Origin of the sequence: Bacillus sp. FSL R5-0654 (assembly GCF_038008745.1) — a bacterium.
Taxonomy (GTDB): domain Bacteria; phylum Bacillota; class Bacilli; order Bacillales; family Bacillaceae; genus Bacillus; species Bacillus safensis.
The window spans coordinates 3,623,276-3,680,946 of the sequence record NZ_JBBOZV010000001.1 but is presented as its reverse complement, the minus strand read 5'-3'; the positions used below and the strand labels follow the sequence as shown (position 1 = coordinate 3,680,946).

Annotated in this window: 51 protein-coding genes and 1 pseudogene (2 of these 52 running past the window's edge); 34 read left to right on the top strand and 18 right to left on the bottom strand. The window is 41.5% G+C overall.

Features of this window, described 5'->3' with window-relative positions:
• The 3 genes in view from NSS76_RS18790 to NSS76_RS18780 are tightly spaced (at most 30 nt apart) and all read left to right on the top strand, a layout consistent with a single transcriptional unit that may run on beyond the window.
• A protein-coding gene (locus tag NSS76_RS18790; protein WP_024423980.1) for a beta-glucoside-specific PTS transporter subunit IIABC crosses the window boundary here: on the top strand, positions 1-100 show its end. Its footprint begins 1,760 nt before the window's first position; the window shows 100 of its 1,860 coding nt (coding positions 1,761-1,860); its start codon lies off the left edge, out of view; it ends in the stop codon at positions 98-100.
• A gap of 4 nt (positions 101-104) precedes the next feature.
• Positions 105-1,571: a glycoside hydrolase family 1 protein gene (locus tag NSS76_RS18785; protein WP_024423979.1), complete on the top strand. Its 1,467-nt coding sequence runs from the start codon at positions 105-107 to the stop codon at positions 1,569-1,571.
• Between the two features lie 30 nt (positions 1,572-1,601).
• Positions 1,602-2,450: a PRD domain-containing protein gene (locus NSS76_RS18780; RefSeq protein WP_024423978.1), complete on the top strand. Its 849-nt coding sequence runs from the start codon at positions 1,602-1,604 to the stop codon at positions 2,448-2,450.
• A 97-nt stretch (positions 2,451-2,547) separates the two neighbouring features.
• On the opposite strand, the gene NSS76_RS18775 is transcribed toward NSS76_RS18780, so the two are convergent.
• Complete coding sequence (locus NSS76_RS18775; RefSeq protein ID WP_024423977.1) at positions 2,548-3,726, bottom strand: Rap family tetratricopeptide repeat protein; 1,179 nt, start codon at positions 3,724-3,726, stop codon at positions 2,548-2,550.
• Positions 3,727-4,137: 411 nt separating this feature from the next.
• On the opposite strand from NSS76_RS18775, the gene NSS76_RS18770 reads away from it, so the two are divergent.
• On the top strand, positions 4,138-4,350 hold the full coding sequence (locus tag NSS76_RS18770) for a hypothetical protein (protein WP_122632038.1): 213 nt from the start codon (positions 4,138-4,140) through the stop codon (positions 4,348-4,350).
• Positions 4,351-4,382: 32 nt separating this feature from the next.
• Here the strand turns inward: NSS76_RS18770 and NSS76_RS18765 are convergent, their stop codons facing one another.
• The 4 genes from NSS76_RS18765 to NSS76_RS18750 form a co-directional block, all read right to left on the bottom strand.
• The gene (locus tag NSS76_RS18765) at positions 4,383-5,144 is read right to left on the bottom strand and encodes an ABC transporter ATP-binding protein (protein ID WP_024423976.1); all 762 of its coding nucleotides are present in this window, start codon (positions 5,142-5,144) and stop codon (positions 4,383-4,385) included.
• Between the two features lie 13 nt (positions 5,145-5,157).
• Complete coding sequence (locus tag NSS76_RS18760) at positions 5,158-7,485, bottom strand: FtsX-like permease family protein (RefSeq protein WP_122632009.1); 2,328 nt, start codon at positions 7,483-7,485, stop codon at positions 5,158-5,160.
• Complete coding sequence (locus tag NSS76_RS18755; RefSeq protein WP_024423974.1) at positions 7,482-8,735, bottom strand: MFS transporter; 1,254 nt, start codon at positions 8,733-8,735, stop codon at positions 7,482-7,484. The genes NSS76_RS18760 and NSS76_RS18755 overlap by 4 nt, the downstream gene beginning before the upstream one ends.
• Before the next feature lie 69 nt (positions 8,736-8,804).
• Positions 8,805-9,455 (bottom strand): TetR/AcrR family transcriptional regulator, encoded by a 651-nt coding sequence (locus NSS76_RS18750; protein ID WP_024423973.1) that lies wholly within the window; start codon positions 9,453-9,455, stop codon positions 8,805-8,807.
• Between the two features lie 161 nt (positions 9,456-9,616).
• Here NSS76_RS18750 and NSS76_RS18745 point away from each other — a divergent pair, with 161 nt between their 5' ends.
• From NSS76_RS18745 to NSS76_RS18715, 7 genes are all read left to right on the top strand, one after another.
• Positions 9,617-10,729, top strand: a complete 1,113-nt coding sequence (locus NSS76_RS18745) for a CdaR family transcriptional regulator (protein ID WP_024423972.1) — start codon at positions 9,617-9,619, stop codon at positions 10,727-10,729.
• Positions 10,730-10,848: 119 nt separating this feature from the next.
• Positions 10,849-12,120: a GntP family permease gene (locus NSS76_RS18740; protein ID WP_024423971.1), complete on the top strand. Its 1,272-nt coding sequence runs from the start codon at positions 10,849-10,851 to the stop codon at positions 12,118-12,120.
• 29 nt (positions 12,121-12,149) lie between these two features.
• A complete protein-coding gene (locus NSS76_RS18735; RefSeq protein ID WP_024423970.1) occupies positions 12,150-13,289 on the top strand; it encodes a glycerate kinase in 1,140 nt (379 codons plus the stop codon).
• A gap of 93 nt (positions 13,290-13,382) precedes the next feature.
• Positions 13,383-13,721, top strand: coding sequence for a zinc ribbon domain-containing protein YjdM (locus NSS76_RS18730; RefSeq protein WP_024423969.1), 339 nt, complete (start codon positions 13,383-13,385; stop codon positions 13,719-13,721).
• Between the two features lie 320 nt (positions 13,722-14,041).
• The gene (locus NSS76_RS18725) at positions 14,042-14,971 is read left to right on the top strand and encodes an ABC transporter ATP-binding protein (RefSeq protein WP_024423968.1); all 930 of its coding nucleotides are present in this window, start codon (positions 14,042-14,044) and stop codon (positions 14,969-14,971) included.
• The gene (locus NSS76_RS18720; RefSeq protein ID WP_024423967.1) at positions 14,968-15,918 is read left to right on the top strand and encodes an ABC transporter permease; all 951 of its coding nucleotides are present in this window, start codon (positions 14,968-14,970) and stop codon (positions 15,916-15,918) included. Before NSS76_RS18725 ends, NSS76_RS18720 begins: the two co-directional genes overlap by 4 nt.
• Positions 15,919-15,942: 24 nt before the next feature.
• Complete coding sequence (locus NSS76_RS18715; protein ID WP_024423966.1) at positions 15,943-16,371, top strand: DUF4064 domain-containing protein; 429 nt, start codon at positions 15,943-15,945, stop codon at positions 16,369-16,371.
• Positions 16,372-16,411: 40 nt separating this feature from the next.
• On the opposite strand, the gene NSS76_RS18710 is transcribed toward NSS76_RS18715, so the two are convergent.
• The 7 genes from NSS76_RS18710 to NSS76_RS18680 form a co-directional block, all read right to left on the bottom strand.
• On the bottom strand, positions 16,412-17,740 hold the full coding sequence (locus NSS76_RS18710) for a CitMHS family transporter (RefSeq protein WP_044334880.1): 1,329 nt from the start codon (positions 17,738-17,740) through the stop codon (positions 16,412-16,414).
• Positions 17,741-18,018: 278 nt separating this feature from the next.
• Positions 18,019-20,088, bottom strand: coding sequence for a beta-galactosidase (locus tag NSS76_RS18705; RefSeq protein ID WP_044334882.1), 2,070 nt, complete (start codon positions 20,086-20,088; stop codon positions 18,019-18,021).
• Between the two features lie 23 nt (positions 20,089-20,111).
• A complete protein-coding gene (locus NSS76_RS18700; RefSeq protein ID WP_044334884.1) occupies positions 20,112-21,320 on the bottom strand; it encodes a glycoside hydrolase family 53 protein in 1,209 nt (402 codons plus the stop codon).
• 11 nt (positions 21,321-21,331) lie between these two features.
• A complete protein-coding gene (locus NSS76_RS18695; protein ID WP_024423962.1) occupies positions 21,332-22,174 on the bottom strand; it encodes a sugar ABC transporter permease in 843 nt (280 codons plus the stop codon).
• 1 nt (position 22,175) lies between these two features.
• Positions 22,176-23,393: a carbohydrate ABC transporter permease gene (locus tag NSS76_RS18690; RefSeq protein WP_282102253.1), complete on the bottom strand. Its 1,218-nt coding sequence runs from the start codon at positions 23,391-23,393 to the stop codon at positions 22,176-22,178.
• Positions 23,394-23,560: 167 nt separating this feature from the next.
• A complete protein-coding gene (locus NSS76_RS18685) occupies positions 23,561-24,826 on the bottom strand; it encodes an extracellular solute-binding protein (protein WP_341082610.1) in 1,266 nt (421 codons plus the stop codon).
• 172 nt (positions 24,827-24,998) lie between these two features.
• Positions 24,999-25,994: a LacI family DNA-binding transcriptional regulator gene (locus tag NSS76_RS18680; protein ID WP_044334886.1), complete on the bottom strand. Its 996-nt coding sequence runs from the start codon at positions 25,992-25,994 to the stop codon at positions 24,999-25,001.
• Positions 25,995-26,166: 172 nt separating this feature from the next.
• Here NSS76_RS18680 and NSS76_RS18675 point away from each other — a divergent pair, with 172 nt between their 5' ends.
• A complete protein-coding gene (locus NSS76_RS18675) occupies positions 26,167-27,066 on the top strand; it encodes a LysR family transcriptional regulator (protein WP_024427566.1) in 900 nt (299 codons plus the stop codon).
• A 15-nt stretch (positions 27,067-27,081) separates the two neighbouring features.
• Here NSS76_RS18675 and NSS76_RS18670 read toward each other — a convergent pair whose 3' ends face one another.
• Positions 27,082-28,758 (bottom strand): hypothetical protein, encoded by a 1,677-nt coding sequence (locus tag NSS76_RS18670; RefSeq protein ID WP_257802316.1) that lies wholly within the window; start codon positions 28,756-28,758, stop codon positions 27,082-27,084.
• Between the two features lie 380 nt (positions 28,759-29,138).
• Between NSS76_RS18670 and NSS76_RS18665 the strand changes: the two genes are divergently transcribed.
• The 6 genes from NSS76_RS18665 (at position 29,139) to NSS76_RS18640 (ending at position 35,226) form a co-directional block, all read left to right on the top strand.
• Entirely contained in the window at positions 29,139-29,582 is a 444-nt protein-coding gene (locus tag NSS76_RS18665) for a hypothetical protein (protein ID WP_024423957.1), read from the top strand.
• Positions 29,583-29,585: 3 nt separating this feature from the next.
• Positions 29,586-29,924, top strand: coding sequence for a DUF3969 family protein (locus NSS76_RS18660; RefSeq protein ID WP_024423956.1), 339 nt, complete (start codon positions 29,586-29,588; stop codon positions 29,922-29,924).
• A 162-nt stretch (positions 29,925-30,086) separates the two neighbouring features.
• Complete coding sequence (locus NSS76_RS18655) at positions 30,087-30,944, top strand: MurR/RpiR family transcriptional regulator (RefSeq protein WP_024423955.1); 858 nt, start codon at positions 30,087-30,089, stop codon at positions 30,942-30,944.
• A 185-nt stretch (positions 30,945-31,129) separates the two neighbouring features.
• Positions 31,130-32,674 carry a gluconokinase gene (gene gntK, locus NSS76_RS18650; protein WP_024423954.1) on the top strand — a complete coding sequence of 515 codons (1,545 nt, stop codon included), beginning with the start codon at positions 31,130-31,132 and terminating at the stop codon, positions 32,672-32,674.
• Between the two features lie 24 nt (positions 32,675-32,698).
• Positions 32,699-34,027, top strand: coding sequence for a GntP family permease (locus NSS76_RS18645; protein WP_197173033.1), 1,329 nt, complete (start codon positions 32,699-32,701; stop codon positions 34,025-34,027).
• A gap of 110 nt (positions 34,028-34,137) precedes the next feature.
• A complete protein-coding gene (locus NSS76_RS18640; RefSeq protein WP_029706442.1) occupies positions 34,138-35,226 on the top strand; it encodes a hypothetical protein in 1,089 nt (362 codons plus the stop codon).
• Between the two features lie 31 nt (positions 35,227-35,257).
• On the opposite strand, the gene NSS76_RS18635 is transcribed toward NSS76_RS18640, so the two are convergent.
• Positions 35,258-36,595, bottom strand: a complete 1,338-nt coding sequence (locus tag NSS76_RS18635; RefSeq protein WP_024423951.1) for an amino acid permease — start codon at positions 36,593-36,595, stop codon at positions 35,258-35,260.
• 315 nt (positions 36,596-36,910) lie between these two features.
• Here NSS76_RS18635 and NSS76_RS18630 point away from each other — a divergent pair, with 315 nt between their 5' ends.
• Positions 36,911-38,425: a methyl-accepting chemotaxis protein gene (locus NSS76_RS18630; RefSeq protein ID WP_024423950.1), complete on the top strand. Its 1,515-nt coding sequence runs from the start codon at positions 36,911-36,913 to the stop codon at positions 38,423-38,425.
• Between the two features lie 40 nt (positions 38,426-38,465).
• On the opposite strand, the gene NSS76_RS18625 is transcribed toward NSS76_RS18630, so the two are convergent.
• Positions 38,466-39,449 carry a Gfo/Idh/MocA family protein gene (locus NSS76_RS18625; RefSeq protein ID WP_024423949.1) on the bottom strand — a complete coding sequence of 328 codons (984 nt, stop codon included), beginning with the start codon at positions 39,447-39,449 and terminating at the stop codon, positions 38,466-38,468.
• A 129-nt stretch (positions 39,450-39,578) separates the two neighbouring features.
• Positions 39,579-39,938, bottom strand: a complete 360-nt coding sequence (locus tag NSS76_RS18620) for a MerR family transcriptional regulator (protein WP_024423948.1) — start codon at positions 39,936-39,938, stop codon at positions 39,579-39,581.
• A 301-nt stretch (positions 39,939-40,239) separates the two neighbouring features.
• On the opposite strand from NSS76_RS18620, the gene yidA reads away from it, so the two are divergent.
• Positions 40,240-41,052: a sugar-phosphatase gene (gene yidA / locus NSS76_RS18615; protein ID WP_341082607.1), complete on the top strand. Its 813-nt coding sequence runs from the start codon at positions 40,240-40,242 to the stop codon at positions 41,050-41,052.
• 36 nt (positions 41,053-41,088) lie between these two features.
• Here the strand turns inward: yidA and NSS76_RS18610 are convergent, their stop codons facing one another.
• Positions 41,089-42,096: a helix-turn-helix transcriptional regulator gene (locus tag NSS76_RS18610; RefSeq protein ID WP_024423946.1), complete on the bottom strand. Its 1,008-nt coding sequence runs from the start codon at positions 42,094-42,096 to the stop codon at positions 41,089-41,091.
• Positions 42,097-42,225: 129 nt separating this feature from the next.
• Here NSS76_RS18610 and NSS76_RS18605 point away from each other — a divergent pair, with 129 nt between their 5' ends.
• Both NSS76_RS18605 and NSS76_RS18600 read left to right on the top strand, forming a co-directional pair.
• The gene (locus NSS76_RS18605) at positions 42,226-42,933 is read left to right on the top strand and encodes a class I SAM-dependent methyltransferase (RefSeq protein WP_172881132.1); all 708 of its coding nucleotides are present in this window, start codon (positions 42,226-42,228) and stop codon (positions 42,931-42,933) included.
• On the top strand, positions 42,930-44,027 hold the full coding sequence (locus NSS76_RS18600; protein ID WP_341082606.1) for a saccharopine dehydrogenase family protein: 1,098 nt from the start codon (positions 42,930-42,932) through the stop codon (positions 44,025-44,027). Before NSS76_RS18605 ends, NSS76_RS18600 begins: the two co-directional genes overlap by 4 nt.
• Before the next feature lie 152 nt (positions 44,028-44,179).
• Here NSS76_RS18600 and NSS76_RS18595 read toward each other — a convergent pair whose 3' ends face one another.
• Positions 44,180-46,000 carry an acyltransferase family protein gene (locus NSS76_RS18595; protein WP_341082605.1) on the bottom strand — a complete coding sequence of 607 codons (1,821 nt, stop codon included), beginning with the start codon at positions 45,998-46,000 and terminating at the stop codon, positions 44,180-44,182.
• Positions 46,001-46,226: 226 nt separating this feature from the next.
• On the opposite strand from NSS76_RS18595, the gene NSS76_RS18590 reads away from it, so the two are divergent.
• The 12 genes and pseudogenes from NSS76_RS18590 to NSS76_RS18535 all read left to right on the top strand — a co-directional run.
• Complete coding sequence (locus NSS76_RS18590; protein WP_024423943.1) at positions 46,227-47,090, top strand: S8 family peptidase; 864 nt, start codon at positions 46,227-46,229, stop codon at positions 47,088-47,090.
• Between the two features lie 56 nt (positions 47,091-47,146).
• Complete coding sequence (locus tag NSS76_RS18585; protein WP_024423942.1) at positions 47,147-47,938, top strand: SAR2788 family putative toxin; 792 nt, start codon at positions 47,147-47,149, stop codon at positions 47,936-47,938.
• A gap of 25 nt (positions 47,939-47,963) precedes the next feature.
• Positions 47,964-48,425, top strand: a complete 462-nt coding sequence (locus tag NSS76_RS18580; RefSeq protein WP_024423941.1) for a hypothetical protein — start codon at positions 47,964-47,966, stop codon at positions 48,423-48,425.
• 117 nt (positions 48,426-48,542) lie between these two features.
• Positions 48,543-49,418, top strand: coding sequence for an aldose 1-epimerase family protein (locus NSS76_RS18575; RefSeq protein ID WP_172881074.1), 876 nt, complete (start codon positions 48,543-48,545; stop codon positions 49,416-49,418).
• A gap of 60 nt (positions 49,419-49,478) precedes the next feature.
• The gene (locus NSS76_RS18570; protein ID WP_024427553.1) at positions 49,479-50,423 is read left to right on the top strand and encodes a sugar-binding transcriptional regulator; all 945 of its coding nucleotides are present in this window, start codon (positions 49,479-49,481) and stop codon (positions 50,421-50,423) included.
• An 84-nt stretch (positions 50,424-50,507) separates the two neighbouring features.
• Positions 50,508-51,179: a deoxyribose-phosphate aldolase gene (gene deoC, locus NSS76_RS18565; RefSeq protein ID WP_024423938.1), complete on the top strand. Its 672-nt coding sequence runs from the start codon at positions 50,508-50,510 to the stop codon at positions 51,177-51,179.
• A gap of 166 nt (positions 51,180-51,345) precedes the next feature.
• Positions 51,346-52,527 carry a NupC/NupG family nucleoside CNT transporter gene (locus NSS76_RS18560; protein ID WP_017368363.1) on the top strand — a complete coding sequence of 394 codons (1,182 nt, stop codon included), beginning with the start codon at positions 51,346-51,348 and terminating at the stop codon, positions 52,525-52,527.
• Positions 52,528-52,552: 25 nt separating this feature from the next.
• Positions 52,553-53,854, top strand: a complete 1,302-nt coding sequence (locus NSS76_RS18555; protein WP_024427551.1) for a pyrimidine-nucleoside phosphorylase — start codon at positions 52,553-52,555, stop codon at positions 53,852-53,854.
• A gap of 151 nt (positions 53,855-54,005) precedes the next feature.
• Positions 54,006-54,490, top strand: a pseudogene (locus tag NSS76_RS18550) (MarR family winged helix-turn-helix transcriptional regulator).
• Between the two features lie 13 nt (positions 54,491-54,503).
• Entirely contained in the window at positions 54,504-55,142 is a 639-nt protein-coding gene (locus NSS76_RS18545; protein ID WP_024423934.1) for a nitroreductase family protein, read from the top strand.
• Positions 55,143-55,167: 25 nt separating this feature from the next.
• Positions 55,168-55,461: a putative quinol monooxygenase gene (locus NSS76_RS18540; RefSeq protein ID WP_024423933.1), complete on the top strand. Its 294-nt coding sequence runs from the start codon at positions 55,168-55,170 to the stop codon at positions 55,459-55,461.
• Between the two features lie 189 nt (positions 55,462-55,650).
• On the top strand, positions 55,651-57,671 hold the 5' portion of the coding sequence (locus tag NSS76_RS18535) for an immune inhibitor A domain-containing protein (RefSeq protein ID WP_341082604.1). 361 nt of this gene lie beyond the right edge of the window; the window shows 2,021 of its 2,382 coding nt (coding positions 1-2,021); its start codon is at positions 55,651-55,653; the stop codon falls past the right edge of the window.

Below are 57,671 nucleotides of genomic sequence, written 5' to 3'. Positions count from 1 at the left end.
TGTAGTCACAAATACAGATCAATATGATATTAAGGTACAGCCATTACAAGAGGTCAATCGTCAAGATACATTGATGGTTGTAACACAATTAGGAGGATAATCATATGAAAAAAATCAAAGGTTTTCCAAAAGGATTTTTATGGGGCGGCGCCATTGCTGCTAACCAGGCAGAAGGCGCCTGGAATATAGATGGAAAGGGACCGTCTGTTGCAGATATTGCAATGTACCGTTCCAACTTGAGTGTAGAAGATTATGAAGGTCATCTTGCTGTTACCACTGAAAATATAGATCGTGCGATGAAAGACCCAGACGATAAAAAATACCCAAAGCGCAGAGGTGTTGATTTCTATCATCACTATAAAGAGGATTTGGCTCTCTTTGCTGAAATGGGATTTCAAACACTTCGCATTTCTATTGCATGGAGTCGTATCTTCCCTACTGGAGAAGAAGCGGAACCGAATGAAAAAGGGCTGCAATTTTATGATCGTGTATTTGCAGAAATGAAAAAACACAACATAGAACCGATCGTGACACTCTCTCATTATGAAATGCCATTAGCCCTTAGTGTGAAATATAACGGCTGGGTTGAAAGAAAAGTAATCGACCTCTTTGTGAAGTTCGCCAATGTTTGTTTCGAACGTTATAAAGATGATGTGAAATATTGGCTCACTTTTAATGAAATTGATAGTATTCACCGCCACTCTTTCATTACAGCGGGAATTATTCCTGATCGCTGTCCAGAAGGAAAAGTGGAAGAGACGGTGTACCAAGCACTTCATCATCAATTTATTGCATCTGCTCTTGTAACAGCAGATTGCCATCGTATCATCCCAGGCAGCCAAGTAGGATGTATGCTGACTAAATTGACAACGTATCCGCATACGTGCCACCCGAATGATGTGGAACAAGCTTTGAAACAAAACTTAGAAAACTATTTCTATGCAGATGTTCAGGTATTTGGCGAGTATCCACCGCTGATCAAGCGCATGCTTGAGAGAAAAGATATTCATATTCAAATGGAAGCAGATGATCTAACCATTTTAAAGGAAAACACAGTAGATTTTATCTCATTCAGCTACTATATGTCTTTAACGGAATCAGCCCAAGAAGGATTAGAAGAGACAGAAGGAAATACCATTCGTGGAGTCAAAAACCCTTATCTTCCTTCAACTGACTGGGGCTGGCAAATTGATCCGGTTGGTCTGAAAATTTCTTTGATCGAATTGTATGATCGCTATCAAAAACCTCTTATCATTGTCGAGAACGGCATGGGTGCAAAGGATGTAGTTGAAAGTGATGGCTCAATTCATGACGACTATCGTATTAACTATTTTAAGGAACATTTCCGTCAAATGAGAGAAGCCATTGAAGAAGGCGTCGATCTCTTCGGATATACGAGCTGGGGCTCAATTGATATTATTAGTGCAGGTACATCACAAATGTCAAAACGCTATGGCTTCATTCATGTAGATCAAGATGATGACGGGAACGGGACATTAAAACGATCTCGAAAAGACTCATTTTATTGGTACAAAAAAGTCATTGAGACAAATGGTGAATCGCTTGATTGAACACCACAATCATGAAAACAGGTGATGACGATGTTTAAAATCAAAAAAGTTTTAAACTCGAGCGTGGTCCTGGCTGAAGATCAGAACCAACAGGAGATGGTTTTGTTCGGCCGAGGAATTGGCTATGGACAGAAACCAGGTCAAATGATAGAAGAGAAAAAAGCGGACCAAGTCTTTATGTCAGTCGATAACATGAGAGCAAAAGAATTTCTTCAACTGTTAGATTCAATGCCTCAGGAATTTATCGATTTAACTCAACACATCGTCCAATATGCAGAAAAACGTTTAAACTCAAATTTAAATTCAGGTGTTTATTTTACCTTAATGGATCATTTGAATTTTGCAGTGGAACGTCATAAAAAGAATATTAATATTACGAATCGCGTGTATTGGGAAATCAAAAATTACTATACAGAAGAATTTGAAGTAGGAAATTACGCACTTGAGTTAGTCAATGACACATTGGGCATACAATTACCAAAAGAAGAAGCTGCCAATATCGCCTTTCACTTAATTAATGCATTAGGTGAAGAGTCCGAGTCGAAAGATGGTATGAAATACGCCAAGATGATCGGAAGTATTGTCAATCTTGTGCGCTATACGTTGAATATGGAAATGGATCAAGAGAATATTCATTACAGCCGGTTCATTACACATGTGAAATTCTTCGTAGAAAGATTTTATGCTGATAAATTATTATCAGATCAAGAAAATGAGTTATTTGAACAAATTGCACACTTATATCCTCAAGCGATGGATGTTGCTTTTAAAATCAAAGACTATATTAAACAGGTGCATAGTATCGTCATTCCTAATGATGAGCTTACTTATCTTGCGGTACATATACACCGCCTCATATCCTATCAGCAACTAAAATAAATGTGGAACCACTTGCCTTGATGAGGCGAGTGGTTCTTTGTATGACCAATGTTTATATTAAGTTCCGATAGGTCGTTCTGTTGTACTAGGATTGCCATCATTTAATGAATTGAAAGCCCCTGCTTGTCCTAAAACAACGATGGTCAAAGTGATGATCAATAAACTCATTTTTTTCATTAGAATTCCCCCAGTCAATGATAGGATGTTTCATGCGATCAGCTTCCTTTAAAAAGAGATAGGCTTGATGAATGGCTCCCAGCTCTTCAAAGTGTTTTGCAGCTAATGCACTTAATTCACAGACTCCTTCAGCATCTTTTAATTTTTTAAGAATGCTGATTTCATCGAAACAGGCTTGAGCTTTTTGAGCCATATCTTCAGTGAAATATAGATGGTAAAGCAAATTCATTTTTGCTGTATAGATGGGGCATTTCTCTGATTCATGTTTTTGGTTCACCAATTCGAAGTAATAGAGAGCTTGTGTCCTTTCATCGATAGAAAGCAGCTCTTTCATTAACATGTACATGGAGTGATGAAAGTAACACGAAGAGAGATAGTCTTCATCACTAAGAGCCTTTTCTAGGGCATCAATACATTTTTTTGATTCGCCAGCTTCGGCGTACAAAATGCTGATATTATGATAAAGCTGTGATGTTAGAAAATGATCGTTGAGCCTGTCTGCGATGTGTAATGCTTTTTTGTAGTAGTCTTCTGCTCTTATAAAGTCACCAATGTCCATATAATTAGCAGCGGCGATGACAAAGGCTGCAGCTAGTCTTCTCTCATATCCTTCATGACTTTTGAAAATATCAATAGCATTCTGAATATAGTGTAGAGAAATCAGGCTTTGACGAAGCAGCATATATAAGTTAGCGATTTTCGTATGAAATTCTGCTACTTCTATTTCATCAGGAATGTGTTGTAGTTTTTTCTCGGCAATTTTAAACAGTCCAATGGCTGATGCATAGTCTCTTTTATATGAAGCGTAAAGGGCTTTGTATAGGTAAAAGTAGTATTCAATTAAGTCGTTTGTTTTAGAGGGGCAATCTGGCTCTGGCTGTTCCTTCAGTTTTGTACCTCTCCGTTCATATAACATGAGCTTATACTTGCCTTCTAGCAATGAGTAATAGGTCAAGACTTCCTGATTTTCTTCCATTTTTTGAATTAATTCTTTTAATTCTGTATACATTGCTTTTGCACTGTGTACATCATGCTTGCGAATTGCAATTCTCCAATCATTTAAACGATTCCCCACCTGTTCAGCAGAAATGATAGCCATGGAAATTTCACCTCTTTAAGATCCTTTCACCTGTTTCATAAAAAACGATATCACAATTTTTGGTAAAATATAATCGTTTCGGTGAGGTGATTGACAAGAGGTAATAAAAAGGACCTAAGGTCATGTGATATACGATATTGTAATGGTGATTGCTTGTTAGCACAAATGAATAAAATCTCTTTTTGGAAATCTAAAAAAGGGATATATACAATGGACTTTATGATAATGAACGAAAATATCGCTCGTATATTTGGAATAAAGAAGTTTTAGCTATTTCAGAGGGAAAATGGAAGGTCGATCTAGGAAAGAAAATCATGTATGATGTTGCTAGATCATGAGATAAGAAACTGGTAGATGACGACAAAAGTAAGTATTAAACACAAACTCCGACCTTTTAGAAAGGATGTTGAAATGAAAAAAAGATTTCAAAGCTTAAACAGCCAAATCAAAGTCATTATCACGACTCTTTTACTTGTTGTAGTGACTCTATATATGTCAAAGAGATACTTTTATGGCAAAGAAATTGGGCTGCTGACAGAATCTTGTCAACAAGCTGGCGGCAAAATCATCTTAGAAACAAATAGTTTGTCTATGGATTACTCGTTTGAGTGCCAAAAAAAGTAGAACAGGCAGTTTCCTGCCTGTTTGTACTCAAATTAAAAACCTAAATCTTGCAGCCATTGATTTAATCTCATTTCTCGTTTCTCGGCAGTTGAAAGGTCATATCTTCCTAATTGTAAACTGTCTGCAATTTCTCCGTCATTCATAAACATGATTTTTTCAGAATGAAGAGCCACCTTGGGGTCATGTGTGACAAGCAGCAGTGTTGCTCCTTCAGCGTGTACTCTTGAAAAAATATTCATCACATCCTTCGTTGTACTGGAATTAAGAGCACCTGTTGGTTCATCAGCAAAAAGTATGTCTGGTTCATTCATGAGCGCTCGGCAGATAGCGGCTCTTTGAAGTTGTCCTCCCGATACTTCTGTCAAATATCTATTTGCCAAATGATCAATATCAAGTTTTTCCATTAAATATTGAGCGCGTTCATTCAATTCTTGTCTTGGCTTTTTCTTTGCTAAATAAGCTGCAGCAATAATGTTGTCAAATAGATTAAGATTTTTTAATAAATGGCTGTGCTGAAAGACAAACCCCATCTCTGTTAAGCGCAGAGCAGTTAACTGTTTGTCTGTCATTTCTGATAGTGATTGGCCTTTATATTTGATCTCTCCTGTTGAAGCTTTTTCTATGCCGCTAAGCTGATAAAGTAAGGATGTTTTCCCGCATCCAGAAGGTCCCATAATGGTCACGAATTCCCCACGCTTTATCGATAAATGAATATTCTTAAGAATCGTTTGTTTCTGTCCTTTTAATGAATCGATATGCAATGACAATCGCTTCGTTTCAATCAAGTGTTCCATGTGAAACATCTCCTTATAAAAGTGTTTGCCTTGTCGTTGGACTGGAAAAAAACGTCTTCAATAACCAGGTGGTTAAAGCTAAATTGACAATAACTAGTGTAACGGGGTACACAACTGACACCCATTGCGGTGACAGCCACTGAAGGCTCGACGCCCCTAATGATGCTCCACCTATACTCATCAAAGCAGGACCAATGGTATTGACTGCGATTGTTCCAATAAGGGCGCCAAAAGAGAGAACAACGATAAAACTCGTTATATATTGTGCTGTTATATCTGTTATAGAAAATCCAATTGTTCTTAGCATGTGGTTTCGGCTCGAATCTTTTGCCTTTAACATGTGCAGAAACATGAATAGCATTAAGCTGGCGGTTCCAAAGGCAGCTAATGCAGCAAAAAATGCAATGACTTTTACAATAGCTGCTGTGCTGCCGATCGTTTGATGAACGTATTCTTTCATATCTGTCACTTTTGCAGGAGATACCTTTTTTTCAAATATTGTCTTTTTCTCTGCAATATTTACTCCTGGCTTTAGTTGGATTTGAATGGTTTGCCAAAGAGCTGTTTGAGGAAATGGCTGTGATATTGCTTTTGCTGTTTTGCCCCCATTGGTTACGTCCTGATAAATACCTGTTACCGTTCTTTGGATTTCATGCCCATTATTCACGAGTGTGATTCTTTCTCCTATCTTTTTCTGAAGTGAATCTGCATTTAATACGGATAAGGCAATTTCTTCATTCTTTAAAGGCTGCCGCCCTTTTAAATAGGTGAGAGGAAATGCTGAGAGCTCACCTGTTTCTAAGTAGAGCGTTTCTAATGTGTTCTCCTTTGATTTCACCTGAAGAGAAGTAGTTTTATAGATGGCTGCTGTTTGTATGCTCTGATCTTGACGAATCATTGATTCTAGTTCGTTTGTATTTTTCGCTAGATGATTTCCTTGGCGTATATCCATTCGAAGGTCACTTTTACCAGAGCCAAGGTATGTGATGAAATCCGGTGATTGTAAGGTATGCCATAGCTGAATAGGCATGAGCATTAAAAATGTACAGAGTGCAATAATACAAGAAATCGTTGTGTACAACTTCTTTCTTGATATCAGATCTTTTAAACCCAGCCAAATATTGATTGGTATGAACCTGCTTTTCTTGAGGTGCATAGGTATTTTTTTCTTATGATTCGGTGAATTAATAACGCCTTGAAGTGCTTGAGCAGCTGATATTTGACCAAACTTTCTTAGGACAGCATAGCTGCAAGAGATGACGATTATTGCCGTGGCAATAGAAACAAAAAGCGGGATTAACCAATGAGCAAAAGAAGGCTGATTCCCCATGTAACGGTGAATATTGGTTGTAAACATATCACCAAATATAAGCGTTAACACATATCCCGCTATACACCCTGCACAAGCAAGCGCGGCATACTTACCAACGTATAATTGCTTGATTCTTGTTAAAGGGATCCCAAGCACCTTCAGTATGCCAATTTCACGTTCATCCTCTTCTATTGAAGCCGTCATAGCAAGATGGAGTGAGAGAAGGGCTATACTGATGAGCAGCAGGCAAACAAGCAGGAGAATGGCAATGACCATTCCATCTGTCAATGCATTCAGCATACGCAGTAAAGGTAGTGTGACAGATGGACCTTGTTGTGGCAGTTGTGATGATTGATAGATTGCTTGAAAGGTATCTGTCTGAGCGGCATCATGTAGTAAAAATTCGATTAAGTACTCTTTGTGATGAAACACTTGATTTATTGCATCCCAATCCTCGTTATGAAGAAGAAATCTTTTTGAACTGACAAGACTGGGGTTCATTTGTGCATCTCGCAAGAACGCTTTGATGCGAAAGGGGAATTGATTAGCTCCTTTCTCAATCAGTAATGTTTCACCTATATTGAGCTGATACTTTTGTTGAAAATAAATTGGGACAGCCACTTCACCTTTATTGACAGTGAGCTTTTCGTTTTGTTCATTTAGAAGAAAATCAAAGTTGCGATTTTGCTTCACAAATAAATGATCCATCACACCTGCTTTGGCAGGCTCATGTCCGAACCTGATGTTTGCATGTTCAATTGGTATCATTGGGACGATTTGATGGGCTTTTACTATGGATTGCTTGTTTGAAAATGCTTCAATGTCTTTTTCATTTAGGTCGCCGTCATGCATTTGGACAAAGTCTGGCGCTTTGGCAGAATGGAGCAGGTTAGAAATGGAACCATTCAGCTGTACGATCATTTGAGCTGCACTTGCTGCGAGAAATGAAGTCATCATGATGCAAATGGTTAAGCCGATTGAAATGAGACGGTGTCGGGTTAAGTCTTTCTTTATAAACGCTAATCTCATGAGGCTGCTTCTCCTTCATGCTGAAGCATATTTTTTGTTAAGCAGGCTAGTGCAAACATGAAAGTACTGACGATGAGCACCGTCACATACATGGTGGCTGAAAACGTATTGAACAAAAATCCATACATCATTTGGCCAAGCGGAGCAGCACATTGAGAAACCATTGTCAGATTGGCCATCACTTTTCCTAATTGATGATTTGGTGTTTTCTTTTGAACATGTGAAATCACAACGATTGAGATCATAGTTAGCAGCATAGCAATTGGAAGACATCCTGCTAAAAAGAGAAAATAAGCTGGATAAGTACCAAATTGAAGAGCTGTTTTGGATGTTGAGAGCGCCACAGGCAGCAAGATGACTGCGATGACAAGAAGCCAGCGATATAAAGTAGGAATGCGCCAATGCTTCGCTACAAGTCCAACTAGCAGAGCCCCTGCGATGACAGCGAACTCAATCAAGCCCATGCCTATTCCATACATGATGTCACTGCTCTTCATTGTGACCCTTAAAATGATTGGACCCCCAACAATAAAAAATGGTGTAAGGATGAAATTTAACATTGCAGCAAGCAGCATGGCTCTTTTTAAAAATGGCTGGCTGCCAATATAAGAAAATCCTTGTTTCATATCTTTTATGAGCACCTTGCTCATGGACTCTGTCAGCGGACTAGGGGAGAAGGAAATGTTTAACCGTAAAAGCATGCAGGCTGATAGAAAAAATACGATAGCACTCGCACCGATGATGGATTGGCTTCCAATCATTCCGTATAAAACTCCTCCGATAATAGGTGCGAGAACACCTGAAAGTGCCTGAACGCCATTGACAATGCCGTTTGCTTGTTCTAATTGCTCTTGTTTCACTAGCTGTGGAATGCTGGACATGACAGCGGGAGCATAGAACGTACTCATCACGCCAAGCAGTATCATGACAGCTCCGATCATATAGAGTGAATCATTTCCCGAAAATAACCAAAAATAAAAGGCAAGAATCATCACGCCGGTGAGGACATCAAATAAAATCATTAAGTTCCTTCTGTTAAACCGATCAGCGATTGCACCAGCTAACGGGGAGAGAAGGAGCGGGATATTGGATAAAGCGAAAAGTAAGGCATATAAATCAACTCGATGCGTCATATCCAATACGTGTAAAGATAGAACAAACCGAATGAGAGAAGATCCGAAAACGGAAATAATCTGCCCGAGAACGAGGTAGATAAAGTGGGATGACCCTCTTTTGGATAACAAAGACATGAATATCACTCTCCCTTTAGACCGACCGTCAGTCTATAATGTATGCAGGATTGGTATTGAAGTGACCAATCACTGATTATTTTCATCCAGCTCTCCAGATAATCGCTTCAGCAGGAATGAAAAGCTCCCCTTTTCTGCATGCAATGAGGATTCGAGTATATCAATAAAAGCTAAAGCGCGTTGTATACTTTCTTCGGCTGTCCATTGAAAAAGGCCTTCATCAAATATGACCTGTGCAGAAGCAAGAAGAAATTCAACCGTCTCTTGCGGATACTTCGTTTTGAATGTCCCTTCCTCTACACCTTGCTGAATGACACCTGCCAACACTGGTGATAGTTCTTTAATGGCTTTGATTAAGCTTTTTTGATGCATTTCTGCATTAGAAGGCTGATGGAACTGATCGATCATGCCCTGTTTATGGCTTCCTTGCTGAGGTGATTGCGCCATGATGATACGAAATAGTTTGTCAACGACTGGAAGGTCTGGCTCAGCTGCAATACGCTTTGCTACGATGATATCTTCTTTGATGATCCTGTCAATAATGGCATCCATTACTTCTTCTTTGGATGCAAAGTAGTAATAAAAGGTGCCTTTTGCAATGCCAACGGCTTTTAATATGTCAATAATCGTTGTCTTCTGATAGCCTTTGGTTGAAAAAAGCGCTTCGGCTGCGTTTAATATGTCATTTTTACGTTCCTCAGGATGTTTAACGGTTCTCATAAAGCCATCCTTTCTTTTAACTAGACTGTCGGTCGGTTCTTGATTTGATTAAACACTTTTCAGGGTGTCTTTGTCAATGGCTGGTTTTTAAACACTTTGCATTTATTGTTCAAAGACACTATGATACATTGAATGAAAAAAACCTTCAGGGGAGATGACAAATGCAATTTTTGACCAGTGAATTGGCTCAAGAAATGGTTGAACGTACGATGCATATTTTACATAAAAACATCAATGTGATGAATGCAGATGGTGTGATTATTGGTTCTGGTGAACGAAACAGGATTGGCCAGAAACATGATGGTGCACGACTTGTGCTGACAAGCGGGAACAGTGTGGAAATTGACCAGGAGACCTCTTTGCGCTTAGAAGGGGTGAAACCCGGAATTAACTTGTCTATCTGCTTCCATGAACAAGTGATTGGTGTGATTGGGATTACTGGTGAACCAGAGGAAATTCGGCACCATGCCGAGCTGGTGAAGATGGCGGCTGAACTGGTGTTAGAGCAATCTTTTCTGCTTGAGCGGGTTCAATGGCGTCATCGAATAGAGAGTGAAATTGTCAATCAGTTGATTTCATATTCTGATGTTGGGGATCATCAGCTGAAAAATCGAGCTGCTTGGCTGGGGATGGATTTAGACAAGCGGAGAATGGCTATTGTTTTTCAGCCCGTTCCATCCTCAGAGGATGCTGTTCATAAATTGATGCATGCGATTCAATATGATAAAAAGGCGGATGATTTACTTGGCATGACCTTTTGTCATGAATTGATTCTTTTAAGTCAGCCCATACCTGAACATCGAGTAAAGCAGGTGGCAGGTCATCTGCAAAAAACAATGCAAAGAGCAGTAGGAGGCCAAGTGTTAGTGGGAATAGGGACTGTCGCTGAAGACATCAGCCAGCTGCCAATTTCTTTTCAGCATGCGAGAGAAGCCCTGAGGTTAGGGAAGGCTCTTGATCCGGAAGAAAGTATGTATTTCTTTGAATCGTATCAGCTGGAAAGCTTATTCATGATGAGGGGAATTGCTGAAAAGAACAGTCGATGGACTGACTTTTACAAGCCTTTGACACAAGAAGCAGAGCTCGCCCATACATTAAGGGTTTACATTGAAGAGGGCGGTGATTTGCAAAGAATTGTTGATCGTTTATTTATTCATCGGAATACATTGCGTTATCGTTTAGACAAAATTCAAGGATTGACCGGAAAAGATCCTCGTCATGTAAAACAGTTAATCGAGCTTTATATGGCGCAGCTAATGACTCAACTACCTTGATTGTGCAAATGCACAATTCGGTAGAGTGGTCAGTTAAAAAAGTTCATCCAGATTCACAACACAATCCTTTAGGGTAAACGCTTACAATTGGAGAAAGATATTTTTAGGGGGACTTGAGAATGGGTGGAGATGTGACGGTAAGTACTCTGGGAGCCATGGCGGCGCTTGTGATCGCGATTGTTCTCATTCTAAAAAAAGTATCACCTGCTTATGGCATGCTGGCTGGGGCATTCATAGGCGGATTGGTTGGCGGGGTAGACATTGTTCAGACCGTCAACGTTATGATGGAAGGTGCTAAGGACATGATTCCGGCTGTCCTTAGAATTATGGCCGCAGGTGTACTGGCTGGTGTTCTCATTGAATCAGGTGCAGCGTTATCTATCGCTGAGGCCATCGTGAGAAGGCTTGGTGAGGCGAGGGCACTATTAGCACTCGCTCTTGCAACGATGATTTTAACAACAGTGGGCGTTTTTGTAGATGTTGCGGTTATCACAGTAGCGCCCATCGCACTTGCCATTGCCAAACGCGCAAAGCTCTCAAAAACGGGAATTCTCCTTGCTATGATTGGAGGCGGGAAGGCAGGGAATATCATGTCACCGAATCCGAATGCCATTGCCGCTTCAGACGCTTTTGGTGTACCTCTGACTTCAATGATGGCTGCAGGAATCATTCCAGCTGTGTTCGGGTTGGCTGTTACATATGTATTAGCTAAAAAGCTTGCAAACAAAGGGACACCCGTTCTTGAAGAGGAAACTGGGCAAAGTAAAGTTCAAATACCTTCTTTTTTTCAAGCACTGGCTGGTCCGCTGGTGACCATTTTATTGTTGGCTTTAAGGCCGCTTTTTCAAATCAATATAGACCCAATGATCGCTTTACCGATTGGAGGGATTGTAGGTGCTCTTTTCATGAAAAAAGGGAAATTTCTCAATGATTATGCGATGTCGGGGCTTCATAAAATGTCAGGTGTAGCGATCATGTTATTAGGGACAGGTACATTAGCAGGAATCGTATCGAATTCTTCCTTAAAAGATGTGTTTATTCAGGTACTTGATGCATCGGGTTTACCTCCATATTTACTTGCGCCGGCTTCAGGGATATTTATGTCAGCCGCGACCGCTTCGACAACAGCAGGAACGGCGGTAGCGAGTGGTGTGTTTAGCGGAACACTGATTGGGCTTGGTGTATCTGCTCTCTCAGGGGCAGCCATGATTCATGCTGGCGCAACAGTGCTTGACCATATGCCGCACGGGAGCTTTTTCCATGCAACAGCAGGAAGTGTTCAAATGGATATTAAAGAGCGTTTGAAGCTCATGCCTTTTGAATCGTTAATCGGTTTGACGTTAACCGTTGTATCGACCATTATTTTTGGCGTTCTCCAGCTGTTTGGATGAGGACATGTTAAGAAAAGAGGGGCTTTAAGATGAAAATTGTGATCGCACCAGATTCATTTAAAGAAAGTTTATCTGCTTATGAGACAGCATGTGCCATTGAACGAGGATTTCATTCTATTTTGCCAAACGCAGAGTATATCAAACTGCCGATGGCAGATGGAGGAGAGGGGACCGTTCAATCTTTGGTTGATGCGACTGGCGGACACATTGTTCATCAAGTGGTCACGGGCCCGCTTGGTGAACCTGTGAATGCCTTTTTTGGCATGTTAGGAGACGGTCAGACTGCTGTCATAGAGATGGCTGCAGCCTCTGGTTTACATCTTGTACCGCGAGAAAAACGTAATCCATTATGGACCACATCAAGAGGAACTGGTGAATTAATACTTGCAGCTCTGGATAAAGGAGCGAAGCACGTGATCATTGGGCTTGGCGGAAGTGCAACAAATGATGGCGGCGTTGGAATGATGCAAGGATTAGGTGCAGATTTCCTTGATAAAACAGGACATTCCCTGACGTCAGGCGGCGGGGCACTTCATCAATTAGCTTCAATTGATTTATCTGGACTCGATCCAAGACTGCAATCCGTCCGGCTGGAGGCGGCTTGTGATGTGGATAATCCTTTAACAGGTGAGAGAGGAGCGTCTGCTGTTTTCGGCCCTCAAAAGGGAGCAGATGAAGAAATGGTTCAAGTGTTAGACAAGAACCTGGCTCATTTTGCACAAGTAGCTGAAAAACAGTTCAATGTATCCTTTGGAGATGCAGCAGGGGCAGGAGCGGCAGGAGGACTTGGTGCGAGTTTATTAGGCTTTTTACAAGCCGATTTACAAAGAGGAATCGATATTGTGCTGAAGGCTGTTCATTTTGATGATGTCATCAAGGAGGCAGACCTTGTTATTACGGGAGAAGGCCGAATTGACCGGCAGACCATTTATGGAAAAACCCCAATCGGCGTAGCCAAAGCAGCAAAGCAGTATAATCTGCCTGTGATTGGTATTGCAGGCTCTCTTGCAAACGACAGTGCAGTCGTACACGATCATGGAATTGATGCACTGTTTAGCATTGTTCCAGGTATTACCTCTCTTTCTGAGGCGATACAAGATGCGGATATTCATGTAGAAAGAACAGCTCGGAATATCGCGGCTGTGTTAGAAATTGGAATAAAAAAGTAAATGATGAAAAATGTTTCCTTTTCTATCACAATCCTTTCTATCGAAATGTGGTAAAATTGTTATAAATGATGTAGAAAGTTGGAGGAAACAAAAATGTCTAATCTACCAAATTGTCCTTCGTGCAGCTCACCTTATACTTACGAGGACGGCAGTCTGCTGGTTTGTCCTGAGTGTGCGCATGAATGGTCACTTGAACAAGAACAAGCGGCAGAGGAACAGCTTGTGGTCAAAGATGCGAATGGGAATCTGTTAAGTGATGGGGACACGGTCTCTGTCATTAAAGACCTAAAAGTAAAAGGTTCTTCATCCGTTTTGAAAATAGGAACGAAGGTCAAAGGCATTCGTTTAGTTGAAGGCGACCATAACATTGATTGTAAAATTCCTAGCTTCGGCGCAATGAAATTAAAATCAGAGTTTGTGAAAAAGATATAATGTATGAAAAGAGGCTGTAAGAGGGTCTCTTTTCTTTATTTATAGGTGAAAGGAATAATCTCAAACAAAATTCCATACATATATACCTGTTGAAAAAGGTTCATTTTTTAAAAAATCAAGCCTCTTTTCACATAAAAATCCGCAGTTTTCTTAACTCTACCTTAAAAAAGGCAGATGATTCGCTAAATTTTGGCTAATCCCCTTCACAACTTTTGGGCATTGCTGTACCATATGGAAGTGTTCTTCTATTTTTGACGGATCATGGTGTTTATCAGGAAATAGAATGATAGATGATACTTAGACAAAGAAGGAGAGGTAACGTGACGAACGTTTTAGAACTGCATAATGTATCTAGACATATTAGCGGGAAAAAGATTGTTCAAGACTTGAGCTTTTCTGTCCAAGCGGGCGAAGTCTTTGGCTTCTTAGGACCAAATGGTGCAGGGAAAACAACAACCATTCGTATGATGGTCGGTCTTTCTCCCATTACATCTGGTGACATTCTGATTAATGGTCATAGTATTCAAACATCCTATCAGCATGCCATCCAACATGTCGGTGCGATTATTGAAAATCCAGAAATGTATAATCATTTAACGGCAAGACAAAATCTTGTTCACTTTGCCCGAATGAATGGGAAAGTGGATGAAGCGCGAATTGATGAGCTGTTAGAGCTAGTCAGCTTACAGCATGTGAAACATAAGCGTGTGCGTACATTTTCATTAGGAATGAAACAGCGATTGGGCATTGCGCAGGCACTCATACATAGACCGAAACTGCTAATCTTAGATGAGCCGACCAATGGACTTGATCCTGAGGGGATTCGAATGATACGAGATTACTTGAGAAGGCTTGCGAAGGAAGAAGGGCTGGCTGTAATTGTTTCAAGTCACCTCATGTCAGAGATGGAATTGATGTGTGATCGCTTTGCAATTATCCAAACCGGAAAGCTGATTGCGATTGAGGATCAGCGTGCTGAGACGAAGCAGGATGATTTGGTTAATTATCGAATGAAGGTAGCAGCCGGGGAGCTTGAAGGAGCACAGAAGCTCATTGATGCATTTGAGGAAGGCGTCACTGTAAGAGAAGAGGAGCAGTACTTATTTTTCTCTATGCCAGAACAAAAAATGCCAGAATTAATCCGTCATTTGAGCAGCGCGTCTATTCATTTGTACGAGATCAAAATTGAAAAACAAACCTTAGAAGATAAGTTCTTAAGCTTAACAGGTAAAAAGGAGGCAGACGTATGATTCGCCTCATTCAAAACGAGTGGATGAAAATCAGTTATCGTGTTGGAACTTGGATTATGGTTGGGCTTCTTGTGTTAGGTATGGTTGCCACGCTGATCTTTGTAGTGAAAACAAATGACAAAGATCATGCTTCAGGTGATTGGAAAACCCAGCTAGAAATGATGAATAAGGAAAACAAGAAGGAGCTCAAAGAGACAGAGAATGGTTTCTTTAAAAGAGAGCTTGAAAAAGAGATCGCTATTAATGATTATCGAATCAAGCATAACTTGCCGCCGGCTGATCAGTTTAGCCACAGTGTATGGGATTATGTGAAAACAAACGCCAATTTACTTCAACTAGTCGGTGTGTTTGTGATCATTATTGCTTCCACCATTGTGTCGGCTGAATACAAGCATGGTACAATTAAATTATTATTGATTCGTCCACCATCAAGGCTAAAGATCCTAATATCTAAATATATTACGGTGCAGCTGTATGCTCTTTTACTTGTTGTGGTGCTATTTATTTTGTCATTCATATTGGGAGCTATTTTCTTTGGACTTAACACTGATTATGTGAATTTGGTGTATCAAAATGGTGAAGTGATTGAACGTTCGCAGTTTGCAAATATGGTCTATTATTATCTTGCTCATTGTGCGATGTTTGTCGTTTTGGGAACCCTTTCGTTCGCCATTTCTACAGTGTTTAGAAGTGAAGCTATCTCCATTGCCATTAGTGTGTTAGCGTATATTGTGGGTGGATCAGTCACAGGTATTTTAATGCTCTTCTTTGATTGGTCAAAATATCTGTTATTTGCAAACGATCCATCCCAATACTTTATGGAACAGGTTACTCTTATCGAAGGTATGTCTCTAGGATTCTCACTAACCGTCCTAGTCATCTATTGGGCTATTTTCTTAGCTATTGCCTTAATCGTCTTCCAAAAACGAGAAGTAAAAACAGGTTAATTTAATTTTTTAGGAGGTTTACACATGATTAAACGTAAAGGTGAAAAAATTATGGGGATTATTAGTATTGTCCTCAATGCCATTGGTGTCGGGTTTGGGGCATTAATCCTTTCTGTGGGTCCATCATTTTATGATGAAATCAATGAAGTGTTAAAAGAGGAAGGGGAAACATTGCCGATTGAAACGCTTCAGGCTTCGGTTCATGCGTTTGGTACTCAGTTCATGGTCGTTTCCGCCATTGCGGCTGTGCTGTCGATTGTAGGTGTGATTTTCTTGAAAACCGACCGTCGTGCCGTGCTTTCAGGTATTCTTTTCTTGGTTTCTGCTGTGACTCTTTTAATTGGAACAGTTGGCCTTGCATTCGCTCCAATGGTTCTATTGTTTATCATTGGATTAATGTCTCTTATTAGAAAGCCGAATGCAGACATTCACACAAGTGAATATCCTTCATAATGAAAAAAGACATGCGTCGCTGTGCGCATGTCTTTTTTATTTAAATAATGCCTATCAGTTTGGCAGCGATCAATAAAACAATACTGAATCCCCACATCCAGAAGAAAGAGTAGCGGATGTGTTTCCCCATATCGACTCCTGCAAGACCGATCGCAAGCCAAACGGCTGGAGCGAGAGGACTGACAAAGGTTCCTATGATGTTTCCGATCATCATGGCATACGCCGCAGAAGTGCCCGTCACGCCGACCTCAGATGTGATTGATTCGACAATTGGCAGAAGTGCATAATAATAAGCATCTGTACTTGTCAGCATATCCAGTGGTACCCCAAACAGCCCGACAATGATATGTAAAAATGGAAGCAGGAAAGCTGGTAGAATCTGAATGCTGTCCACAGCAATGGCTTTTAGCATTCCCGTTCCTTCGAGAATTCCTAGAAATGAACCTGCGGAGAAAATAACAGCGGCCATCATGAGTGCACTAGGTGCATGCGCCTTGATTCTCTCCATTTGTACATCCACTTTCGGATAGTTAATTAATAGTGCAAGAGAAAGACCAATCATAAACATATAACTAGCCGGAATCACGTTGAGCACAAGAAGGACAACTACGGCTATAAACAGAATGAAATTCACCCAAATTAAGTGATAACGTTTTAAAGCGGCATCACCTGTCTCGCTAATGGATTGAATAGCCCGGTCCCAATCTGCACCTTCTAATTGAACAGCAGCGATTTCATTTGCGGCGATTTTCACCCGAATGCGTTTTTCTTCCCTTTTTCCTAAAATAAATGCCATTCCTAATACGAGAACGACCCCAATGAGCTGAATGGGAATGAGCGGCACCCATAGTTCAGATGGGTCCATATTCAACACACTTGCTGCCCGCCCTGTGGGGCCTGCCCACGGCACCATATTCGTTAAGCCAGCACTTGTCCCGATCAATAACAGCAATAAGTACGGACTCATATGTAATTTTTTATAAAGTGGAAGCAGTGCAGGTACAGTTAATAAAAATGTAGTCGCTCCTGCTCCGTCTAAATGAGCGATGACTCCTATTAGAGCTGTCCCCATTGCCACTGTGACCACATTTCCCTTTGTCAGTTTAATCAGCGTTTTTATTACAGGTTCAAAGAACCCTGTATCTTGTAAAATGCCAAAAAATAAAATGGCGAAGATGAACATGGTCGCCACTGGCAGTACTTTGATAATCCCTTCTTCAAAGAATGATTGAATGTCATTAATCCCAAATCCTGCGATGAATGCCCCGATTAAAGGCACCATGACCATGGCAACAATTGGACTTGCTTTCCCCCAAATCAGCAATACAACAATCGTTAAAATAATCAACAATCCAACAAACGTTAACATAAGTCCCTCCCCCTACAATAAACCGTTTACATTTTCTTGCTCTTTTTATCACAATGCAGTCCCATATCTGCATTGAAAAAAAGGGTATCAAAAATATGAGTATTAGGCAACCGCTTTCATACCTATACAATGGTAAAAAAGGATGGAGGGACCAGTCATGATGCGGCATCAAATATTGTAAAAAAATTTAGATAAAAAATAATGATTAAATTCATCATAATTAATATGGGTATTTAGACTTATTAAATTGAAAGGCGCCCAATAAATGGACGCTTCTTTCAACGATTTTTCAAGATGACATACTCGTAAGGATCAAGTTGAAGCTGCTCAGGCACTTGCTGTCCAGTCAGCATATTCTCATAGCTTGCCTCTGAATCTAGTGACATGTTCTTCTGCTCTTCTGTGAAATTCATCAAAAACACATAGTCCTGCGTACCGTCTGTTCGTTTTTGTACACTGACTCCTTCTGGAATGGCAGTGGATAGGACAGGCTGTATGCCAATACCTGCGATAAGGTCTTCGTAAAACTCATCATAAAAAGACTGCTCATTTTCGGAGGCCATATAGTATGCTTTCCCTTTTTCTAATGAACGGACAGTCAGGGCTGGCTGTCCTTCGTAGCAGCCGTTCTCAAAATGCCCTAACACAGAGGCCGTTTCAGGATGTATAGATTCGCAATATTGTCCGACATGATAGGTGCGTCCATTCCCTGTGGTCATTAACACATGTTCATCAGGCATCAATGTGTTGATTTCCTCTGCCCAAATGCCAAGTACATGGCGCAGAGGGCCAGGAAAACCGCCGAGGAAACAGAGATCATTTTCGTCGACTATGCCGCTCCAGTAAGTCGCGATAAAAATGCCGCCCGCTTTGACAAAGGCTTCAATTTTTTCTGCAACGCCTGGTTTGATCATGTAGAGCATTGGCCCAATGAGCACACGATAGGATGAGAAATCCTTTTCCATCCCGACTATATCAACAGAGATACCTTTTTTCCAAAAGCTTCGATAGTGAGTTTGACAAGCCTCTACATAGCGTTTGTTTGTATTATTTAAGCCTTGCGCATCATCAATGGCCCAGTGATTTTCCCAATCATAAATGATGGCGACCTCTGGCTGAACGGATGTGCCCGCAATTGGGTGCAGCTGCTCCAGTTGTTTCCCTAGATCAGCTACCTCTTGAAACACGCGCGTATGTTCATGACCAGAATGATCGACAACGGCACCGTGGAATTTCTCAGAGGCGCCTCGGCCTTGCCGCCATTGGAAATAAAGCACGGAGTCTGATCCGTGGGCAATTGCCTGCATGGCAGAAAGGTGTGCCATACCTTTATGTTTCACCTTGTTCACTTCATGCCAGTTCACAAGGCTCGGCGTACTCTCCATGACGAGAAACGGCTGTCCGTCCTTTAAGGAACGATACAAATCATGTACAAAGGCAACGTTTGATGCTAATTCGGCCGTTGTTTCTCTGCCGCTATGCCAAGCAGGATAACTATCCCATGAGATCACATCGACCTCTTTTGCAAATTGATGATAATCCAGCCCAAGGAATGGACGCATATGCGGGTAGTCGCCCATAAAGTTCGTGGTTACTGGGATATGAGGCGTCAATTCCCGCAGCGGCTCAATTTCATTTTTGTAAAAATTGATCGTTTGTGCTGTGACAAAGCGCTTCCAATCCAGGTTCATGCCGTGAATCATGTGCTCCCCATGCGGTGCAGGTGACTCGATTTGTGACCAATCACTATACGTGTGGCTCCAAAATCCAGTCCACCAAGCTTGATTCAAAGCCTCAAGGTCATGATTGTATTTGCCTTTCAAATAGTCTCGAAATGCTTCCTGGCAAAGATCGCAATGACATTCGCCGCCGTACTCATTCGAAATGTGCCACATGATCAGTGCTGGATGATCCTTGTAGCGTTCCGCCAGCAGCCGGTTGAGTGTATTCGTTTTTTCTCGATAAACCGGAGAGGTGAAGCAATGATTGTGGCGCAGTCCATGTAAGTTACGCTGACGATTCGCTTCGACGCGCAATACTTCTGGATATGTTTGTGACAGCCAAGCAGGTCTTGCTCCGCTTGGCGTTGCGAGAATGGCGTGTGCCCCCTGCGCTGCCAAGCGGTCCATGATGTCATCCAGCCATGCAAAGTCATACTGACCTTCTGCTGGCTCTAGCTTACTCCATGCGAAAATGTTGATGGAGAATGTTTGACAGTGTGCAAGCTTCATTAATCGAAAATCTTCTTCAATGATCTCTGGCATATGGAGCCATTGATCTGGATTGTAATCGCCACCATGCAAAAAGCCTTTCACATTTGGGTGAACGAGTGGGTAACGCTTTCCCATTTTGTCACGTCCTATCCTTTTAGTTACGGTGTCATTTGTTTAAATACATCAAGAGAAGGCAGTGCTTTTCCGTTGAAATCAAACATCGCTTGATTTTCCCACGCATTTCCGACAGTACCGGTTGTTTGGATATAAGCCAGCCCGTATTGACTAGACCACGGAGCACCTTTCGCTGGAATCCAAAGCGGCTCCCAATAAAAGAACCCTTTTCCGCGGTTGTTGTTTACTTGTGAAATCTTTTCGGATAGATCTCGTATAAAAGATGCCTGGCCCTGAGGTGAGGCGGGATAGCCGGCTGTATTGACAGAGTCTTGATTAAATGAGTTATCTAGGTTGTCACCGTTCGCTGTTGTAAAGCCGTAAGCGGTTTCCACCACGATCACGTCTTTGTTATAGCGGGCACTAATATCATTCATATTGGACGTAAGACCGCTAAAGCCGCCGTCCCAATACGGGTAATAAGATAAACCGATCGTATCGAAGGAGACGCCTCGTTTTGTGATTTCATCAAACCACCAGCGGGATGCACCATTGTCTCCGCCATGTGCAAGGTGAAGCATGATTTTGATGTTTGAATCGACAGAGCGGACGGCATTTGTGCCAGCTTTTAGCAGAGCAGCGAGCCGGTCAAATTCACCACCGCCTTCACCCCAGCTTTTTCCGTTTGGCCACAGCATACCTGAGTTCAACTCATTCCCGACCTGAACCATATTCGGCAAGGCATTTTGCGCTCTCATCGCTTTGAGCACATCACCTGTGTAAGTGCCGACCGCTTTTTCTAAATCGCTTTGTGAGAGGGATGCCCACGCTTTCGGTTTGAATTGTTTACCGGGGTCAGTCCAGAAATCACTGTAGTGAAAATCAAGCAGCACTTTCATGTTTTGTGCTTTTGCACGTTTCGATAAAGCGATGGCTGTATTGAGATCATTTGTGCCGCCGTTATAGGCACGGCCTTGATTGTCATATGGATGGTTCCACAGTCTGATACGCACATAGTTGACGCCTTTATCCTTTAATAGCTTGAGCGGATCAACCTGCTGTCCGTTCTGGTTGTAGTATTTGCCGCCGCTTTTCTCCACTTCTGCAAGCATCGAGATATCGGCTCCCTTGATGAAATCACCTTGCAGTCCATTGATCGGTTTCACAGAAATCGTATCGGCCCTTGCTTCAGGCAGAATACCTAATCCCATCAGAAAGAAAACGACAACAGTGACAAGCAACCATTTCTTCATCAAATCTCCCCTTATCCTTTTGTCCCGCCTTGTGTGAGACCGGACACAAATTGTTTTTGTAAAACAAGGAACAATAAAGCGACTGGAATCGCAATGAGTAAAGCCCCGGCTGCAAAGGTCGTGTAGCTTGCACCCATTTTGTCTGACACAAGATTGTACAGACCGATTGGGAGCGTATACATTTCGGGTGAGCGGACAATGACACTGGAAATGATGAAATCACCCAGCGGACCTGTAAATGAGTTGATTGCGACAACAGCTAAGATGGGCTTAGCGAGAGGCATAATAATTTGGATGAAAATCCGGAAATGCCCTGCGCCGTCCATTCTGGCTGATTCATCGAGATCCTTTGGAATCGCATCAAGATAGCCTTTCATTAAATACGTATTCATCGGAATTTGTCCACCTGCATAAATCAAAATCAGGGCAAGGTGGCTGTTAATGAGTCCAAGCATTTGAGCAAGAACAAAAATCGCTATCAGTGCTGAAAATTGAGGAATCATTTGCAGCAGCAAAAAGAGCATCAGCCCATTTTTCCGTCCTTTGAAGCGGAATCTGGAAAAGGCATAGCCTGTAAAACTGACAAGAACGAGCGTTAAAACCATTGTGGCAATACTGATCTTCATTGAGTTCCAATACCATTTTGCATAAAGTGCCCCCTGACCGAAGAACAGCTCGGTGAAGTGGCTGAACGTTGGATTCTTCGGAAACATGCTTGTACTCATGAGGCTGTTCCCAGGGTTAAAGGAAGCACCGATCGTCCAAAGCAGTGGATATAGAATACAAATGGAGGCAATGAAAAGGATAAAATAAGTGATGCTCAGACGAATGAGCTTGTTTTGTTTTGATCCCATATCACATCATGTCCTCCTCTTTGAATGAATTCGTTCTCTTAAACTGCCAGAGTGCAATGGCGATGACAAAGATTGAAAGTAAGATCGTGACAGCGGCAGCGAGTGCATATTGAGAAGACTGCATCGTGAGTTTGTAAATCCAAGAAACCAAGATGTCCGTTCCCCCTGCAGTTGAGCCAGCGACAGGCGGTCCTCCGCCATTAAATAAGTAGATGATATTAAAGTTGTTAAAGTTAAACGTATATTGCGTGATTAATATAGGCGCAATGGAATAAAGGACAAGCGGTAACGTGATGGACCGGAATTTCTGAAAGAAGTTTGCCCCATCAATGGTCGCAGCTTCGTATAGATCCTCTGGAATTGCTTGCAAAACACCGGTTGTCATAATGAAAACAAAAGGAAATCCAAGCCAAGTCTGCATCGCAATGAGGGCAATTTTGCTCCAAAATGGATCTGTCAGCCATGGTTTTGGATCAATTCCAATCGATGCAAAAAGTGTGTTGTTAATGGCTCCAAATGTATCGTTGAACAGTCCGGCAAACACCAAAATGGTCACAAAACCCGGAACAGCCCAAGGGAGAATCAAAATGGTTCTAAAAAAACGTTTTCCTTTTAAATCCTTCTGATTGAGCAGAACCGCTAGAAAGATGCCGACAGCACATTGAAGGGTCGAAGCAGCCAGCGTCCATACGACGGTCCAGCCAAGTACATCAATGAAAGTGTCTCTCCAAATATCAATTGAAAAGATATTTTGGAAGTTCTTGATCCCTACCCAATCGATCAGATTGGCAGGAGGCGAGTGGTATAAATCGTAGTTCGTAAAGGCAAGCGCAAAGCTGAACATAATAGGAAAGACAACAGAGAATAGAAGTAAAAAGAAAGCAGGAGTGCTCATTAAGTAAGGAAAGCCTTGGTCGATCAGCTGATGATATTGAGCTCGGATGGAATGAAGCGGAATCCCTTGATCACGTTTCTTTCCGTTCATAAAAGCATCACGCATCATGAGTACGTAAAAGCCGATACCAAAACAAGCTGTTAACAGCGCAATAATCCCTTTTGCTAAAAGAAAAACAGAGTTGTCACGAGGCAGCATCGTACCAAGTGTGAACAGCCCCCAAAAGCCAATATTGAATAAATCATAAAATACGATGAAAAAAGAGACGCCGAACAGGAAAAAAAGTGCCCCTTTGCCGTACTGTTTGTTGTACATCTGCCCCATCCCGGGTATTAAGGAGAACATTAGCGCCCGTCTCCGGTGTGTCTTTGATTCCACTATGTGTGTGCGGTCTAGTTCAAGGTTACCCGTCACGTCTAACACCTACTTCATATGAAATTAGATCAAATACGGGCAGCTTGATAGACTTAAAGGCTACCCGTGTTTGATGATTACTTAGAGTGATTTGCTTTAATTTGAGAGTCGATTTGATTGACCGCATCATCAAATGCCTTTTTCACATCTGTCCGGCCTGTTGCAATGAGACCTAACGCGCTGTCAATCGGCTTCCACACCTCTGCCATTTCAGGGGTATTCGGTGTCAGCGTGGCATATTTCGTTTGTTTTGAAACAGCATCCGCATTGGCGTTTCCTGTGATGATTGGATCCTTCATCAGCTTTTTCACTGGTGGAATTTCCTCTGTTACTTCGAATCGCTTCTTCGAATTTTTTTCATTCGTGATAAACTCAACAAATTTCTCAGCTAGGTCTTTATTTTTAGAATAAGAGGAGACGTTGTAGCTCTTTACACCTAAGAATGAGCTCATATGCTTTCCGTTCGGGAGTGTTGGCAGCTCTGTTACGCCATAGTCAATACCAGCTTCTTTATATGGACCAAATGACCATGGACCAGAAATGACAGCTGCGGCCTTTTTCTCTGTGAATAAGGAGTTGAGGACATTGATTCCTTGTTCACCAATGATGCCTTTCGGGAAAAGTCCTTCGCTAAAGAATGTTTGAATGTATTTTCCGCCTTCAACAGCGCCATCGTTGTTCAGGCCAATATCATTCACATCATAGGAGCCATCGCTTTTCTGTTTGAAAATATAGCCTCCTGATCCGCCTAACACACTTTGTGCATAGTAAATTTCATCCCATTTCGCTACAAAACCGTATTTCCCGTTTTTTGTCAGCTTTTTCGAAAGGTCATACCAGCCATCAAGTGTAGTTGGTGCCTTTTTGACAAGGTCTTTGTTATAGAAAAGCACTGTCGTTTCAACGGATTTAGGAAGGCCATACAGCTTGCCGTCTATCGTTTGTGATTGAATGGATTCGTCTGTAAAGGAATCGATCACTTTTTGATCAGGCTTGATTTCCTGTAACAGCCCCTCAGTGACGGCTGATCCAATTTGATCGTGAGGCATCGTGATGACGTCTGGGCCTGTCCCGGCTGCTCCATCAAGGCGGAGAGCTTCGATTTGGTCGGCATACGCTTTTTCGACCACTTTGATTTTCACATCGTTTTGTTTTTCAAATTCTTTTACAGCGTCTTGAATCCCATCAGACTTTTTGACATCCTCCCATACTAGCAAGGTCTTTGTACCTGTAGATGCTGGCTGTGTCCCGCTTGAATTGTCATCTCCTGGCCCGCATGCTGAAAGCAGAAGCACAGCAGTACCAACGACTGCTGATAATGTCGCCCATTTTCCCTTTTTCATTGGTAATCCCCTCTCGTTCTTTTTTCACAGATGATAAGAAAACGCTTTCTTAATGTGAGAATATCAACTTAAGTAAAAAAAGTAAACATATTTTATTAAATTTATTAAGTAAAATTTTTTACTCGTATAGAGAGAAAAGAAGCCCTCCACATGAGGAGGGACTTCCAGTTGATTATATGGTACTTTTCCGAAAAACAGGTTCTGACGCAATCAGCACAGTTTTAGGTAGTGTTCTGCCGTCCACAAGTCTTTCTAAAAGTAAATCGATCGCTGTCTCACAAAGTAATGACGTATGGATGTGATACGTGGTGAGCGGCGGCGACACATATTGAGACACATGAATATCGTTGATACTAAAGACGCTGACGCGGTTCGGCAGAGAAAATCCTCGCTCATTTAATGCTTGTAAGCAGCCGATGGCAAGAGGGTCACTAGCGACACAAAAAGCGGTGGGTAGATCATCACCAAGCTCGTCGATCGCCTTCATCATCAGCGAATAGCCTTCATCTACTGAGAAATGGTGGCCGATATAGACCAATCGCTCATCAAGCATATGGCGGGCCAGCATGTATTCACGGAAAGTCGTTTCACGAATATCTGGAATGTGCACATTCGTATTCAGATCAAGGTCTGTGCCGCCAATGAATCCAATGGATTGGTGCTCTTTTTCGATAAAAGAATCGATGATCTTTTCAACAATTCGTTTTAGGTTCGGCTTTACAGAATCAAAACGGTCTTCATCTGGCGTCGTATCAATAAAGACAATGTGCGGAGTGATCGCATATAATTGGTCAAGTTCTGACGTTTTAAAGCGGCCGATGGCGATGATTCCTTCTGTAGCAGAATCAATGGAATGTAGCCCATCAGACGGATTGTAAGCGGTGACATTTAAGCTCCGAGTATTGGTGAGTTCCTCAATGCCGAGTCGAATGGATTTAAAATAAATATCTTCAAGCTCTTCCTTTTCGGTCATCCAATAGAGAAAGGCGATTTTTTTTAATGAATGTTTGAATGTCTTCTTTTGGTAGGACAAAGCTTCTGCGGCGGCATATACTTTTTCGCGTGTTTGATCGGTGACAGATAGGTTGGGATCTTGGTTCAGTACGCGAGATACCGTTGCAATGGATAAGCCTGCTTTTTCTGCAATGTCCTTTATTTTAGCTGCCAAATCAGCACCTCCTATAGAAAATATCTCCTCTTAGTATAGAGTCTTTAAAAAAATTAGTAAATATTTTTATTAAATTGTTTTCGTTTAGGCGGTTCTTTACGTGCTGGAAAGGAATTAGTAAGATATATATAGGTAAGGTGTTGGATTAAGATTTCTGATAGGAGAGGGACCGATGTATTACGATGCACTGAAGACATTTGTGACAGTGGTGGAGGAGAAGAACTTTACAAAAGCAGCCCAAAAGCTGCGAATTTCTCAGCCAAGTGTCAGTCTTCATATTAAGAACTTGGAGCAGGAATTCCAGACCGTTCTGCTGAATCGTTCACCAAAGCAATTAACCGTTACACCAACTGGGGATATGCTGTACCATCGATCAAAACAAATCATTCGTCTCTATGAACAGGCGAAGCAGGACATTTATGAGCATCACCACCTGGCAAGAGGAAAGCTGACCATCGGGGCGAGCTTCACCATTGGTGAGTATGTGCTGCCGCAAATATTGGCGGAGTTTCATCAGCTCTATCCGCATGTTGATATTGAGGTGGTCATTGATAATACAGAGGCGATCGCTAGACATGTCCGTTTATTCCATGTTGACATTGGTTTGATCGAAGGACAGACCAATGACAAAGAGCTTTCTGTAGAAACTTTTCTAGAGGACGAGCTTTATATTGTGGCGCCATTAGATCATCCTTTTGCCAAGAGAAAAGATGTCACCATTGATCAATTACAAAACGAAACATGGATCACGAGAGAAGAGGGATCAGGGACAGGAGAATATTTACAGCATGTCCTGAAATCAAATGGACTGAAAGCGCGAACCTTTGTGACCTTTAGCAGCAATCAAGCCATTAAAGAAGCTGTGATCCATGGAATGGGTCTTTCTGTTTTATCTAAATATGTCCTCCAGCGAGGCAGCATTGGCGGTGAATTGGCTGTTATTTCTGTCAGAGGCATGGATTTCAAACGAAAGTTCTCCTATGTCGAGTCACCGATGACCGGGGGAAATAAAAATAAGGAATTGCTCGTTGAATTGTTAAGGAAAGAGAAAAAGGACGCTTCTCCTCAGTAGGAGAAACGTCTTTTTTTATAACCCTTTAATTTTGATTTCATCGACTGGAAGGAAAATCTCACCTGTATCTGTATATTTCATGGTGATCTGATCGCCCTCTTTTAAATAAATGACGAGCGGTTCTTTTTCAGATGACATAGTGTAGCTTTTCCCATCGTCTAGCAGGAAGGTGACGGTTGTATAATCACCGGTCTTTTCTTTGTAGACACGTTTGACCTTCCCTGCCGCTTCTTTCTTTTCTTGCTTAGAGGAACTGTTAACGGTACCGCCGCCTTTTTGAAGAGCTGTCTTATAGGCTCTCAGTGCTTCGTTTGGTGTAGAAGCGTACGCGGCGATTTCTGGATTGGCTGCAGAAACGATAAAGTAGTTTTGCAGGAATCCATTTGAATCGAGAACAGGTGTGAGCCAGCTGGCTTCTCCATAGAAATTATAGAGAATCGGCATGCGCCCTTTCCATTTTTTCTCGATGAATCGTTTCTCAATAATTTGCAGAGCGCCCTGAGAATCCATGTAGGATTCTTCAAGATTTCCGGTATAATAAGTCGCTTTTCCTGTTCGGGCATTGGTCAGGGCATATCCGAGCATGGAATCAACGCCCTCTTTCGGACTTGTGAAATCTGTGAAGTAATACATATCTCCTTTTGAATCAAACACTGGGCTCACATTGGCTTCCGTTCCTTCATCGGAAGGCAGCTTGACATCTGACTTTCCAAACATACTGTTCCAGAACCCGTGAATATAGTTTCCGAAATAGCTGTTTTGCAGACTGACTGCCTCTGGTGAAACAGCACCGTCGATAAAGGCAGGTACTTGATCTAGAGCATATTTCTTCGTCGCACCTGTTTTGGCATCAACAACGACGACACCGGAAGCTTTAAAGCCGTTTCGGGCAGAGATGAAATCGCCATACGTTTGAATGTAATAAGGCTTGCCGTCATCATTGATTTCCAGCTGTGTGCCGCCATAGAAAATTAAATCTGGGTACTGGAGACGGATATGCCGCTCAATTTCTTTGTTGAAATAGGAAGAAGGCGTATAGACCATCTCTGTTTTCACGAATTTTGGATTAGCAGAGGAGTCGGTCGCACTTAATGTAAAGTAACCCGGCGTGCTGCCTGCACGAATCCATTTAAAGAAGTCCGAGAACTCCACTGGAGCGATGTATACATACTCACCGTTGACCTTCTGAATTTGCAAGCTGCCAAGCTCATAGTAGCTTGTGTTTGGAACCTGACCAAACGATTTCTTCATTTTGTTCCGAGCAAATTGAGGCGGTACACTCGCAGGTGTTTCTGTCTCATCAAACGCTTTGATTTCTACTTTTTGATCCATTTTCGAGACATCAAATTTCTCATTCGCATTGAATAGGAAAGCTGTCGCCATGTAAACACCGAGCAGCAATAGAATAAGAAACAGCACACCTTTGATCTTACGCTCCAATCCTACTGACAAAAAGGCGCCTGCTGCTGTCACAACAAGTCCAATCAGCCAGAGGGAGGAAGGGTTACGATCTAAATTGGTGATGTAATAGAATACAAAAATACCGATCATGAACAGCAAAGCAAGGCCTGCAATCCACATGAGCGGCACCTGCTGTTCTGTCCCTTTCTTTCTAACGATCAACCTGAGCGGTGTGAGCAAAAGGGTCAAGACAAGACCGATCACAACCGAAAATAACAAAATATATCCCACAAACAGATCTCCTTTCAAATCAATCACTCTTTTAGTATATACGAGTGAGGCGGGGAAAAGATTCAGAAGAATCATACCAATTCAATTTTAAGAAAAAATGAGTTGAAAAGGGTCTTTTAATATTTCGGTAGGTTAAATGATATTGTCCTTGCGCTAGATGATTAGATTTTAGTGAATATTTTGTGGACGTTCCGAGGGGTATATTCTTTTTTATTCATTACTTTATGAATTTATATTGTAATAAATAAGATGTTAAAAGACAGAGATATCTTTTAAACAGTATAAAGATTCGTTTTAATTTTCTACAGAATGAAATAGTTATAATATTCCTAGTATGTTATATTGTGTTTTATATAGTTAATATCAGGAGGTAATTTAAATTGAAAAGACGTATCCCTTTTCTCATTATTTTTACTTTAATTGTATCGTTATTTTCACCGTCTGTAACATTCAATATTAATCGAGAGGCTTCTTCAAGAGACAAAAGAGTCCAAATTGGTTATAAAGAAGCCGATGCTGTATGGGGTCTTGTCATTCGGACTATTTTTGTAAACGGGGTTAAAGCAAGTAAACATTTGTATAAATCAATAAAATATGCCCCTAAATATCCTGCTGGTTTTAAAGCTGTTCAAAATGGGACTAAAAAAGTTACAGTAAATAATAAGAAGTTGTTATCTGAGTTAAAACAGATTGAAGGAGGGACTTGGAAAAAAGTATATAAAGATGGCTATAAAGACGGAAAAAAGGTTTCTGTACATTATTTTCAAAGTAAATCTGGTTTGGTGTATGATGTGAAAGTTAAAAAAGGTTGGAGTGTGAAATGATTTATGAATAAAATAGAACTAAGATATTCTTCACATGAAGATTTAGATAGGATTATTGTTATAAATATCATTGGTATAATCATATCGTTAAAAGAAGGTTTAATTACTATAGAAGAAGCGGAAAAGCTCATGTTCAGTCCTCGAACAATCGATGTTTTAAAGAAGAAAGGGATAAATGAAGAGCTGATAAATATACTTCATTTGGGAACAGAACTTGAAGATGTAGAAAGTTTAATACCACATGAATTAAGTGATAGTTTAGAAGAAATAAGGGTAAAATGCTTAAGGTTTCTGGAAAAAAATACAGAAAATGAAGTTGAAAATAATGTGGTAGATTGTTGAGCTAAAAGTGTATATTATAAAATTTTGAGTAAATTTTTTCGATTTATTGATCAAAACGATGAATTCATAAAAAAGAAGTCTGTGCAAACAGGCTTCTTTTTTATAAGATGGGAACATGAGGAAATGTATGCGCTCACATGAATAAGGAAGGAGTGAAGTCAATTGGCTTCTGTCAGTTTAAGTAGTATTGAAAAAATACGAGCAGCAAGCAGAGGATTACCGCCAAAGTTGAAAGGAATTGCAGAACATATTACGAGTGAACCTGGCGACATTATTCATTTATCAATTGTCGAGCTTGCTAAAAAGACAGCGAGCTCAGAGGCAACGATTTTTCGTCTTTGTAAAAGGCTTGGATTTGAGGGCTTTCAAGATTTGAAGATTGCAATTGCCCAGGAAATAGATCAAACAAAGCCTGATTATGTAGATGAAGAAATGAGTCTTGATGATGATACGGCCGTTTTTATGCAAAAGGTTTTTCAGGCGAATATATCTGCATTAAAGGATAGCTTTCAATTACTGAATCCAGAGGATGTAGAAAAAGCCATACAAATCATTCATGAAGCAAAGCGCTTAGAGTTTTATGGGAGTGGCGGGTCTGGCCTCATTGCAACAGACGCTTTTCATAAATTTATGAGGACAGGTATCAACTGTATTGTTCACACCGATTCCCATTTTCAAGCGATGTCTGCCGGTCTTCTCGACCAGCACAGTACAGTGATTGGTATATCTCATTCTGGCCGTAATAAAGATTTACTCGATGCAATGAAAACAGCAAAGGAAAAAGGAGCGAAAACCATCGGTATTACAAGTTATCAGCGCTCTCCATTGAGCCAGCTTGCCGATGTCACCTTGTATACTTCGACGCAAGAAACGGCTTTTCGAACAGAAGCGATGTCTGCAAGACTTGCTCAGCTCACTGTCATTGACGTACTATACTTTGCACTTGCTCACTTAAGACAGCAGGAAACTTTAACGAATTTAAAACAAATGAGAGAAACCATTTCACAAAAAAGGGTGTAATGGTTTCAAAAATAAATTTTTCTATTAGTGAAAAATGCCGTTGTGGTAACGATTTTGAGCTTTTAAGTGAAAATAATTTTCTTTTTAGTCGTTGAATGTCGAAAAAATTATTCCTATAATGGGATTTAACAGGTATATCAAAACAATAAAATATGATTTCAAATCAATGATTGGGCGTGATACAGATGAAGGGAAACCAGGCGGTAATTGGTTTGGATATTGGAACAACAAGTACAAAGGCGGTTCTGTTTGGACCACAGGGGAAAGTGATAGCAAAGCATTCGGTTCCTTATGATCTCATTCAGCCCCAGCCAGCATGGGTTGAACAGGACCCTGAACATATATTAGAAGCCGTCATTGCAAGTGTAAGAGGTGCGTTGACGAAAGCAGCATTTGATGCAAAACATCTCATAGGCGTCGGGATTAGTACAGCGATGCATTCCTTGATTGTGATGGATAAGGATGGCAAGGCGTTAACGAACAGTATCATTTGGGCAGATAACAGAAGTGCAGAACAAGCGAAGCGAATCACTTCAGACATGGACGGCTTCCAAGTGTATAAAAGAACCGGTACACCGATCCATCCAATGTCACCGCTTTCAAAAATACGGTGGATCAAGGAAATGGCACCTGATGTCTTCAAGAAGGCAGCGAAATTCATTTCTATCAAAGAATATATTCTTTATCATTTCTTCGGTCAGTATGTCGTCGATTATTCAATCGCTTCAGCAACGGGACTGTTCCGTTTGGAAACGCTTCAATGGGATGAGCAGGCGCTGCGTATTGCTGGAATTGAGGCTGATCAATTGTCTGAACTTGTTCCCACGACGTATCAGCTGAGAGGGCTTCAGCCAGAGATCGCCCTGCGAATGGGCATTGCGGAAGATACACCATTTGTTGTTGGTGCGAATGATGGGGTTCTAGCGAACTTAGGTGTGGGAGCGATTGGAAAAGGTGAGGTGGCTGTCACGATTGGGACAAGCGGTGCAGTCCGTACGGTCGTGGACAAACCAATAACAGATGAACAGTCAAGAACGTTCTGCTATGCGTTGACTGATAAGCATTGGGTGGTTGGAGGACCGACGAATAATGGCGGGATCATGCTGAGATGGCTGAAGGATGAATTTGGATCCTCGGAGGTAGAGGTAGCAAAGCGTCTTGGAGTGGACCCTTACGACCTGATGATTGATATTGCGAAAAAAGTTCCAGCCGGCTCAGAGGGACTGCTGTTTCTGCCATTTTTAACAGGTGAGCGTGCACCTTATTGGAATCCAAATGCGAGAGGCACTTTCTTTGGGATCGGTCTTCAGCATAAGCGGGAGCATTTTATAAGAGCTGTGTTAGAAGGCGTCATTATGAGTGTGTTCTCAATCGGTGTTGCCTTAAGGGATTTAACCGGTTCAGCAAAGGATGTCAGGGCGTCGGGCGGATTTGCGCGATCTCCGTTGTGGCGGCAAATTTTAGCGGATACGATGGGCAGGGAAGTACTTGTCCCAGAAAGCTACGAAGCATCAGCACTTGGGGCGGCTGTGCTCGCACTTCATAGTTTAGGTTATATGGAAGAGATAGAAGAGGTTCAAGATTGGATTCGAATCTCTGCCCGTCATGAACCAAATATGGAGAACAATGAAACATACATAGAACTGTTTTACTTATATGAGCGTCTCTATGACAAACTCAAGGATGAATTTGATGTCATTAGTGCGCTTCAATTAAAACAAAATCATTAAACATCAGGGAAAAGGTGGGAGAGCATGCTTTTATTCATCGTGATTGCCGCAATTGTCCTTTTACTCATCCTCATAACAGTTGCTAAGTTGAATCCGTTTGTGAGTTTAATTATTACCTCTATGTTAGTCGGTTTTGCCACAGGGATGGACCTGCAGGAAATCATTCAATCCATCAAAACGGGGTTAGGCAATACGTTATCATTGCTGGCCATAGTTCTAGCGCTTGGAACCATGCTTGGGAAAATGATGGCTGAATCAGGTGGAGCTGAGCGGATCGCTCACACATTAATCGGCCGGTTTGGGACAAAAAATGTGCATTGGGCGATGATGTTTGTTGCCTTTATTGTGGGAATACCTGTCTTTTTCCAGGTCGGATTCGTTCTTCTCATTCCTTTATTGTTTACGATTGCGATTGAAACGGGCATCTCGCTCGTGACAATTGGGATTTCGCTCATTGCTGGCTTGTCTGTCGTTCACGGTCTTGTGCCGCCTCATCCAGCTGCCATGGCAGCTGTCGGCATCTATCATGCCAACGTGGGGAAAACCATTTTCTTTTCCATTATTGTCGGTTTGCCGACAGCTATTATTGCTGGGCCGCTGTATGGAAAGTGGATTGGAAAGCGGATTCATAAACCAGTTCCAGAGCTGCTGAGAAAGCAATTTACTGAACGCAATGAAGATCGAAAACTTCCCGGCTTTGCAAATACGATGTTTACGATTTTGGTGCCAGTGATTTTAATGCTTCTTGCCACACTGGCGGATATTATTTTACCAGAGGACAATATTTGGTATCAGGTATTTAAGTACATCGGAGATCCAATTACAGCACTGCTGATTGCAACGGTGTATTCTTTCTTCAGCCTTGGCTTTGTGCAAGGGATGAGCCGTGACAGGGTGCTTTCCTTTAGTAATGAGTGCTTAGGACCGATTGCTTCTATTCTGCTTGTCATTGGAGCAGGCGGGGCTTTCAATAATGTGCTCATCGATTCGGGTGTTGGTGATTATATTGCAGATTTAGCAAAACACTCGCCGATCTCGCCAATTTTGCTTAGCTGGCTGATTGCTGCGGTTATTCGTGTAGCAACAGGATCTGCTACGGTCTCCATGATGACTGCAGCTGGTATTGTCGCACCAATTGCTGCATCTATGCCGGATGTGAGCAGAGAGCTTCTAGTGTTAGCTACAGGGGCGGGTTCATTGATTTTGTCTCACGTCAATGACTCTGGTTTTTGGCTGATCAAAGAGTATTTTGGTATGACCATTAAAGAAACGTTTTTGACATGGACGGCTATGGAGACGATCATTTCTGTTAGTGCCATTGCACTTATTATGATCATTAATATGTTTATATAGTGAAACGCAACAGCCTGATTCTTCGGAATAGGGCTGTTTTTGCTTTTGGCAATACCACCTTTGTCAGATTGGGGTAAAATAAAGATATTGAGAAGCGGGAGGCGGACACGATCGAACCATTAAAACACGTTTATCATGAATTATTTATTGAAGAATTAGCGGAGAAACTTGCACAAGCGTCGACTGGGTTTGATGCTGGAGAATTCCAGCGGCTTGTGTTTCAAAAGGATTGGCAGCAGCTTGAGTTAAAAGGCAGAATGAGAAGAGTCACTGAATCGATGCATGCCTGTCTGCCTAAGGATTATGAGCAGGCAATTGAGGTGCTGCGTCAGACAGCCCCGCATTTTTCAGGACTTAGTGCGCTTGTATTTCCAGACTACGTCGAAACATATGGCCTAGCGCATTGGGATATCTCGATCAAGGCGCTCGAATTCTTTACGCCTTTTTCCACTTCTGAATTTGCCGTTCGGCCTTTTCTGATTCAGGGTCAAGACAAAATGCTGGCGCAAATGCTTGTATGGTCACAGAATCAAAATGAGCATATTCGGCGGCTGGCGAGTGAAGGATGCAGACCACGTTTGCCATGGGGATTAACTGTTCCTGCACTTAAAAAGGATCCTTCGGTTACGCTGCCTATTTTAGAAAACCTGAAGTCGGACCCAGCGCGCTATGTGCAAAAAAGTGTAGCGAACCACTTAAATGACATTTCAGCGATTCGGCCTGATCTGATGAAGAAGACGGCTAAAAGCTGGTATGGAACGAATGAACATACGAACTGGATCATCAAACATGCATCTCGTACCTTACTAAAAAAAGGCGATCCAGATATCATGGCTTTGTTTGGCTATGGGGATGATCCATCTGTTCAAGTAACAGATTTGAAGGTAGTGCAAGACCCTATTCGTATTGGAGAGAAAATGACCTTTCAATTTACACTTCAGGCGGCTAAGCCACTAAAGCTGCGTGTAGAGTATGCCATAGACTATGTCAAAGCTCGGGGTACCCGCAATCAAAAGGTATTTAAAATCACAGAGTTTGAAACAAGTTCAGCGTTACATAGAGAATTTATCAGGTCTCAGTCCTTTCAAAATATGACGACGAGAAAGCACTATGAGGGAACCCATACTTTAACGATTATCATCAACGGCATTCCAAAAGCGTCGATTGATTTTGAGGTAACAGAAGATAGCAGCTCATAAAAAAACCCGCCATTTCGGCGGGTTTTGGTATTTAAGCCTTCTTTTTCATTAAGAATGAAGCGATGATGGCAGCGACTAAGAAACCGATGCTGATAATGGAGCTAGGCAGGTTTTCTTGTCTGAATAGGAACAAAACAAAGCTCAAACTGAGTACAAGACCTGCAAATAAAGTTAGATACGGAAACAGCCACACCTTGAAATACGGCTCCTGTGGATATTTTGGACGCAGCTTCAGATGTGCCATACAAATGCTGATCCAAATGAGTGAAACAGCAAAACCAGGAATAGCCAGCATGTAGCTGAAAATTTGGTCTGGATATAAGTAAGCAAAAAATGTTCCAATGAGAAGAAATAGAACGGTAACCCATAAACTTAAAATGGGTACGCCTCTTTTGTTGACCTGTGCCAGTTTTTTCGGACCGCCGTCTGATTTAGAAAGAGAATGAATCATTCTCGTCGTTCCATAAATTCCAGAATTGGCCGCAGATAGAACGGCTGTAATCAAGACAAAATTAATGAAGTGAGAGGCGCCCTGCATACCAGCAGCAGAAAAGACTTGGACAAAAGGACTGTTATTTGGGTCAATTTGATTCCAAGGAATGAGTCCGCAGATGATCAAAATCGGCAATGTGTAAAATAAGATAATCCGCCACATCATACTTTTGACTACTCCAGGCAAGACCTTCTCCGCATCCTTTGTTTCAGTAATGGTCAGCCCGATCAATTCAGAGCCTCCATAAGAGAAAATAACCACTAAAAGTGATGCAAAGATCGCACCCCATCCATTCGGGACGAAGTTTTGATAGTTGGTAAGCGCTGGTGTGCTTTGTTCGTTTGGAATGATCCCAAATAATAATGCTGCACCGAGAATAATAAAGACAATAATAACGAAAATCTTCATTCCAGCGAACCAAAACTCAATTTCACCAAAGTATTTTACATTATTTAAGTTAATTCCGATGACTAAGAGTGAGCAAAGTAAACATAGTGACCATAACGGCACGTTCGGCAGCCAGTATTGAAGCAGACTGCCAGCTGCAATAATCTCAATGACACATACAGTGAGCCACATAAAACAGTAAACCCAGCCGACAACAAATGAAAAACGTTGACCAAGCGCAATTTGTATAAGGTCGCGTAGATTATTTCCCGGGTACACAATGGCCATTTCGGCTAATGCTGCCATTACAATGAGGAGCAGCAATCCGGCAAATACATAGGAAAAAATAACCCCAGGGCCTGCTAAACCAATTGTATCGGCACTTCCTTTAAAGATTCCTGTACCAATGACCCCGCCCATCGCAATCATGCGAATGTGACGCGGTGATAAAAGCTTTTTTAATTCTTGTTGCTCCTGATTCGCGCTCATGACGTTCTCCTTTTTTAAAAAATGCTTATGTTCCATTTTCTTTTTTCAAGACGTCAGTGTCAATATAAAAAAAGAGATTTTTCAGACAAAAATAGAGGTTGATTCTATCAAAACATATATTTATATCCATAATTAACTTATTTTATCCATATCCTAAAAATGAAACTTCAAATAAATGAACATTTGCCTTATTTATGACATAAACAATTTTCAGTTTTTGTCGATATATCATTTGTACTACTAAAGTCCTAATAAAGAATTGTTTATAACTGTAAAATATTTCAAGAACGTTAAAGTTGAAAGGAGTTATGAAAGATGTTTAAGAGGAAAGCAAATGATTCATCGGCTGAAATCCTTCTGAGTGAAAGCAGCCAATTAATAGAACGAATTGAAAAGGGAGACCTTTCAGCAAGATTAGATACTGCTGCATTTTCTTCTAGCCAAACGATAGAAGCAGTGGCGCAAATGAATGAAGCTTTGCAAAAGATGCAGGAAGCACATGAAAATATTCAAATGCGGGTGGAATTAGTGACAAAAGCCATTCAAGTTGGCTTATGGGATATGATCGTCATCGCTGGAGACCCGGTCAATCCAAAAAATGAATTCACATGGACGGATGAATTCCGAAAAATGCTCGGCTTTCAAAATGAGCACGATTTTCCAAACCTATTAGACAGTTGGGCATCTCGAATTCATCCGGATGAACAAGAATATACATTAGATGCATTTGCTTCGCATTTATTGGATCATTCAGGGCGTACGCCGTATGATATTGAATATCGCTTAAAGTTAAAAAACGGAGATTATCGCTGGTTCAAAGCAACTGGAACGACTGTTCGCGATCGGAATGGTGTCCCTCTTCGTGTGGCGGGAGCACTTTTTGATATTCATGATCAGAAATTGAAAGAAGAAGAGCTGCAAGCATTTGTCACAAGATATGACTTAATCAACCGTGCGCTTGTCGAAGCTCCTTGGGACATGGTGGTAGAGGCCGGCGATCCAGTCAATCCAAATAACGAATTCTGGTGGTCTCCGCAGTTCAGAACAACTCTTGGCTTTACAGACGAAAAAGATTTCCCGAATGTTCTGAGCAGCTGGAGCGACCGTCTGCATCCTGAGGATCAAGAAATGGCTTTACAAGCCTTTGCAGATCATTTAAATGACCACTCTGGACGCACACCGTTTGATATTGATTACAGATTGCAACGCAAAAATGGTGAGTACCGCTGGTATCATGCAGGTGGTGAAACCATCCGTGATGAAAAAGGTGTGCCTCTTCGTGTGGCAGGAACCATTCGTGACATCACGTTAGAAAAAAACAAAGAGAAAACAGCAGATGAAATGGCTTCACAAGTAGAACAGCTTTCAAGTTCTATTAGTGAGATGGTTTCGGGCATTAGCTCTGTGACAAATCAAGCACAGGAGCTGGCTGTCGCTCAAGAGCAGTCAACGTCTGCCGCACACTTAGCAAAAAATAGTGCAGATGAGACAAAAAATATTTCTGACTTAATCAAAGAAGTGGCAAACCAAACGAACCTGCTTGGTCTAAATGCTGCGATTGAAGCAGCTAGAGCTGGTGAACAAGGCCGCGGATTCTCTGTCGTTGCAGATGAAGTACGAAAGCTGGCGCTGCATAGTGCCAATGCAACGGAAAATATTGAATCTAGTTTAACGGATATGAAAACACAAATTGATGAAATTCTTGAAAATATCTCGAATATGACAGCTCTTACGCAAACTCAGGCTGCTTTAACAGAGCAAGTGAATGCTGCAGTCGATGAAGTGAATCACATGTCTCAGCGTCTTGTGGCGTATTCAAAGAGTATTTAATCGTCAAAAACCGCCCTCTCATAGAAGGCGGTTTTTTTCATTAAATTTGATCTGCTGGGAAAACAATACCTGCATCTTTTCTTGCGGCATCAAGAACTTTCATCACGGAGAGACTTTCATCAAGCCATGCATAGCACTGTTCATGATTTTTTGTTTCAATGATCTGCTGGAAGGCTTCTGCTTCATAAAACAGACGATTTGGATTCGTTTGTGCATTGAGTGAGATGACCCTGTCATCAACATGCAGCAGCACTTCCTCGCACCCATTCGCCCCATTTTTCACATGAATGAAGCCTTTTTCTCCTTGAATCAATGCAAAGTTCATGCTGCTTGTATCCTTACTGCCGACACTTGTCGCAATAAAATCATTGTAAGTGAACGTCAAAACACCAGATGTGTCTATACCGTTTGGATGGCGGTTTGCCTGATATCGGACTTGCTCTGGTGATCCAAAGAGGTTCATGATGAAATGGACATTATAGATGTTAATATCCATCAGCGCTCCTCCAGAGAACTCAGGGTTAAAGACATTTGGCGTTTCGCCGGCTAGCAGCTGATTATATTTGCTTGAATATTGACTATAGTTGCATTGAACCAGTTTGATTTTACCTAATTGATGAAGGTGCTTTTTGATCAAATGATAGTTTGGCATATGAACGGTCGTAATGGCTTCAAATAGGAGAAGCTGCTTTTCCTTTGCGAGAGCGATTAAGGCTTCCAGCTCTTTCACATTAGAGGTGAAAGGCTTTTCGCATATCACATGTTTTCCGTGTTTCAATGCTTTCGTTGCATGCTCGCTATGTAAACGATTCGGTGATGCGATGTAAACGGCTTCTACGTGAGGATCTTCTAGCATAGCAGTTAGATCCGTATAAGTTGTTTGCACCCCAAATTTGTCTGCGAGCTTCTTTGCCGTTGCTTCCTTTCTTGAATAGACAGCGTGACAAGAAGCACCGTCGAGCTGTTCAATCGCTTGCAGGAAGCCTTCCACAATGATACCTGTTCCAATGGTTGCGATGTTCATTCTCAAAACCCCTTCCACTCGTTTAAGCTGACTCTAGTATAACCGATGTTTTCATTGAACGTGTACTGAGATACCTGAGCGAAGGTGTGCCAGTGACCAACACCGGCACACCTTTGGCAGCCCTTACAATCAGCTGATATTTGCTAATGTTTGCTTTGTTAACAATTGAATAGCTGCCTTCCTTTTTTTTAACTCTTGAATAGAGTGCTGGATATCTTCGACTTTTTGCTCGAGCAGCTGTTCAGCTTCTGTTTTTGACTTTTTTTCGAAAAGTGATTTGATAATTTCACGAATTTCTTTAAGTGAGAAATCTAGCTTTCTCGCTTCGGTGATAAATGACAGCATGAGTACATATTTTTTATCATATAGACGATAGCCGTTATGCGCTCTTTTGGGCTCTGGGAGCACCCCTTCATTTTCGTAAAAGCGAATGGTTTCAATATGTACTCCAGACATTTTTGACAATTTACCTCTCGTAAACGTAATCATTCCCTGCACCTCCTTTCTTTGCTATTCATCATACAATTAGATTTGCTCGTTTCAAAACATTCTATAGTGGTGGACAATTGTTCTGTTTTACTTGTTTCAAATGGGTGATCAGCACGATGAATAGAATGCGTTATAATAGAGTAGACTCTTGTGATATTTGTTACAGATAAGAACAAGTAGACAGCGTGAAGAAAAAACGATAGGCTAAAATAGGTAAATAGTAATGAAATAACCTGTCATCATCGTAATGGTGGCTCAAAATAGTGACAGCACGTTTTTGCTGAGAAAAGGGGACCAGTGAATGTATAAATTAGTCGCAATTGATATGGATGGTACGTTATTAAATGATCAACATATGGTGCCGGATGAAGTGTTTGAAGCCATTCAACAGGCTAAGGCAGAAGGGATTAAAATTGTTTTATGTACAGGCCGGCCAATTGGCGGGGTAAATCGCTATTTAGCTGATCTTCAGCTTGATCAAGAGGGAGATTATGTGATCGCCTATAATGGAGCGCTTGTTCAAAACAGCCATACAAATGAAGTGGTGTCAGAGCTGACATTATCCTATGATGACTTAACTTCGTTATATGAATTGAGCCGTCAGCTGGACACGCCGATGCATTATTTCGATTCAGCCAATTTATACACACCGAATCGCGATATTAGTGAATACACAGTGCTTGAATCCTACTTAACAAAACTGCCGCTGAAATATATGCCTGTTGAAGAGGCAGATTCATCGATGAGACTTCCAAAAATGATGTATATTGATCAGCCAGAACGTTTGGAAAAAACGATACAAGCCATTCCATCTGAAGTGAAGGAAAAGTATATGATGGTAAAAAGTACAGATTTCTTCCTTGAAATCCTGCATCCTGATGTGAGTAAGGGAAATGCCGTGAAGCTTCTAGCGAAGGAGCTGGGAATTCCTCGTGAAGAAGTCATGGCTATTGGGGATAACGGGAACGACGTCTCAATGCTAGAGTTTGCGGGCTGCGGCGTCGCTATGGGAAATGCCATTGATCATGTCAAAGCCGTAGCTGATGTTGTAACAAAATCTAATAATGAAGCTGGAGTAGCACATGTCCTGCATGAGCTGGTTTTAGGAAAATAAGAAAAGAGCGGTCTGCCAGTGCGGTAGCCGCTTTTTTTATATATTGGAGAAAAAGTAAACAAGCATACGTCTGCTGCTTAAATTCGTCTTTTGCAGCATCGCTTTCACATGATCATGAACGGTATGGGGTGAAATATATAACGTACTCGCAATTTCCTTTGTCGACTGGCCCTTTAATAAGCAGTCGAGGACGTTCATCTCTCTTTCTGTCAGCCTGTACGTTTTCGCTGCATAAGGAAGAATATCATTTGTTTGGGCTCGTTTGATGTGAATCATGATAGCCTCCTCCTGCCTGTCAGCCTGCGCCAATCGAAAGGCTTGAAGGGAAAGAAAGACCCCCGTAGGCATTCTTGTGATGCTTGCTGCTGTTTGATCGGTCCCGCCGTATAAAAGTTTAGCGCCTAATGCTCTGAACGGGCGGGGCATGACGGATTGGTCATGGATTTGTTCAAAGGCTTGAAATGTACGAAGCCAATGGAGCCCTGTCTCATTTCCATAAAGAAGCTTGTAATGAGTTGAAAGCATGAGAAATCCTTGCTGCTCCGCCGCATCATCATCTTCAGTGTCTCTTTTTTTGAAAAGCTCATCTCTCAGCTTGGCTGCAAGTGCCGGTGTTAGATCGATGACTGCTTGTATATCTCGCTTCTGAAAAGGTTCCTTGCCCTTTTGACGATAAAGGCTGGCGATACCCCAGCATTCTCCTTGAATCACAAGGGCTGCCCGCAATTCATCAGACCAACCGTTAGGTAACAAAATATGCTGATAGCGCTCGCTGTTCAAATATGCCCCGCTTTGGATGAGACTCGCAGCATGAATAGGGCCTTTGGCTAGAAACTCATGCTGATGCACGTCCCTTTTTAAAAATTCATTTTGAAAGAGCTGGTCATGAATTTCTTCAATCGGTTCATCAGTGTAGGAACCTGTCGAGAGGAGAGTGGCTGGATCGATGGTTGTGATACAGACGGCATCAAAATCAATGACAGCAGCAAGCTCGTCCCGAATGTGCTGCCTTATCTGCTGAAAATGAGTGGCTGGATTGACCACATGATCTCCTCCTCAAAAACCCCCACTTTTAGGGATCGTTTTTTCTGGTGCCTCTTTTTACAATAAAGACGTCATATCATTAGTGTACAGGAAACGATGGAAAGCGGAAAGGAACTGGAGGAGAATCATATGAAAGGAAACCAGCATTGGCAAGACCCTGTTGCTGAATCATACGCAGCAACGATTTCACATAAAGTACCCGGCTATCACCTTTTGCATGAGTTATCAGTAGATGTATTAGAAACTGAAATAAAGGGAGCGGCCTCTCGTATTCTAACTGTCGGAGCGGGTGGGGGCGAAGAGATCATCAACATGCTTCAGAGAAAAGAAGACTGGCTCATCACAGGAGTCGATCCGTCTGCATCTATGCTGGATATGGCGAAACAGCGGGTTTCACAGCTCCATATGCAGGCGCGTGTCACCTGGTATGAGACCACATTAAACAAGGTGTCTGCTGAAGCTGTTTACGATGCCGCAGTGAGCCTGCTCGTGATTCATTTTGTAGAAAATCGGCTGCCATTTTTACAGGAGATTGCCCGAAGGCTTCAACCAGGGGCCCCGTTTGTACTCGCATTTATACAAGGAGAGATGAATTCCAGCGCATTTCAGCAAGAGCTTCATATGCTGTCTCTTTTCATGAAGCGGCAAGGTCTAGGAAAAGAAGTGTTTTCGTCCTTTAATGACAGGGTGGGACGTGCAACATATCCTGTGCCTGAGGAGGAGATGAGAGGACATTTAATGGAGGCGGGGTTTCGAGACATCAGACCTTATTTTCAGGCAGGAATGATCAAAGGGCTTGTTTGCAAGCGAGGTCGTAGAGAGGCGGATGAGAGATGAGATCACAGGTGATGGTAATTGGCGGCTATGGACATGTCGGACAGCAAATATGTCTTCAGTTAAGTGAAGTGTATCCAGGGCAAATTGTTGCGGCGGGCAGGAGCTATGAGAAGGCCGAACAATTTTCACAGCAGACAAAAAGAAGGGTCCGTTCTTACAAACTAGATGTTAGTCAGCCATTACATTCTGACTGGATGGATGAAACAAAGCTGGTGATCATGTGTCTCGATCAAGATGACACGTCATTTGCTGAAACCGTTCTGCGGGCAGGCATTGATTATATTGATATTTCTGCAAAGGGGGCGTATATGGAGCAAATGGCACAGCTGGATCTGCAGCAAATCAGTGCAACGGCTTTGCTCAGTGTAGGTCTCGCGCCCGGTCTTACAAATTTATTAGCTGCAAAAGCGGCATCTATGCTTTCATCAGTGGATCAAATAGATATTGGGATTATGCTTGGGTTGGGGGATCAGCATGGAAAAGCCGCCATTGAATGGACGATTGATCATGTCCATACTGATTATGAACTTACTGAGCATGATCAGCGGAAAAGAGTGAAAAGCTTTACTGGAGGCAGACAGGTCAACTTTGGTGAACAGCTTGGAAAGCGGTATGCCTATCGATTCCCCTTCTCTGATCAACAGACATTGCCTTCCACACTTCGTGTGCCATCTGTGACGACAAGGCTTTGTTTTGATTCACGTCTCGCGACGGGTGCATTGGCCTTCACAAGGAGCCTTGGACTGACGTCGTTCCTTACACTGCCGAAGATGAAGGACAGAGCCATTTCAATGATTCAATCTTCTCAAGCGGGAACAGATCAATATGCAGTCAAAGTGGAAGCGGCAGGGACGGATGGGAAAAAGGTTCATCATGCAGCGCTTGGTATAAAAGGACACGACGAGTCTCAAGCAACAGCTCAAGTCGCCTGTGCTGCGGCCCTGCATTTATTGAGCAGGCGGTTTCAGCCAGGAATTTTTCATATTGAAGAATTATTTTCACTAACATTTGAGAACGTTTATTTTGCTTTGATGGATCAAAAAACAAAGAAAGAGCAGGCATTAGCGATAAGAGCCAGCCTTTTGACAGCATAAAAGCAGCGTGCAGACAAACCCTCGCATTCGGTGTCAGGTCTGCGTGCCGGTGCTTACGAATGTCAAATTCGCTCCGCGCCGGTACTCGCCCTTCCTCGACTGCAAAGGTTTTCTATCACGCTGAAAAAAAGACTAGCATTCTGCTAGTCTTTTTATGATGACGTCGACACATCCCCTTTTTTCTTAATGCTTGCTGTGATGAGCTGTGTCAATGTGTCAGAACCTTTTTTTGAAAGGTGGACCCCATCGGACTGAAAATAGGATGGCTGTCCAGTAGCGGCTGAATGCCAATCGACTAAGGTGACGTTTTGATCTTGATCAGCCACTCGCTGAATGACCGCATTCACATCATTTTCCCATGACCTTGGAACCCTCGTATTCACTAGGAAAATATGTGCCTTTGAAAAGTTTTGAATGAATGCTTTCAGCGTGTCCTCAGTAAAATAACCATTTGTCCCAAGTTCAATGATAACAGCAGCATCAGATTGATTAAATGATTTGTATTGAGGGGCGATGCTGATGGCTTCGTTCATCTGTCTGCCAACTTTCCCATCGATGGTGATTTGTTTATATGCTTTTTCAAGATTCGGCGCAATGTCTAGCATGACAGAATCACCAATGGCAAAAACTTGGTGAAATTGTTTTTGATCAGCTGCTTTTTTCTCGTGCTTTTCTTTCTTTTTCTTCGCTTTTGATTCCGGTTCGGCTGTTTTTTTCGGTGCGGTCTTAATTTGCGTCACTTCCTTCACATGTGGGGAGGAAGTGGACGAGTTAGACATGCCAATGATAAATAAGATCAAAAGAGCTGCTGTGATTCCAAGGAACACCTTATTAGATGTAGACCACTGTTTGATTCCTTTTTTCCAAATAGACCAAGAGGAAAAATATTGTCTGAAACCATGCTGGCGGATCGGCTGTTCGATGAAGCGATAGGAAGCCTCAGCAACTAGTAAAATGGCGATGAGCTGCAATGTGACACGCGCTATGGAAGGCTGTCCAATTTCAATGACCGGTGTGGTCAGTACGATAATGGGATAATGCCACAGGTAAATACCATAAGACCGCTTACCAAGCCAGACGAGCGGCTGAAAGGACAGCCATTTTCCTATAAGACTAGCAGGGTGGCAGACGCACGCAATTAAGATGGCCGCATTCAGACAGAATAAAAGCATGCCGCCCTGATAGAGAAAGGCATCGAAATCGTCCACTGCATAAACACAAAGGAGGAAAATCGCAAACGAACCGAACCCGGCAATATGTAAAATACGTCTGCCAACAGGAAGTAATTTTTTGCTGGACAGTCTTTGCATAGGCCACACAAATGCCAGGCTGCATCCAATCAGGAGCGCAAATGCACGAGTATCTGTTCCATAATAAACCCTGCTTGGATCGGTATCTGGTGAATAAAGAATCGTCATCCATAAGGCAGAGACAAGTGCAAGTCCAAAGGTGATCATAGGCAGATGGGATCTGTTTTTTACCCATTTCAGCCCTGCAATCAACAGTACCGGCCAAATGATATAAAATTGCTCTTCTATTGCCAGAGACCACAAATTTTTCAGTGGAGATAGGGCATTGAAGCTATCAAAATATGAAAGTTGGTGAAAAATGTACCACCAGTTACTGACATAAAAAAAGGACGATATGGCATCGCCACGAATGGACAATAATGCGTTTGATCCAGCAATCGCGCACCAGCTGACGGTTATAAAAATCATGATGTAAGCGGCTGGAAGAAGCCTCCTGATCCGTCCCATCCAAAATGGCAAAAGCTCTTGATAGCCTAAATCCTGCTTATGTAACAAGATCGTTGTAATCAAGTAACCAGAAATGACAAAAAATAAATCAACGCCAAGAAACCCGCCGCTTGCGGGTCCGATATGTAAGTGATAAGCAATGACTGCCAATACAGCAACGGCTCTTAGTCCATCTAATCCTAAAATATAACGAAAACGATTTTCCTTGCTGTTCATGAAAATGAATCCCCCATCAATTGAAAAAGAACCTGTATTTAATAAAGGTTACTCATATATTGTATATATAATAGACGTTAACGCATAATATTTAGTTTGAATTTATTCAATAAATTTTTATTGTAAACCAGCATATATTAATATATAACATTTTTGGTTTTATATTGACTTAAAACCATAATATAGAATAATATATGAAAAAAAGGAGTGGTGTTGAATCAATAGTTTGATAAAAAGATTTTTGATAATATTAATAGTTCTTTTAATTTATTTTAAGTGTTTTGAATTGCACTCAAAAAATTTAAACTTCACTATTAATATTCATCAACAGATTCCATGGGGCACAAAGTTAACAAAAAAATATGTGGAAAATAATAGAGGAGGAGAAAGTGTACGAATAGCAATAATTGATAGTGGGATAGATGGGACACATCCTGATTTGGTAGGTAAAGTTAAAAAAGGACTAAACACAATTGGCACAGGAGGAGAACAAGAGGACAGTTTAGGGCACGGTACTGCTGTAGCTGGAATAATCACAGCTAATGATAATGAAATTGGACTTGTGGGTATAACGCAGAATGTAGAGTTATATCCTGTTAAAATTCTAGATTCAACAGGCAAGGGTTCAATAAAAAATTTTGTCAAAGCTGTTCAATGGTGTATTGATAATAAAATTGATGTTATCAATGCTAGTTTTGGATTAATGAAAGATGATCCAGCTGTTAAGAAGATTATAGACAAAGCAATACAAAAAAACATAATTATAGTAGCTGCTGTTGGTAATAAGTATGGAAGAAAAATGGATTACCCAGCTGCTTATGAGAATGTTTTTTCTGTAACCGCTGTGGATAAGCATAAGAAGGTAGCTGAATTTTCATCTAAAGGAAATTACGATTTTGCTGCTCCGGGTGTAGATATACCAGTTCTTAGGCCTCATAACAATTATGCAATTGAAAGTGGCACCTCTTTAGCGAGTGCCCATATTACAGGTGTAGTAAGCTTAATTTTACAGTACCGGGAACGTTTTAATATTAATTCTGAAGAAAGTTTAAACCAACAAATATATAAAATCTTAAAAAAATGGTATTGAAGATTATTTAAATAAAATTGTTTTTTAAAACAGGAAACTCGGAGGTATAGTTTAGGATGAATAAAATAAGTAAGTTAATCTCAATTGTTATATGTCTATCGCTGGTTATAACTTTGTTTTTCCAATTTCCAAATAAAACAGAGGCTGTTACCACAAAAGATTTTCATGTTTTAGAAGATAGCAATGAAAAATATGTAATTTCACAGGAACAAGAGGGAGTAACTGGTATTCTAACTCTAAATAAAAAAACAGCAGAAATCAGTTATCAAACTGAAGAAATTGGTAGTGAAGGTGAAAAGGTTTCAAAGGATTATGAAGTTGACTTGCAGACACTTTTAAATGATAATTTAGATGTTACGTTTAAAGATACAAAAGATGATAAGAAATATGAAGTGAATTCTGAAGATATTCAAGCATCTTTTGCATTTGTTATTCCTATTGGTATTGCTATTGGGGCAGTTCTATTAGAACATTTATTAGCTTTGGGACTTGCAGTAACAGTAGTAGGTGTTACCTATATTGCTTATTCTGAATTTATAAAAAGGAAAGACAATAAACATAATCACTTTATTGCTTATCGAGACAAAGATAAACCTCATTTATTTATTGGAAAAGGTGTAAGTCGTGCAAACGCTGTAAAAAGATTAGCTCAGAAAAAAGATACATGGTCTACTTCCAAAAGCAATGCACAATCTATTGCTAAAGCAGCCAGTCCGATTGGAAAAGTAATAGGTGCGGAAATTGACAAAAAAGGAAAAAATAAACACTATCACTATCATCCAGTTTATAAATTAAAAGGTAAATATGAAAGAACTGGAGCACATGCTTTTTTTGGCGCTCCTAGATAAGAAGTCCAGATAGAGGAGGTTTTCGATGATTGTCCTTAATCGTCAACCAAAAAAGAAGGAATACAATGCGCTCATCGATTTATGTTGTGAAGTATGTGATGAGTTCCAATTAGTTTTTAGAAAAGATTTTGCTGATTTTGCTGATTATCGTGAAATTCTAGATAAACTTTCTCCATCTCTTAAAGAAATGAAGGAAGAGTCTGAATGGGCTACCACGATTCTAGGAGATGGTCAAACAGCATATGTTTATTATTATTATGCCAATGAACACACAAAAAATCTGTTGAAAGAACTTTCGAACTCTCTATACGGGTGGATTCACCCTAATTTACTGGAGGATTTATCATTCTTCAAAAATGGGAAAGAGTGGCTGGTTTCAAGCTCACATGAAGAGGAGAGCTATATTTTTCCTGAAAACGAAGAAGAAATTGAGAGTTTAAAACAAATCAAAGGCCTTAGATGGACTATACAAGAAGATGATGAATAAGTAATTTTAACGGCTTTTCCCTAGAAGGGAGAAGTCTTTTTTATTCTAACGAACTCTTTTATACTCAAAACCAAAATCCCTGTCATAATAAAAGTAGAAGGAAAGGGGATGTATTGAATGAAAACGATTGAAAATGATCAGTTATTGGTTCAGATTCATGAAAAAGGAGCGGAAGTCAGGGAGGTGCTTGACAAGGAAAGCGGGCGTCACTATATGTGGTCTGGTGATCCAGCTTATTGGGGCAGGGTGTCGCCTGTCTTGTTTCCGATTGTTGGGCGATTAATGAATGATCAATACAAGATTGACGATCAAACCTTTGAGCTCACACAGCATGGGTTTTTACGTGATGTCAATTTTGATTTATATGAAGAAACGGAGCATACGGTGACCTTTCAATATGAATCAAGAGGCCGGCACGTGAAGCAATACCCGTATGAATTTACAGCGCGAATTCGTTATGAACTATTGGAAAATGGACTGAAGATTTCCTGGGAAATTGATCATGACGGAGAGGATACGATGTATTTCTCCATTGGAGGACACCCAGCATTTCGTATTCCGCTTGTTGAAGGTGAGCAAACACCAGATTATTCACTCACATTGACACCTTCCACTGAACATCTCCCTGTGCAATATGAACTGCGGAATTCACTTGTCAGGGAGAAAGAAAAAGGCATTCAGCTTGAGCCGATCCAGCTTCGCCCAGAGCTTTTTCAGCATGATGCGATGATCTTTAGCCATATCAATCGAGTGTCTTTGACTTCTAGGGCAGGTCACGGAGTTGAGGTCGATCTCACTGGTTTTCCGTTCGTTGGCATTTGGTCGCCTTATGATCAAGAAAAAGGAACGATGGCTCCTTTTGTTTGTATTGAGCCGTGGTATGGCATCGCCGATAGGGAAGGGACGAATGGACAGTATAAAGAGAAGTTTGGCATTCAAACATTAGAAAAGAATGAGACCTTTCATGCCGCTTATACAATTTTCTTTAAATGAACATTTGTGCATGATGAGGTGAACGATTTGTTATGATAGAAGAAAAAAGGGGGCGTATGAATGGATCGAGAGAAACAACAGCTGAGTATTGAAGCGGCAAGGCTTTACTATTTGTCTGATTACAGCCAGCAGGAAATTGCCAAACAGCTCGACCTGTCGAGGCCGACTGTATCTCGGCTGCTTCAATATGCGAAAGAGAAGGGGTACGTCCAGATTACGGTGATGGATCCGTTTGAGGATTTAAATGAGCTTTCTTCACTGCTCAAGGAAAAATATGACCTGCTCGAAGCTCATGTGGTGTTTTCGCCAAAGGACGACTATCCAACCATCACCGATTATTTGAGCCGATTTGGTGCAGATTACTTGCAAGAGACAGTGAAAGACGGCGATATCGTTGGCGTGAGCTGGGGAACGACTATGTATCAAATTGCACAAAAGATGCAACCTAAACAGGTAAAAGGTGTGGAGGTTGTCCAGCTCAAGGGTGGAATCAGCCATTCTCATGTGAATACATATTCTGCGGAAACCATTCAGCTGTTTGCTGAGGCCTTTCAAACAGCACCGCGCTATTTGCCGCTTCCTGTTGTATTTGATAGTGCTGCTGTCAAGGAAATGGTGGAGCAGGACAGACATATTCAGCGAATTATTGAAATGGGCAAGCAGGCGAATATCGCTGTGTTTACTGTTGGAACGGTAAGAGATGAAGCACTTTTGTTTAGACTAGGTTATTTCCGTGAAGAAGAAAAAGCGCTCCTCAAGGAATCCAGTGTTGGAGACATTTGCTCGCGTTTTTATGATCAAGATGGACGCATTTGCAGTGAAGCCATTAACAACCGCACAATTGGCGTAGAGCTAGATGATTTAAGGACAAAAGAACGATCCATTCTTGTCGCTGGCGGTCATCGAAAGGTGGCTTCTATACACGGTGCACTAAGAGGGAAATATGCCAATGTATTGATCATCGATCAGCACACAGCGAGGGCTCTTTTAAATGTCACAAAATAGATGAACAAAATTTCATTACCGTGTTTACAATTGTTCATCCGTCATATATGATGAAAGTATCATAATTAAAAGGAAGTGTGAAGCATGACGATAGCAAAGCTCATTGATCATACAGCACTAAAACCAGATACAACTAGAGCTGCAATTATGCAGTTACTTGAAGAAGCAAAGACTCATCAATTTGCATCTGTTTGCGTAAACCCAACTTGGGTATCTCTAGCGTCGAAAGAACTAGCAGGAACAGGTGTTGATGTATGTACAGTCATCGGTTTCCCGTTAGGCGCAAACACAACAGCGGTGAAAGCATTCGAAACAAAGGATGCCATTGAAAACGGTGCAACAGAAGTGGACATGGTCATCAATGTTGCGGCATTGAAAGACGGCGAATATGATGTGGTTGAACAAGATATTCGTGCAGTTGTAGACGCAGCAAAAGGCAAAGCATTAGTGAAAGTCATTATTGAAACATGTTTACTTACTGATGAAGAAAAAGTCAAAGCTTGTGAGCTTTCAGTGAAAGCGGGCGCAGATTTTGTGAAAACATCGACTGGATTTAGTACGGGCGGTGCAACGGCTGAGGACATTGCATTAATGCGTAAAACAGTAGGACCTGACATCGGTGTGAAAGCATCAGGCGGCGTGAGAACAAAAGAAGACGTTGAGGCAATGACAGCTGCAGGTGCTACCCGTATTGGCGCAAGTGCAGGCGTTTCCATTATCAAAGGGGATCAATCAGCTCCTTCGAAAGACTATTAATTCATACGATCCTATGGTAGGATAACATTCATGACTCATAAATGATGAAAAAGTCATATGCGGAAGGAACTCACTTCTGGGAATTTCTTCCGCGTTTTGTTTGCGAAATAGGGTTTGTTCCATACAAGCGCATTAATGTAAACGAATTCATTCAAGGAGGAAAAACATGAAATACGTGATTGGTATCATCGGTTTGCTAGTGATTCTCGCCATTGCATGGCTGGCTAGTAATGGAAAAAAACGAGTGAAATTCCGTCCAGTAATTGTCATGATTGTACTGCAATTTATTTTAGGTTATATTCTGCTCAATACAGGTGTTGGAAACTTCCTAGTCGGAGGCTTTGCAAAAGGATTCCAAATGCTTCTAGGCTATGCCGGCGAAGGAATCAACTTTGTATTTGGCGGGTTAATGAATGATAATGCGTCCACTTTCTTCATCAATGTTTTACTGCCGATCGTCTTTATCTCGGCGTTAATCGGTATTCTGCAGCATTGGCGTATTCTTCCGCTTATCGTACGCGGAATCGGATATTTGCTTAGTAAAGTGAACGGTATGGGGAAACTAGAATCTTACAATGCAGTAGCGTCTGCGATTTTAGGTCAATCAGAAGTCTTTATTTCTATTAAGAAACAGCTTGGATTATTACCTCAGCAGCGTCTTTATACATTATGTGCATCTGCAATGTCGACGGTATCGATGTCGATTGTTGGTGCGTACATGCAAATGATTAAACCAGAGTACGTGGTTACAGCACTTGTGCTGAACCTATTTGGTGGATTTATTATCGCATCAATCATCAATCCATATGAAGTGTCTAAGGATGAAGACATGCTTGAAGTCGTTGAGGAAGAAAGACAATCCTTCTTCGAAATGCTTGGCGAATACATTATGGATGGTTTCAAAGTAGCAATTGTTGTTGCTGCAATGTTGATTGGATTCGTTGCATTAATTGCGATGATTAATGGTATCTTTACAGCAGTCATCGGTGTTTCTTTCCAAGATGTACTTGGATATGTCTTTGCTCCATTTGCGTTCCTTGTCGGTGTACCTTGGAGCGAAGCAGTACAAGCAGGAAGCATTATGGCGACCAAAATGGTATCGAACGAATTTGTTGCGATGCTCGCTCTATCTGGAGACGGCCTGCATTTCACTGCTCGTACAGAAGCGATTATTTCTGTATTCCTTGTATCATTTGCGAACTTCTCTTCTATCGGCATCATTGCTGGAGCAGTCAAAGGCTTAAACGAAAAGCAAGGAAACGTAGTCGCACGCTTTGGATTAAAGCTGTTATTCGGTGCAACTCTTGTCAGCTTCTTAACAGCAGGCGTTGTCGGTTTGATTTACTAATTTAAAAAAAGGAATGGTGAAAACAATGAGAATGGTAGATATCATTGCGAAAAAACGTGACGGAAAAGAATTAACTTCAGAGGAAATTTCTTTCTTTGTCAAAGGTTATACGGACGGAACAATTCCTGACTACCAAGCAAGTGCCTTGGCTATGGCGATTTTCTTCCAAGATATGACGGATCAAGAACGTGCAGACTTAACACTCGCTATGGCGAACTCAGGAGATACAATTGACCTGTCTGCCATTGACGGTATTAAAGTAGACAAGCACTCGACAGGCGGTGTAGGCGATACAACAACGCTTGTACTCGCTCCTCTTGTTGCGGCACTAGATGTACCTGTTGCGAAAATGTCAGGGCGCGGTCTTGGGCATACAGGCGGTACAGTGGACAAGCTTGAAGCGGTCAAAGGCTTTCACGTAGAAATTACAAAAGACGAATTCATCGAGCTCGTGAACCGTCATAAAGTAGCAGTTATTGGCCAATCAGGCAACCTGACACCAGCTGATAAAAAGCTGTATGCTCTTCGTGATGTGACAGGAACTGTTAACTCAATTCCGCTTATTGCAAGCTCCATTATGAGTAAGAAAATTGCTGCTGGTGCAGATGCGATTGTACTTGATGTGAAAACAGGCGCAGGTGCTTTCATGAAAACACCAGAAGACTCAGAAAAGCTTGCAAAAGCAATGGTACGCATCGGAAACAACGTAGGCAGACAAACAATGGCGGTTATCTCTGACATGTCTCAGCCGCTAGGATTAGCGATTGGAAATTCCCTTGAAGTGAAAGAAGCGATTGACACACTCCGAGGCGAAGGTCCTGAAGACTTAAACGAGCTTGTGCTCACATTAGGAAGTCAAATGGTCGTTCTTGCGAAAAAAGCAGACACACTTGATGAAGCAAGAGAAAAGCTGATTGAAGTGATGAAAAACGGCAAAGCACTTGAGAAATTCAAGGAATTCTTAGAAAACCAAGGTGGAGACAGCTCAATTGTGGATCAGCCTGAAAAACTGCCGCAAGCACCTTACAAAATCGAAGTACCTGCAAAAGAATCAGGTGTCGTAGCTGAAATCGTCGCGGACGAAATCGGTGTTGCAGCGATGATCCTTGGAGCAGGACGCGCAACAAAAGAGGACGATATTGACCTATCTGTCGGCATCATGCTGAACAAAAAAGTAGGCGATCGTGTTGAAAAAGGAGATTCACTTGTGACTCTGCATGCGAATCGTGAAGATGTTGCAAATGTCATGGAGAAAATTTATGACAACATCCGCATTGCTGATCATGCCGATGCACCAACATTGATCCACACAGTCATTACTGAATAAAGAAAAAGGACAAAAGTGATTCGTCGCTTTTGTCTTTTTTTATGGTCATTTTAGGCTCGTCTTTTTCTATTGAAATAAAAAAATTCACTTTATGAAACAAACCTCTTGCAATCATCAAACAATGGGTGTATATTAATTGACGAGTCAATGATTGATATATCAAGTAATTGATTTCTGAATAGAAAAGAGGGGATGGCATTGACTGCATTTTGCTCTGAAGAGGCAGAGGTATTATATCGTTTGCAGTGCGTGAACCGTATGATGGGCGTGAAGTTCGAAGCATGCACGGGCATCAGCCAATCAAGACTTGAGTTGCTATCGCTGTTATTCCAAGCCGATGAAATCAGCCAATCAGATTTGCAGAAAAAAGTAAATATTGATAGTGCAGCTGTGACGCGTCATTTAAAACAGCTAGAAACAAAAGGAATGGTCACACGCAGAAGAAAACCAGAAGATAATCGAGTCACACTTGTCCGCTTAACAGAAGAAGGCAGAACGAGAATCGAAGCTTCTAAAATAGAAAAAGAACGATTTATCTCAGAAATGCTTGAAAACGTAAGTGAAGAAGAACGAAGGCTTCTCACTGATGTGCTCATCCGTATACAACAAAACATCGAAAAGATTCAAACAACCTAAAGGAGTGTTACACATGGCTACAACATTAAAAACAAACGATTTTATGGAAATTATGAAAGGGCGCCGCTCTATTCGTAACTATGATCCAGCTGTGAAAATCAGCAAAGAAGAAATGACAGAGATTTTAGAAGAAGCAACAACTGCACCATCATCAGTAAATGCACAGCCTTGGCGCTTCATGGTTATTGACAGCCCAGAAGGAAAAGAAAAGCTTGCACCACTTGCAAAATTCAACCAAACTCAAGTGTCAACATCAGCAGCTGTCATTGCAGTATTTGCAGATATGAAAAGCAATGAATACTTAGAAGAAATTTATTCAAAAGCAGTAGAGCATGGCTACATGCCGCAAGAAGTGAAAGAAAGACAAATTGCTGCATTAACTGCACACTTTGAGGTTCTTCCAGAGCAAGTGAACCGCGAAACCATCTTAATTGACGGTGGGATTGTGTCTATGCAGCTTATGCTTGCTGCACGTGCACACGGTTATGATACAAATCCAATTGGCGGATATGATAAAGAAGTCATCGCTGAAACATTTGGATGGGATAAAGAACGTTATGTACCAGTCATGCTGCTATCAATTGGGAAAGCAGCTGACGAAGGCTATGCATCTTACCGCTTACCGGTAGATCGTATTGCTGAGTGGAAATAATATCTTTTCAAAAGGAGACGATCACATGATTATTATTCATGCAGGGATGACCATTCATCCAGAAAAAGAAAACGTATTTTTAGAAGAAATCAACGAGTTAATGAAAGCTTCACAGGCTGAAGAAGGCAATGTTTCCTACAAGCTGTTCAAGGATACAGAAAAGGAAAATACCTTTTTAATGGTAGAAGTGTGGAAAGATGACGCTGCGGTTCAGAGCCATAATGCAAGTGCTCATTTCCAGGCTTTCGTAGCGAAGGCAAAAGAATTCTTAGCCGCTCCACTTGACGTGGTTGCCTTTCAAGGCCAGCAGCTTTCATAGAAAAACAACAAACACCCTAGGCGGTTAACGCCTAGGGTTCTTTTATTTTCGACATATGGTTCCACCCATTTCATTCACGTATTGTGCATTTTCCACAAAATTTCTGAAAATAAAATGTTTTTCGACTTAACTATATTGGAATATGCTAGAATTAGATATTATTTATTACCAAAATAGGGAGGAACCAATATGAAAAAAGGGAAATGGACGAAAATTGCACTAACCGCTGTCCTAAGTTTAGGCACATTGACAGCTTTCAGCACCCCTCTATCTGCCCGCACCACAGAAAAATCAACATCCTCTGATGGCGGTCATTATTCAGGTATTCCATTTGACTCAAGTGTCGTGAATGAAGACCGTCTTGTCAAAGCCTTGAAAAAACAAGGAAAGATCAAAAAGAATGCCAATGAGGCAGAAACCCAAAAAGCATTAAAGAACTATCTAAAGAAAAAAGAAGAATCAGCAATGAAACAAAGTGCCAGCACCTTAACAGAAGAGCCTGAATTCCTGAAAGAATACAAACAAGAGGTACATAACAAACTTGCCAAAAAGAAAAAATTAAAGAAGCATAAAGGAAAAGAAAGCAATCAAGTAAAACCGGTCAAAAAGGAAAAGTATAAAGGTGACGTCCGCAATGATAAAGTATTGGTTTTATTAGTAGATTTTAAAGATTATAAGCATAATAGTATTAAAAAAGAAGAGACTGATATGTACTATGACAAGTACGATCAACAGCACTATCAAGATATGCTTTTCGGAAAAAATGGCTACATCGGTCCGGATGGGAAACGGAAAGTATCCATGAAGCAATATTATGAAAAGCAGTCCGGCGGCAGTTACACAGTTAGTGGAACAGTTGCAGGATGGTATACAGCGAAGCATGAAGCAGCTTATTACGGCGGGAACGTACCTGACGATTCAGGCAGTGACGGCAGACCGCGCGAATTGGTGAAAGAAGCACTCGAAGCAGCAGCAAAAGATCCGAATATTGATCTAAGCGAGTATGATCAATGGGACCGCTATGATATTGATGGCGACGGTGTTTATAACGAGCCAGACGGCATCATTGACCATCTGATGGTCGTTCACGCCGGCGTAGGTGAAGAAGCAGGCGGCGGACAACTTGGCGCTGATGCGATTTGGTCACACCGCTGGTCACTTGGTGATGTATTTGAAATTCCGGATACTGAATCTGAAGTTGGTCAAGGCGGGAAATTAGGCGCGTTGGATTACACCATCGAGCCCGAAGATGGCGCAGCAGGTGTGTTCACACATGAATTCGGACATGATCTTGGTCTTCCTGACGAGTACGATACACAGTACACAGGCAGAGGAGAGCCCGTTTCTTACTGGTCGATCATGTCAAGCGGAAGCTGGGCAGGTAAAGTTCCTGGTACGGAACCAACAGGCTTTAGCCCATATGCGAAAGAAATGCTTCAAAATCTGCATGGAGGCAACTGGCTTTCTGGACAAACCATCGATGGTAAAACATTAAAGAAAAGCAAAACAGTATTAATTGATGAAGCAGCAACAAAAGGAACGAACCATGATGCCGTTCGAGTCGATTTACCAGATAAAGAGATTGTCGTTACGACACCTGCTCAAGGGAAATATTCGTATTTCAGCGGAACGGGTGACAATTTGAATGCAACCATGACGACAACAGGTATTGATTTGTCAAAAGGAAGCAAAGCAGAGCTGACGTTTAAAGCATGGTACGATATTGAAGAAGATTATGATTATGCGTATGTCGAAGTGCGTGAAACAGGGACTGATCAATGGAAGACCATCGCGGGTAACATCACGAATGATCGAAATGAAGCAGGTGCAAACGAAGGCAATGGCATCGACGGAAAATCAGACGGCTGGGTAGATGCAGCCTTTGACCTGTCTGCTTATGCAGGGAAGAAAATCGACCTGCAATTCCGTTACACAACTGATGCAGGCTATTCGCTTCCAGGCTTATTCGTAGATGACCTGAACATCACGGCAGATGGAACGAAAGTATGGTCAGATGATGCCGAGGGCACGCCTACTTTTACATTTAATGGATTCTCAAAATCTAATGGAAAACAATATGCAGCACAATACTATTTACTAGAGTGGCGCTCTTATGCTGATGTCGATAAAGGCTTAAAGCATATTAAACGCGGGGCAAGTCTGATGAGCTATAATAATGGGTTGGTCGTTTGGTATGTCGATCAATCATA

Bases quoted from the DNA above. Each gene is read 5' to 3' on its own strand.
- NSS76_RS18580 (WP_024423941.1), top strand. From the start codon at position 47,964: ATGATTGTCCTTAATCGTCAACCAAAAAAGAAGGAATACAATGCGCTC.
- NSS76_RS18600 (WP_341082606.1), top strand. From the start codon at position 42,930: ATGAGATCACAGGTGATGGTAATTGGCGGCTATGGACATGTCGGACAG.
- NSS76_RS18720 (WP_024423967.1), top strand. From the start codon at position 14,968: ATGATTCGCCTCATTCAAAACGAGTGGATGAAAATCAGTTATCGTGTT.
- NSS76_RS18625 (WP_024423949.1), bottom strand. From the start codon at position 39,449: ATGAACATCGCAACCATTGGAACAGGTATCATTGTGGAAGGCTTCCTG.
- NSS76_RS18785 (WP_024423979.1), top strand. From the start codon at position 105: ATGAAAAAAATCAAAGGTTTTCCAAAAGGATTTTTATGGGGCGGCGCC.
- NSS76_RS18705 (WP_044334882.1), bottom strand. From the start codon at position 20,088: ATGGGAAAGCGTTACCCACTCGTTCACCCAAATGTGAAAGGCTTTTTG.
- NSS76_RS18635 (WP_024423951.1), bottom strand. From the start codon at position 36,595: ATGAGCGCGAATCAGGAGCAACAAGAATTAAAAAAGCTTTTATCACCG.
- NSS76_RS18555 (WP_024427551.1), top strand. From the start codon at position 52,553: ATGAGAATGGTAGATATCATTGCGAAAAAACGTGACGGAAAAGAATTA.
- NSS76_RS18730 (WP_024423969.1), top strand. From the start codon at position 13,383: ATGTCTAATCTACCAAATTGTCCTTCGTGCAGCTCACCTTATACTTAC.
- NSS76_RS18545 (WP_024423934.1), top strand. From the start codon at position 54,504: ATGGCTACAACATTAAAAACAAACGATTTTATGGAAATTATGAAAGGG.
- NSS76_RS18575 (WP_172881074.1), top strand. From the start codon at position 48,543: ATGAAAACGATTGAAAATGATCAGTTATTGGTTCAGATTCATGAAAAA.
- NSS76_RS18715 (WP_024423966.1), top strand. From the start codon at position 15,943: ATGATTAAACGTAAAGGTGAAAAAATTATGGGGATTATTAGTATTGTC.
- NSS76_RS18585 (WP_024423942.1), top strand. From the start codon at position 47,147: ATGAATAAAATAAGTAAGTTAATCTCAATTGTTATATGTCTATCGCTG.
- NSS76_RS18660 (WP_024423956.1), top strand. From the start codon at position 29,586: ATGAATAAAATAGAACTAAGATATTCTTCACATGAAGATTTAGATAGG.
- NSS76_RS18740 (WP_024423971.1), top strand. From the start codon at position 10,849: ATGGGTGGAGATGTGACGGTAAGTACTCTGGGAGCCATGGCGGCGCTT.
- NSS76_RS18605 (WP_172881132.1), top strand. From the start codon at position 42,226: ATGAAAGGAAACCAGCATTGGCAAGACCCTGTTGCTGAATCATACGCA.
- gntK (WP_024423954.1), top strand. From the start codon at position 31,130: ATGAAGGGAAACCAGGCGGTAATTGGTTTGGATATTGGAACAACAAGT.
- yidA (WP_341082607.1), top strand. From the start codon at position 40,240: ATGTATAAATTAGTCGCAATTGATATGGATGGTACGTTATTAAATGAT.
- NSS76_RS18735 (WP_024423970.1), top strand. From the start codon at position 12,150: ATGAAAATTGTGATCGCACCAGATTCATTTAAAGAAAGTTTATCTGCT.
- NSS76_RS18675 (WP_024427566.1), top strand. From the start codon at position 26,167: ATGTATTACGATGCACTGAAGACATTTGTGACAGTGGTGGAGGAGAAG.
- NSS76_RS18755 (WP_024423974.1), bottom strand. From the start codon at position 8,735: ATGTCTTTGTTATCCAAAAGAGGGTCATCCCACTTTATCTACCTCGTT.
- NSS76_RS18645 (WP_197173033.1), top strand. From the start codon at position 32,699: ATGCTTTTATTCATCGTGATTGCCGCAATTGTCCTTTTACTCATCCTC.
- NSS76_RS18775 (WP_024423977.1), bottom strand. From the start codon at position 3,726: ATGGCTATCATTTCTGCTGAACAGGTGGGGAATCGTTTAAATGATTGG.
- NSS76_RS18595 (WP_341082605.1), bottom strand. From the start codon at position 46,000: ATGAACAGCAAGGAAAATCGTTTTCGTTATATTTTAGGATTAGATGGA.
- NSS76_RS18765 (WP_024423976.1), bottom strand. From the start codon at position 5,144: ATGGAACACTTGATTGAAACGAAGCGATTGTCATTGCATATCGATTCA.
- NSS76_RS18700 (WP_044334884.1), bottom strand. From the start codon at position 21,320: ATGAAGAAATGGTTGCTTGTCACTGTTGTCGTTTTCTTTCTGATGGGA.
- NSS76_RS18540 (WP_024423933.1), top strand. From the start codon at position 55,168: ATGATTATTATTCATGCAGGGATGACCATTCATCCAGAAAAAGAAAAC.
- NSS76_RS18750 (WP_024423973.1), bottom strand. From the start codon at position 9,455: ATGAGAACCGTTAAACATCCTGAGGAACGTAAAAATGACATATTAAAC.
- NSS76_RS18710 (WP_044334880.1), bottom strand. From the start codon at position 17,740: ATGTTAACGTTTGTTGGATTGTTGATTATTTTAACGATTGTTGTATTG.
- NSS76_RS18685 (WP_341082610.1), bottom strand. From the start codon at position 24,826: ATGAAAAAGGGAAAATGGGCGACATTATCAGCAGTCGTTGGTACTGCT.
- NSS76_RS18690 (WP_282102253.1), bottom strand. From the start codon at position 23,393: ATGGGGCAGATGTACAACAAACAGTACGGCAAAGGGGCACTTTTTTTC.
- NSS76_RS18570 (WP_024427553.1), top strand. From the start codon at position 49,479: ATGGATCGAGAGAAACAACAGCTGAGTATTGAAGCGGCAAGGCTTTAC.
- NSS76_RS18695 (WP_024423962.1), bottom strand. From the start codon at position 22,174: ATGGGATCAAAACAAAACAAGCTCATTCGTCTGAGCATCACTTATTTT.
- deoC (WP_024423938.1), top strand. From the start codon at position 50,508: ATGACGATAGCAAAGCTCATTGATCATACAGCACTAAAACCAGATACA.
- NSS76_RS18760 (WP_122632009.1), bottom strand. From the start codon at position 7,485: ATGAGATTAGCGTTTATAAAGAAAGACTTAACCCGACACCGTCTCATT.
- NSS76_RS18630 (WP_024423950.1), top strand. From the start codon at position 36,911: ATGTTTAAGAGGAAAGCAAATGATTCATCGGCTGAAATCCTTCTGAGT.
- NSS76_RS18780 (WP_024423978.1), top strand. From the start codon at position 1,602: ATGTTTAAAATCAAAAAAGTTTTAAACTCGAGCGTGGTCCTGGCTGAA.
- NSS76_RS18620 (WP_024423948.1), bottom strand. From the start codon at position 39,938: ATGATTACGTTTACGAGAGGTAAATTGTCAAAAATGTCTGGAGTACAT.
- NSS76_RS18745 (WP_024423972.1), top strand. From the start codon at position 9,617: ATGCAATTTTTGACCAGTGAATTGGCTCAAGAAATGGTTGAACGTACG.
- NSS76_RS18560 (WP_017368363.1), top strand. From the start codon at position 51,346: ATGAAATACGTGATTGGTATCATCGGTTTGCTAGTGATTCTCGCCATT.
- NSS76_RS18770 (WP_122632038.1), top strand. From the start codon at position 4,138: ATGAAAAAAAGATTTCAAAGCTTAAACAGCCAAATCAAAGTCATTATC.